Below are 56933 nucleotides of genomic sequence, written 5' to 3'. Positions count from 1 at the left end.
AGCATACATACCAGAGTTACCAGCAGACAGTACTGCCGTTAAAATAACAGCGTTCATAACAGAAGCAGCGAAGGCAACGCCCGCTTTTTCAAAAATAAGTGTAAATGGACTTACTGTTACATCACTTGCAGCAAGGCTTTCAGTTGTATAAGGAATTAATAAACCGATAACGAGAATCGCAAGGATATAGAATAAAAGAATACGCCAGAAAATTGAACGAATTGCTTTCGGAATATTGCGTTCTGGATCAGAAGTTTCACCAGCAGCTACCCCAAGTAATTCAGTACCTTGGAATGAGAAACCAGCTGCCATAAATACACCGATAATTGCCATAATACCACCGTTAAATGGTGCATCTGCAACAGTGAAGTTTTTAAATCCAACAGTTTCGCCGCCCATAATTCCGAAAATCATCATGAAACCGACAATTAAAAAGATAATAATAGTAACGACTTTAATAAGTGCGAACCAATATTCAGATTCACCAAATCCTTTAACAGATAAGTAGTTTAAAAGGAAAATAATAGCTAAACATAATCCGCTCCAAATAAGAGAAGGGGTATCAGGGAACCAAAATTTCATAATTAATGTTACAGCCGCTAGTTCAGCAGCAATCGTAATTGCCCAGTTATACCAATAGTTCCATCCAAGTGCAAAGCCAAGTGATGGATCAACAAATTTTGTTGCGTACGTGCTAAAAGATCCAGTAACAGGCATGTAAGCTGCGAGTTCAGCTAGGCTTGTCATTAAAAAGTAAACCATAATTCCGATTGCGGCGTATGCAATTAATGCGCCACCAGGTCCAGCTGAATGGATGACACCACCGCTGGCAAGAAATAGTCCGGTACCAATTGTACCGCCGAGAGAAATCATCGTAAGGTGCCGAGATTTTAGACCGCGTCTTAATTCACCTTTTCCTTTTGTAGTTTCTGTTTTAGAGGTAGCTTGATTCGTTGCGCTATTCATGTTCAACACTCCTTTTCTTGTAAGATAGGAAGGAGCGGGGGAGAAAAATACAAAAAACCGCCAAAGGAATTTGGCGGAACGTTTCACAAATAACCACCCCATCATACCCTTCCGTTAAGATAGCACCCCACGTTTACACGGTAATTTTGTAAACGTGACAGTTCTGTTCCTTTCGGAGACAGCCCCAGCTCATATTTCCAGAGAAGAAATATAAACTTCGGCAACTTTTCCTTTCAAACGGAGTCTAAGACATTCTCTGTGTCTCGTCCGTTTTACTATTAAAAGTCGCAACCTCTACCTCATCGGATTGATGAGGATTTATATATTGCTAAGATTTTTAATATATGGCAATTGTAATGAGTTTCTGAATATATTGCAAGATATTTTGTTAGGAAAAGTCAAAAAATATCGGTTATTGTATAGGAAACGCTTGCAAAACTCCACCCGAACCTACTATTATGTAACAATAAGCAAAGAAAAAATTGTTATACAAATGTTTCGCAAAAAATATTGAAAAACCCTTCAAAAATTAAAAGAAAATTCAGAAAATATAATTCGACATTCATAATAAAGTCATATTTTTTGCTATAATTAGAGTAACGTTTAAGTGAAAAGGGGAAATCAAAATGAAATTAGAAACAGAAAGACTCTATATAGTGCCTTGTACAGAGGAGAGTATACACGTTGCTAACGAGCAAGGATATAATAGTGGTCCGCATATTGTAGGGCATGTTGAAAATGTAAAACAGGATAAGGATTTATTACCTTGGGGCGCCTGGTATGTCATTCGAAAAGAAGATGACATCGTTCTAGGCGATATAGGGTTTAAAGGGAAACCAAATGAGGAACATACAGTAGAAGTTGGTTACGGTTTTATTGAGAAATATTGGAATAAAGGGTATGCAACAGAAGCTGTAAGAGAACTAATAAATTGGGCTTTTCAAACTGGAGAGGTAGAAATGATTATTGCGGAGACACTTCTGGAAAACGAAAGCTCCATTCGTGTATTAGAGAAATTACATATGCAGAGAACTGGCACTACAGAAACGATGATGAATTGGAAATTAGAAAAATAAAAAATACCGCTCGAAGTATATCGGGCGGTATTTTTATCGTTATGGAAGCATTTGTTTTTGATCATTCGGATATCCAGTTGTCGGTGTGTTAGAACGATTGGAATGATTGCGAACAGCAATGAAAATAGAAATAATAACGACAAGACCAATTGCCACGTAAGAAAGTGAAATAATAGTTGGATCCACTTTAAATGTAGTAAGTAGTGTACGAATGTTTGTAAAGATAATAAGGCCACCAACTAATACGCCAAGTAAATGAGAAGGAACGATGCGCACTAACCATGCAGCGATTGGAGCTGCGACAATACCGCCAAGCATTAACGAAAATACCCAAACCCAACTTACTTGTTCCAAGCCGAGTGAGATGAAGAAACCAATTGTTGCAGCGAGTGAGACAGGAAACTCACTCGTATCTACAGATCCGATAACTTTTCTAGCTTCATTTCCTCTTGCTAAAAGTACAGGTGTCGTAATCGGCCCCCAGCCACCACCACCAGTTGAATCAACGAATCCAGCAAATAAGCCAAGTGGAACAAGTTGTTTAGCCGACATACGTTTATTTGAAGTAATAACTTGTTTTTGAATAATGAATCGTAATAAAATATAAACCCCTAAAGTAAATAAAAATACAGAAATGTACGGTTTAATGACATCCCCAGGTAAATTGCTTAAAAAACATGCCCCCACAAATGCGCCAATTGCTCCTGGTAATGTAAGCCTGGAAACGGTGTATTTATCAACGTTCCCAAATTTGAGGTGAGATGCACCAGAAGCTGCGGTTGTAACGACTTCAGCTAAATGAACAGAAGCGGAAGCGACAGCCGGTGCGATACCAAACATTAGTAATAGTGAGGTAGACGTTACCCCGTACGCCATTCCAAGCGCTCCATCGATCAATTGAGCGAAAAATCCAATAATAGCAAATACAATTAATTTCTGCATAAATAATCCCCCTGTAATAGTAAATGAAAAAGGCACTTTTCCCGTATGAGAAAAGTGCCTTTGGTTTTTCCAATCAGCAATAATTAAATTTGTTTTATTATAATACATATTAATCGTATAAATCAACTAGGCTTTAAAGTTTTTTAAATTGAATGAAATAAAAATAAAATATACAATAAAAGGATGGAGAGAAAGGGGAGAAAGACATGTTACGATTTGATCATCTCGTTCACGCAGTACATTGTACACCGGAGGAAGCGGTAAAACAAATGCAGGAGCGTGGATTTCATACTGTACTAGGCGGAGAGCATACAAATTGGGGTACTTGGAATAGTTTATGTTATTTTGATTTATCATATATAGAATTTTTGGCAGTTCAGCATGAAGAAAAAGCGAAGAAAGCAGACAATCCATTAGTACAAGAAACGGTAGTGAAATTACAAGATGGAGAAGGAATGTTACAAATCGCAATTCGAACAGATGCAATTGAAGAACTAGCAGTTAAGTTTAATAAACATGGATTACATACGATAGGACCGTTTGAAGGGAAACGAATGAGAAAAGATGGTCGCCTTTTAGAGTGGAAAATGTTATTTGTAAAGCAAGAAGAGAACGGACCGAAATTGCCTTTCTTTATACAGTGGAATGAAACGGATGAAGAAAGAAGAAACGATTTACGTAACATTGGCACAATCACGGAACATAAAAACAAAGTGCAACAAATTGAAACGATTCATTACGCAGTGAAAAATGTTCGAGAAACAGTGCGGAAATGGAAAGAAGTCATGGAGCTAACTGCAAGCCAGATCGTTAAAAATGAAGAATGGAATGTGGAATGTCAAAGTGTATCGCTTGGCGACATTCAAGTGCAGTTTTGTGAACCAATTGGAGAAGGGCTAGTACTAGAACGATTGAATCATCATGGCGAAAATCCATTTGCAGTGGAGTTTAAAGGTGAAAGTAAACGAGAGCATGAAGTACTAGGTAGTTTGTACATATATTGATAGAGGTGAACGTTGTGGAAGAAATGCTTAGAGAGATAGAGAGAAAACTAGAATGGCCTCGTATTGTAAAGTGTACAGCTATTTCAAAAGGTTTTTCACATGAAGAGAAATATAAAATAGAATTAGAAAACAGAGTAACATATTTTGTGAAAGTATGTGATGCTGTAAACTTTGAACGTAAACAAGAAGAATATACATATATGAAACAATTAGAGTCATTACATATTCCAACGCCTAAGTTAATTCACTTCATAAAACTTGAGGAATTAAATAAATGTGTTCAAGTATTTGAATGGGCCCAAGGTGTAAATGGTGAAGAGGGCTTAAGTAAGCTATCGGCGGAAGAACAGTATCATGCAGGAAGAAAAGCTGGAGAAGTATTAAAGCGAATTCACTCAATTGAAAGAGAAAGTGCAAGTGATAAATGGGAAACATCTAGATGGAATAAATACGAAAGATACGTAGAGGCATTAGCAGATTACGAAGTGGATTTTCTAGATTTGAAGTCAGTATTAACTTTTGTAGAAAATCATAAAGACTTATTAAAAAACCGTCCAATGACATTTTTACACGATGACTTCCATCCAGCAAATAGTATGATTCATAATAAGGAGTTTATCGTTATCGATTTTGGTGGATATGATTTTGGCGATCCGATACACGATTTTTATAACGTAGCGATTTTTACTACAAGAATAAGCAAACCATTTGCGGTTGGACAAGTTCACGGTTATTTCAGAGGGGAACCATCGCTTCATTTTTGGAAATTGTATTCATTATATGCAGCAATGACATTCCCAGCGGATATCGTTTGGACAAACCGAAGCACGCCGCATTTAGTAGATGATATGAAGGAAAGATTAAACGGAATTTTAGATGATCATAATCAATTTTCATCCTATATTCCAAAATGGTATCAATCAAGTGAATGTAATAAATAAAGGAGGAATACATATGGACAAAATTGCGGTAATTTCAGATATACATGGTAATATTCCAGCTTTAGAATCGGTACTGCAAGATATTAAATTGAGAGGAATAAAACGCATAATTTGTCTTGGAGATTTAGTTGGAAAAGGCCCTCATTCTAGTGAAGCAATTGAAATCATTCGTAAAGAATGTGAAGTAGTTGTAATGGGAAACTGGGATGATTTTATAACAAAACCGACTGAATTTGAGGCATTAAAATGGCATCAAAAACAACTATCGGAAGAACAAAATGACTATTTAAGAAGCTTACCATTTTCAATCGAGTTTTATATGAGTGGCAAACTCATTCGTATGTTCCACGCTTCACCGAGAAGTTTATATGAAAGAATTCAACCACATGCCGCAAGAGAAGAGCGAATTAGTATGTTTGAAAACAGTGAGCTCACGGAGAATATAGAAGGAGAAAGAAAACCAGATGTCGTTTGCTACGGTGACGTTCATCAAGCGTTCGTTCAAAATTTCAGAGGGAAAACGTTATGTAATGCTGGTAGCGTTGGAAACCCACTTGAAATTACACAAGCTTCCTATTTAATATTCGAAGGAACTTACAATGAAAAAGAAGCAGCAAGCTTTTCCATTCAACTCGTACGTGTACCGTATGATATTGAATTAGCTATCAGGCTGGCAGAAGAACTCGATATGCCAGAAATAGAGGAATACAAGCAAGAATTACGGACTGCATTGTATCGAGGGTTTAAGGGAAAGTAAACCAATCATAATATATCTATCGTAACTTAAAATATATCAACGATTTTTTCGATATATCGACGATTCGACATAGGATATCGACTTACCGACAAATAGTGACATAAAAGTTAATTATAATTTTGTTATGTAAACTAAATGAAGGTGGGAAATATCATGAACCGAAAACAACGTATAAATGAAATTGCTAATCATATTTTAAAATTAAACTTAACTCACCCAACAAGAGTTGGAGTAAGCGGTATTACAGCATCAGGAAAAACAACATTTGCAAACGAATTCGCGGAAGAAATACACAATCAAAAGTATATGTATAGCCTTTTATTAATAGTTATAATTCTCGTATAATTATATTAGCTTTAGAAAGTGAAAAACGGGGGATAAGGCAATAAGAAACGCAAAAAGGGGAGAAAAAATATAATGAATGAAGTATTAGAATTAAAAGAAGAACTACTACAAATTAAAAATAATAATTATGCTGTACCAGAAGACGTAGATGCATATCCATATGCGCAGTGGATGTTAGATTATATCGGATCACCTGATGCTGAATTACGCGATGATTTAATTTATAGTACGCTTCACACATGGATTACAAATGATGTATTTAGACAAAAAGAATTACGAGGGTTAATGTTACAAGCAATTAGTCCTGATTATTTATTTTATAAAATTGGTGAAAAGGGAACAGATTCTGTTTTTAAACGTGCGTTCTCTGTATTAATTCCGCCACTTATTTTATCTGTTCATGAAAGAGAGCCGTTGTTATCAGAAGAACAACTGTACAGCGTAGCAGAACAAGTGCTGGAATATGTATATTTAGAAGAAGATGTAAGAGGTTATGTAGAAGGAAAAGGGTGGGCACACTCTACTGCGCATGCAGCGGATGCGCTCGATGCGTTAGCACGTACAATACAAAATCGTGAGTTTTCATATGCGATTCTTGCAGCTGTTCGTCAAAAGGTTCGATTAAGTGATTACGTATATGTACACTTTGAAGATGAGAGATTAGTAAAGCCAATTATGTCTTTACGTAACCAAAATCTTTTAACTGAAGAAGAGTGGAGCAATTGGCTACATAGCATAGCAACTGTTGAGGACATCCGACATCCGCAGCATGCTATTTTAGTACAAAATATTAGAACTTTCCTAAGAAGTTTTTATTTCAGAGTTTTAGAGACAGAAGGTAGTACAGCCTTTACAGATGATATATTGGAGACTTTGAAGGGTTTGCGTAGGTATTAAAAAATCACTAGATGCCATTATATATGAGTATGTAAGAAAAGAATAAGATTAAAAAACCGATTATACTTGTAGGATCTCTACAAAAATAATCGGTTTTTTAATTGAATTGAAATTTTAGACTTAACTATACACGAGTGGATTAAATATGTAATTGTGGATGCTCTTCATATAAACTATTGACATACTGTTTTAAATTCTTGATGAATAATAGAATATCTTGACTAGGCATTCTAGCATGTAGAAGATGAAATATATTTCCTTTTCCAATTTCAAATTCATTTGAAGTTAAAGTAATAGGGATATTTCTAAAGATATGCCATGGGAAATATAAGTGTACAAAAGTTTCTCTAAAATATATACCTGATTGACAAATTAGTACTCCATCAGATCCTTTCCCCATATTCCCAAGAACAGATGTATCTAAAAAAGCGATGATCTGTTCTTCTTTTGGAACGATAAATCGTGCCTCAATTGCTTTTAACTTTTTGTCTGAAATATGTGTGTCTACAAATAATCCGTTATCAGGCTCTAATAATTCATTGTACGTTTCAAATAAAGAGCAAATTGATTTTATTTCATTAATTTTTATAATTGGATGTATATCATGTTGTTTTGAAGTTTGGAATGAATTCGTTAGAGCTATAAGTAATTCTTTAAATAATAGTGGGGGATAATCACTCCCGTTAATATTGAAACTTTTTTGTGTATCAAAAGATAAGAAAGCATCTTTATCAATTTCAATTTGTTGCACTTCATTTAATTGTTCCCATTTCATATTTCCTTTACCTAATAACCAATTTTTCCAGTATAAACCCGAACTCGTAAAGTAAACACCATACTTTCCTGATCCGAATAAATTACAACTTAAAAAAGCAATAATTTGATCTTCCGTTGGGATAGAAAAACGTTTTTGGGCAATTGATAAGAAATCTTTAGGAATTCTAGTAACATAAAATCTAGATTGCTGAAACTCTAAACAAATATCAGTTAAACGATTAATATTTATATTCACCTGAATCATTCTCCCTATTATATTTCGTCTCGATATAATAAATTATAAAGTTTTCAGGAAAATATTAACACTTAAAATTACCTTAAATTAAGAAGTAAAGGATTTATAAAGTAAATGTATATTAGGCTAAAATTATGATCTGTATTATGTATTTGGAGTAGTAAAGTCTTGTTATGGTAATAAAAAAGTACATAAAACAAAAACCTCCCAACCATACTAATAAAATGTGTTGGAGGTGAATGTTATGGACGAAAAAGACTTTGAAAAAGTTTACAATGATTACTTACATCAAGGAGAAGAGCAAGCTCAATTTAAAGTAGACCATGAGGTCAATTCAGGAGCAGAACAAATTGTTGCTGTTCGTAAAAATGATGATGGTGATTTAATAGCGTTTAAAACAAGTAGCGGAAGAGAATTAGATTATATTATGGCTCTTAGTGAAGCGAAATCAGGGAAGTTAGCTCATGTGGACGTATTTCATAAGTATGGTAGAGATATTATACGAAGTGAACCGGATGGAATAAAAGAAAATAACTTAGATAATTTACCATCTTTTTAAACGGGTAAACCTCAAGAAGAGAATGTTCATTCCAATATTCTCTTCTTTTTTTATAAAGCTTTCCCTACAAATAGAAGGTTCATTTTTATTGTGCAATCATACTTTTAAAGAGTACTCTAAACTTCTCTTTATCTTCTGCTGTAAATGGTTTCGGTCCTTTTGTACGCTTACCGCTTTTTCGAACCATTGCACTTAAATACCGTGTTTGTAACAATTGTTCAATGTTGTCATTCGTATACTTATAGCCTTTATGGTGTAGTACGATACAGCCTTTTGCTAAAGCGAGAGAAGCAAGACCGTAATCTTGGGTTACGATTAAATCTTCTTTTTTTGCTAACTGCATAATGCGGTAATCTGCAGCATCTGCTCCGGAATCAACATAAATTGTTTCCACACCTTTAGGCTGCTGAGCATTAGAATAATGAGAAAAGCTTGTAACGAGGGTTACAGGGATTTCTGCATTTGTAGCTTCAAAAATAATTACATCTTTTACAGGACAAGCATCTGCATCAACGTAGATTTTCATTTGTATCACTCCTATGACTAGGTTCGAGTTGATAATAATGGTAGATTTAGGTTTTGTCAAACTAGGATTTCGTATGTTAACTTACAAAAATTGTATATATTTTAAAAATATGCTAATATGTAATTAATTGAATAACGATAATTTTCAGAAAAGTGGTATGGAATGATTTATAAAGCAGATAACAATGTAAGGGAAAAGTTAGTTGAGATGTTTGGAAATTTCGATAGTACGATTGTACTTTCCTATCTCCAAGGGCATATGGGAAGTGCGTGGGTAGACAATCCTGAAAATCCAACTGTTGCTCAAATAACTGTAGGAATTTTTGTGTTTTATGCCGGGAATCCAAACGCAAAAGAGGCGGAAGAATTACTATATAATCTACCTGATTTTACTCTTGCCATTGTTGATTCGGATGAATGGAAAAAACGGATAGAGACTGTTCACAAAGGATCAATTGAGAAGTTTCAAAGATTTAGATTTAATAAGAACCCCGGCGATTTAGATAAAGAATACATACGGGATATATCGTCTACATTACCCCAAAATTACGAAATGAAAAAAATTGATAAAGATATAGCAAAGGCATCTTCATTTCATGCACTCTCAGAAGATTTTACTAGTCAGTTTGATTCAATAGATGATTTTATTGATAGGGGCGTAGGGTACGCCATTTTAAATGAAGGACAAGTTGTTTCTGCTGCAACATCATTTAGTATATTTGATGATGGAATCGAGATTGAAATTGCGAGCCATCTTGAACATAGAAGAAAAGGCTTAGCTAAGATTGTAGCATCTGCACTTATATTAGATTGTTTAGATAGAGAGAAATATCCTAGTTGGGATGGAGCAAATGCTGAATCTGTTGAACTAGCAAAAAAGCTAGGCTACACTTTTAAAGAACCTTATGATACATATTTTATTCAAATAAAAAAATGAACCAATACAAGTACATAAACTAAAGTGGTTTTTAGTTTATGTACTTATTTAAAAATTAATGAAATTCTATTGACGATATGTAAGGATGCTACTTATTTTCCACAAACCAAAATAGCCTCACGCAAACGAGAAACCCCTTCCTCAATTTGATCAATATTCACTTTTCCATAAGATAAACGAATATAACCATCTTTCGCGCCGAAAATACTCCCCGGCATAAATGCTATTTCTTGTTTTAAGCTTTGCATAATAAGTTGTTTTTCGTTTATCGGTTCTTTTAATTTTCCCCATATGTAAATACCACCAGTAGGATTGGAAAAAGAGATTTTATCATGAAGTTGCTCGTTTAGGGCACGGACGATAACGTCTCTTTTTTCTGCTAATTGTTTTCGTAACGGTACGATATGAGACTGAAATGGTACGGTTTCAAAAAATTGTTGCATAAGCCACTGCGGGAAAATGCTCATACCTAATTCCATTTGATGTCGTGCGTCAGATAACCTTTCTACTACCGATTGCGGGGCGACAAGCCAGCCGACTCGTAATCCTGGTGCAATCATTTTTGATAAAGAATGTACATAGATGACTGTTCCATTTTCATCTATTGATTTTAAAGTAGGGCAAGGTTGTTTCTTTTCTAACGTAAGTAAACTAGACGGATCATCTTCAACAATCGCAATTCGTAAGTCTGCACAAAGTGATAATAGTTTTTTTCTACGGTTTGGATGCAGCATTGTGCCCGTAGGGTTTTGGAAGTTTGGATTTAAAAAGATCATTTTAATACGATGCTTCCGATATAGCTCTTGCACATCATCCGGATTAATACCGTGTTCATCAACAGGTAATGGGAAAATACGAATACCTGCTGATTGGAATAACGGTAAGGAATAACAGTGTGAAGGACTTTCAAAAGCAACAGCATCACCTGGATTTAATAAACATTGCACGATAAGGTGGAGTGCTTGCTGTGCGCCAGATGTAATCATAATCGATTGTTCAGTCGCTTCAACTTTTAAATATTCCTTCATATATTTTACGACCGCTTGTCTTAGCGGGAGATAGCCTTGCGGATGATCATAACTTAATGAATGCGTTAACGGTTGTTCTCGTAAAATCATTTGTAGTTGATCGTGAGGATAGAGATTACAACCGAGCTCTCCGTTTGCAAAATCTATAATATTTTCATTTTGTTGTATTTCTGCCCGAATATGGCGAAGTAACGGTAAGTTTGGTAAAAATGTACCGCCTTCTACGAAATTTCTCCAGTTCGGCGTTAATGTTGGAGAAACGCCCCACATATGTGTACTCACTCGTGTTCCTTTACCAGTCGTACTTTCTACAATTCCCATAGCACGAAGTTCATTATAGGCAGTCGTTACTGTACTTCGGTTTACATTTAATTGTGTAGCTAATTTCCGTTCGGAAGGGAGGAAGCTACCTGGAGGAAGTTCTCCATATGTAATACGTTTCTCAATAAAGTCAACAACTTGCTGATAAATAGGGATTTTACTGTCGCTATCTAGCTTCCATTCCATAAAAAACGCCTCCGTAACTCTTATATACATTCAGTATAACAAATTGGCTGGGTAAAAAAACAGCCAATTGGACGGTGTTATATCCAGCCAATTTTACTATGCTAAATATGGAAGGGGAGATTCGGATGAAAAGATGGCAAATGGAATGGCTCCTAGTATCAGTAGCATTAGTATGGGGAGCAAATTATACAATTGGAAAGTATGGTGTGGCATTTATGTCATCCATTCAATTTAATAGCTTACGATTTTTAGTAGCATCACCGGTATTATTACTTATTACTTTTTTAATGGAACGCTCATTACGTATTGAAAGAAAAGATTGGTTACGATTAGTAGCAGTCGGTATCGTTGGTACGACAATGTATCAAACGATGTTTATGCTATCTGTGAAATATACTTCAGCAACGAACGCCTCATTATTAATTGCGATGTCACCTATATTTACAGGGATATTAGCGGTATTGCATAAACAAGAACGCTTTTCGATGAAAGTACAAATTGGTTCAATAGTAGCGTTTATTGGTGCAGCATTCGTTTTATTAACAGGACATACAGGAGGAGCTACTTACGAGTATGCATGGCTCGGAAATATAATTGGATTAGTCGCAGCAATTGCGTGGGGATGGTATCCAATATTAGCGCAACCTCTTATTACAAAATATTCCGCAATGAGAGTCACATCATGGTCTACTTTAATTGGAATTGTACCTCTCGTTATATACTGTTTATTCAACGTAAACACATTAACGTGGCCAGTAGATACGCCAAGCTGGGGATCACTAGCATATTCAATCGTCTTTGCGACCATCTTTGGGCTAGCAATGTGGTATGTCGGCATTAGTCAAATCGGTTCAACGAAAGTAATGGTTTATATGTATCTCGTGCCATTGTTCGCAGTTATCTTTGCGGCAGTAACAATCGGAGAGCAGATCAATATGATGCAACTCGTTGGTGGACTTATCATCTTTATCGGCTTATACGTTGTAAAAAAAGGCGGAATGAAAAAGCCAGCTCTCAATTTGAAGAAAGTGAGTTAACAGTAAAAAGGATCTCTTTCATATAGAAGGAGATCCTTTTTTATTTCGTAATAAAAGTGCTTGTTCAACCGCCCATTTTTGATGATCGTGAAGTAGAAGTTCTACAGCATGTAATGGAGACATCCATCTTAGAACGTGATCCTCTGCCCAGTTTTCAGCTTGTTTCTGCACCATGTTCGCAATGTAAAAGAACCCATCGTTCAAATAATATGTATCTTCCTTTTCAGCATAAAAATACCGCATTGCATTACCGATATACCGATCAATTTCAATGGACCATCCTAATTCCTCTAGTAGTTCACGATGTAAACATTCATCTTTTGTTTCGGTACCTTCCATACCGCCGCCAGGTAAAAAATAGCGTTCTCCTTTTTGGATAATAGCAATCTTTGAAGAGGTTGAGTCAAAAATAATTGCATAACAACTAGGTCGTAATACATATTGCTCAGTAGGCTTTTTATAACCAAAAGTAAGTTTAGATATCATAAAACACGACCTTTCTCTATAAAATACATAAAAGGGATATTAAGGTAAAAATAGAATTTTATAAGTATAATCATAAAAGATAGGAGTGGTAACAACATGATAAATCGAAAATGTTCAAGATGTAAAGAAATAACCGGTACATTGCATGGTGGTAAAAAAAATAAGGAAGAATTTTTGTGTGAAGATTGTTTGCAAAAAGGAATTGAGAGTGGGGAAATCGAATTATCACAAGTGGAGCAAGAACAAACTTCGTATCTTTCTATAAAAATATTAAAAATAATGAGTGTGATTTATTTAATAGCATCTATTTTTATGGCTTTTTCAACCGGTCCATTTATACATAATATAGGATTTGATGAAATGTCCATTTCAGGCCCAGAATTAGGTTTAATAAGTATTGTTATGCTAGGTTCTTTATTCCAGTCTGTACTTGTATTTTGCGGAATATGGGTATTCATCCTATTAGTAGAAACAGTCATTAAAATTTATGAAAAAATGAAGTGAGTGAGAGGGAGAAACATATGCGAGTAAGAAACATTCAAGGGGAAGATTATGTAAAGATTCATTCTGTTTTAAATGATTGGTGGGGCGGGAGAGATATGGCAGCTATGTTGCCAAAACTGTTCTTCGTTCACTTTCAAGAAACGAGTTTTATCATTGAAGAAGAAGGCGAAACGTTAGGTTTCTTATGCGGCTTCTTTTCGCAAACGCATAAAGAGGAAGCGTACGTTCATTTTATCGGAGTAAATCCGAAGTATAGAAGAAGGGGAATCGCATCGACATTGTATTCTTACTTCTTTGATGTTGCGCGTGCAAACAATCGTAAAGTTATAAAAGCAATCACATCACCGGTTAATAAAAAATCGATACAGTTTCATAGGGAGATTGGCTTTCAAATTGAGGCTGGGGATGATGAGATAGAGGGTGTATCGGTACATACAAATTATGATGGGAATGGGGGGAGTAGAGTTTTATTTTTGAAAAATGTGTAAAAGTAGGCTAGCACAAAGTTAGCCTTTTTGTTGTGAGGAGCTAGAAGTATGGAGAGTAAACAAAGTAGAAATGAGTATTTACAGTGCATATACAAAGTACAAAATTATATAGAATTACACATAAATGATTCACTTTCAATTGAAGAGTTAGCGGATATAGCAGGATTTTCAAAGTATCATTTTCATAGAATTTTTAAAGGGATAGTAGATGAACCATTATCTCGGTATGTAAACCGATTGAAACTGGAAAGGGCAACAAACCTTCTTACATACCGTTCGGATATGACGATTACAGATATCGCTTACCATTTTGGTTTCACAGATTCAGCAGTTTTCTCCCGTACATTTAAAAATTATTACGGAGTAAGTCCGTCTCAATATCGAAACGACAATAGCAAGAATTGCAAAGACGTAAGAAGAACTTCTCAATACAATGAATGTAAGAAGGTTCGAGGGAATGTTGAAATTGTAACAGCGGACGATATAAACGTCGCATACATAAGACATATCGGTACATATGAAGAGTTAACTGTAGCTTTTCCGAAAATGATAGAGAAATTATTTCATTACGCAGCGTTGCAAAACTATCATGTATTTGAGGATACGAAAGTATTAACCATTTACCACGATCATCATGAATTTACAGAGGACTATCATTTAAGAACAAGTTTATGTATAACAATTCCAAATGAGTCCGCAGTAGAAACGAGCGACATAGGAATAATGGTAATACCTTCTGGAAAGTATGCGGTAGGTCATTTTGAAATATTCCAAGATGAATATAAAGGAGCATGGGATTTTTTATACGGTGAGTGGCTTCCAAATAGCGGATATAAACCGAGAGATTCGTATCCTTTTGAAGTATATAGAAATGATCCAAAGCAGCATCCCGAACATAAACATATAGTTGATATATATGTACCTATCGAACCTTTTTAATGATAGGTTAAAGGGGAAGGAATAATGAAAACTGCTGAAAAGTTAGATCAGATTATACAAGAAGAATATGGAAATGTGAATGGTATGTTAGTAGTGCAGAAAGGTAATGTTATTTTTGAAAAATATTATAAGGGACACGGTCCAGATGATGCGTTTCATGTAGCGTCAGTTACAAAAACGATAATCTCTGCGTTAATTGGGATATGTATAGATAAAGGTTATATAAAAAGCGTTGATCAAAGAGTAATAGAATTTTTTCCGGAATATAACGTTCATTCATCTGAAATAACAGTAGGGCATCTTCTTACGATGACAGCTCCACATCCTTTCGTAGACTGGCAGGAATCGCTAGAAGAATTATGTACACAAAAGGATTGGATAGAATATACGTTAAATAGAATTGGACAAGGCGGAGAAATTGGATTTTTTAAATATTCATCTGCAGGAGCTCACATACTATCAGCAATTATAACGAACGCAACAGGAAAAAGTGCACGTGAATTTGCGAATGAATACGTATTTCAGCCACTCGGCATGAGAGAAATTCCAAACTACAATATGAAAGCATTTGGATTCGATGACTTATTCGGAAAAGATGTAAAAGGATGGGTTCATGATCCAAATGGTATTTCGACAGGCGGATGGGGACTAACGTTAACGGTTAAAGATATGGCTAAGTTTGGACAGCTGTATTTGAATGAAGGTACTCATAATGGAAAACAAATTCTATCAACACCATGGATAAAAGAATCGACAACAATGAACCAAAATCAATATGGTTACTTATGGTGGTTACGAGAAGAGGCTGGAATCTTTTCATACTGTGCAACGGGCGATGGTGGGAATGTGATTTGTTGTATTCCAGAGAAGGAACTGGTGGTGGTGATTGCTTCTGAAGTCATACCGAATGCAAGGGATAGATGGGAATTGATTGTGAAATATATTCTTCCTTATACAGAATCAAATAAATAACGGAAGCAAAAAGATGGTGTGAATGGGAGTTTCATACTATCTTTTTGTTTTATGAAGGAAAGTTCATGAGAAGGTAAGTTCTGTGTAAAATAATGTAAATATTAGGATTTTTAAATATCTTCTTGTTTTCTTTATGTATAATGAGGACAAGGCCTAAAAATACTTAAATATTTAAGTGAATATTTTAAAAAGGAGATTAAGGATATATGAAAAGCTTACTTCAAAAAACTTTAGCTACTACAGGGATTACTGCTTGTTTATTAGGTATGGTTTCTTCCGCTTCATTTGCTTCAATTAGTTGGGATTCTTATGGGGAATGGGACGGAAGTGGAGGAAAGGCTACAGGATACGCCTACACTGCGCAAACAAATGAACCTCATTTTTACAAGATGACTGTAAGGGCTAGCTTTGATGATGGGTCTTCTAAAGAGGTAGAAAAGAATAATGCTAAAATTACAGATCGTGTGAACGTTAAAGTTTCATCCAGAGGGCCAATTACCACTGGCTATTCGGGTCATGAATGGGTAATGAAAGGGGATAGTGCCTATACCTCTAAGGAAATGGTAATTAGATAACAATCAACAAAAACCGTGACAAAGGATAAATGCCTTTTTCACGGTTTTTAAAATGAGGAGGATATATGAATCTAGTATTAAAAGAAATAGTGGTAAACAAAACAATATTCATTATGTTATTTATTGCGTTTGTATTGACAATATGGCCGATACTTATAGCAATGTCGACGAAAGATTATTATGATGAGAAATTTTATGATAGAAAAAATGGTTATTTTAATTATTACTATTCCGTTCAACTTACTAATATGGGGGAAATCAATTTCAAACAGTTTCAGACGTTAGTAGAATCTGATTTTAAAAATGCTAGTGTTATTACAAATGATATTCGTACTACTATTCCAGATATCGGCCGAGTAACAATGAATGGTCTCCTTAATAAAAATTGGTCTCCACCTTTGCTAAAAGGTTCTCAGATGGGACAAGATGAAAAAAATAGTGTAATAGTGGGGAAGAAAATTTATAAGGATATGGAAACAATAAAATTATTTAATAAGGAATATATAGTTAAAGGCGTAGCTGGAGAAAATACTGGATATGAGTATAATATTAAAATTTACGTCTCTCTAAATGACATGCCAGATGAAGTGAAACAGATGATACAAAAAGATAATACATTCCAAATGATTGTTCGTTCTAACGAAAACCCTAAAGAAGAGATAGAAACTTTCATACAGCATATGAAACAGAACAATAAAGATATAAATGCCAAAGTGATTAGTGAAAAAGAGAACTATGAGAAAGAAAAAAACACAAGTAAAGCCGTGAAAGAGTTACTTAGTTTTCCATTTAGGCTTTTTTGTATAGCTTTCATTACCAGTATAATAGTAAGTTATTATTGGATTTATACGAAGAAAAAAAGTCTGTCGTTAAGGAAAGCTTTGGGAGCAAGTAATGTAAATCTGTTTATTTTTATATTTAGTCAATTATTTTTATGTGCAATCGCTGCATCAACCTGTGCAATATGCATACAATGGATTTTTAGCACTTTGAGTGAAAATATTGTAGAGTTTACAAGTTATAGCATTAGTTTACAGTCTACTCATATTGTAATGTGTGTATTTTTTTCACTTACTATAGCTTTTATCCTCTCTGTAATACCATTTGTATATGTGCTTAAAAGTGAACCTGCTAAAGCGTTAAAGGAGTAAAAATGATGAGAATAAAAAGTGCGTTCCTAGCATTAAAAAAGAGATTTCTATTTTCCGTACTTCTTCTAATACAGATTACATTTGGATTAGCAACTATAACGAGTTCAATTAATGTATTTTATAATTTACACCATCTAAATGATAAAGCCAGCTCAGCATTAAATGTGGATAAAACATATTTAGTTACTTTTGAAAGGACGACAGATAGGTTACAAAGCGATCAATTTAATAAAGAGCAAATTCAAGCGGTTTATAATACAATTCATCAAAATAAAGATGTGATTTCGTATGGTACATACGAGGAGAGTTTAATTGAAATAGAATTAAGTAATAGGCCACTTCAAAATAGTATGATTGCTGATTTGAAACATAAAACGTTTCACGATGACAGACCTACTGTTCAAACAATTGTTGTTGATGAAAATTACTATAAATTGTTAGGTTTACCTTTAAAACCTGAAGAGGGTTTCTTGCATGAAGATTTTCCAAAAAATAGTGAAGAAAAAACAAAAGTATTAATGGGTTCTTACTTTAAGAAATATTTTCAAGTTGGGGATACAATTAATAATCAATATACAATTATAGGCTTTTTACCAGAGAATAAATTTATCGTAAATAATAATACAACGAACGTTTATTTGAAGTTGGATTATGCAATGATAATGCCTATGTCATCTGATAGATATGAAAATTATGAAGCGATCTTTTTAAGACTGCATCAAAGTACAGTTTTACATTTACGAAAAGATGCAGATGTAAAGAAACTAGAAAAATCAATTCAACTTAAAGGAAACGGCGGTACGTTTTATTTGAAAAATTTAGGTGATGAAATAAATATAGATGTTACTCTTAATAGTTATTCTGAAATACCTCAACTTATAGTAGGAATCTTATTCATTCTATTCTCGATCGTCGGAATGGTAGTAACAACCATCGTTTCTATCTTGATGAGAAAGAGGGAATTTGGTATAAAAATAGTTTTTGGCGAAAGTAAATTTGGAATGTTTATTCAAATTGTTATAGAAAACATTATTGTAGCAATAGCTGGCTTAGGAATGTCAATAGCTTACTTTTCATGGAGATATGGTAATCTGCTGCAAATGTCAAAGGATTTTAAAGCAGTATCCGCATTAGACTTTAAATTGGACATGCCTATATTACTTTTAGTATTTCTTTTCTTATTACTGATCATCATTGTATCAAATGTAATTGTCTTCTTATTTATTAGAAAGCTTGAACCGAAAACATTAATAGGTGGGATGGAATAATGGGGTTAATTGAACTAAAAGATATTAAGAAGGTGTATAGTAATAAGAATCACAATACGTTCGCGTTAAACGGTATAAATTTAACGATACATAAGGGCGAAATGATAGCGGTAATGGGGCGATCAGGCTCAGGGAAGAGTACATTACTAAATGTTATAGGGTTAATTGATATGCCAAATGAGGGTGAATATACGTTAAATGGAAAATCATTAACTGAAATTAGAGCAAATAAAGTTCATAAAACAAGAAATGAAATGATCGGATTTATTTTTCAATATTTTGCATTGTTAAAAGAACATACTGTACTGGATAATGTAGTGCTACCACTCACATATAGAAAGCTAGAGCAACGGGAAAGAGAAAATAAGGCGAAGTTCTATTTAGAAAAAGTAGGATTAAAAGAACATATGTATAAAACACCGGACGAGCTATCAGGTGGACAACAGCAGCGCGTCGCAATTGCAAGAGCGTTAGTGGGCGAACCAGAATTAATATTGGCAGATGAACCGACCGGAAATTTAGATAGAAAAACAGGAGAAGAAATTATGAACCTACTATTACAACTGAATGAGGAAGGACGAACAATTATTATTGTAACGCATGATATGGAAGTAGCGAATAAGTGTAATAGAATTATTGAGTTAGTTGATGGGGAAATTGTGCAGAGTTAACAATTAAACTAAGATACATCAAAAAAATTGTTTTTTATTTAAGAATCCATGTTGATTTATTTTTCAAAATGGATTCTATTTTTGTTTCTAGAATTAAAGTAAAATAACAAATCCCCCGTAACTTTTTATGATAGCAATTCGTTTAACAAAAGAAAAGATTTTTGTGGAGCAGCTTATCGGTGGCGGAAATGGTGATTTGTTTGGTTATTCTGTTTTGAATGGAATGGTACAAAGAGATGATATATATGTATGGAATCATGAAAATGATAGTAGAACGTGGGTTGCGCTTTCTTTAAAAACTTTCATGGAGTGGTGGGAGAGTGGGAAGATAACAATTTAAATATAGTATCAAGAAAAAGCGCCTTGTTATTAAAGAAACAAGGCGCTTTTTCGTGTGTACTGTTATTGTAATAGATGCATATGTATAATTGATGGAAAAAGATTCGGAAAATTAAAAAACTATTGAATAAACTAGAAAAAATTAGTAATCTTATTTATACGATACATACATAATAGTTTTATAGCGATTTTTAAATGAAGTATAGGAGGCAATCGTTGTGGATCTTACGTTCAAAGTTGAGGAAACATGTTTTAATTACCGAGTCGGAGCCATTTGTAAACACGGTAATAAAATCCTTATATTGCAAGGTAATGGTGAAGATTTTTGGTACGTACCAGGCGGTAGAGTGAAAATGCTAGAAAATAGTGAAGACGCGTTAAAACGAGAACTTGCGGAAGAATTAGCTGTTCCTATTAAAGTAAAGAGATTACTATGGTCAGTAGAAAATTTCTTCACACTTTCTGAGCGAAAGTTTCATGAGATTAGTTTTTATTACGAAGTAGAATTGCATGAATTACCCGCGAATGGAGCGAATCAATATATTTTGGAAGAAGAGGGTAGAACATATTTGTTTAAGTGGGTGTCGGTAGAAGAGTTACATGCATATAACTTACAACCAGCATTTATAAAAGAAAAAGTAAAGGATATAGTAGCTCACACAGAACATATTGTATTACAAAAGTAAATGTATTCGGAGGGGAAAACGGTGAAGAGGACTAAAAAAAAGATACATATAAATGACAAAGTAATTTATTACACACATATCGAAAAAGGTTCTAGTACGGTTTGCTTTATGTTTTCGGGTTCAGGATACAATTATGATAAGCCGTTATTTTATTACGCGACGATGCTTATGCTTGAACATAAAATAGATGTTGTACATATTCATTATTCTTACGACGAACAAGTAATGAATAAACCAATAGAAGAAGTAACGAAAGTAATGATGGGTGATATTCATCCTATAATGAATGAAGTATTAAAAGGTGAGCAATACAACGAGACGATGTTTTTAGGAAAATCACTCGGAACAATTCCAATTGCAAATGATTTAATGAAGAGAGAAGATTTTTTACAGTCAAAAATGATAGTACTTACACCTTTACTAAATTTTGAATCTATTTTCGAATCTATTTTACAAAGTAATCACGAAGGACTTTTAGTTATTGGGGATAAAGATCATCATTATAATGCAAATAAAATTGATCAGTTATATAAAACGAATTTAACGATCGATGTTGTCAAAAATGCAAATCATTCTGTGAATGTTGGAGAATTTGAAACAGAGAATTCAATTTTAGCTTTATCAAGAGTGATAGAAAAGCTTGAAGAATTGTTAGAGAACGGGGGAATCTAAAGGATTTCTCAACGTAATAGAAGAAGGTTACGATTATATATCGTAACCTTCTTCTATTACAAATTGTTTTTTACCAAGTATCAGCATGACTATACTGAATAACCGGTGTATTTGACTTTGAATCTTTCACATTTTCTGATTGTGCAGAGAATGTGAATCCAAAAGATAAGATAGCTGAAAGAGATAACCCCATTAAAATTCCAGTAAATTTTTTCATTATTTTAACGCTCCCTTTTCAAAAGTTTTTTCTTTCGTTTGATGACTCAAATAAAAATATTCGCTTGCTTTAGAGTGATTGTCTTCCGCATGGAATGCAAGTGCTAATTTTTCAGTATATTCTTGAGTGTAATTAAACAATTGCTCGTTATTGAAGAACATAATAGCATTAATAATACATTCTTCGAGAACTTTTGCAGGACTTCCTTTTACTATGAGGTCTAAAATTGTGAAATGATACAAGTATTCTTGATTATCTATGTTTTTACAAATAGTTAATCCACGAGTAATTAGTTCTTCAGCAACATACAATTCTCCTAGTTTAAAGTGTTCTCTTGCTTTAAGAAAAATTGCTTTGAAATGATTGGGAAGTTTGTTCGTAACATCAGTTAATTGACGTATAGCTAATTCAGATAAATTTTGACTTGCATATAGGAATCCTAAATTATTACGCACTCTTAAAAGAAGGGTTTCTTCATGTTGTTTATTGTAAATATTTATTGCAGAATTAAAGCTTTCTTCAGCTTGTGGAAATTGTTTTATATCAATACACGCTGCACCAAATATATTGTCGCATCCGGCTACATTATTTTCGTGCCCGACATGTTTAGAAAAAATCTCTTTTGCTTTACTTACATATTGAATAGCTAATAGTGGCTGATATGTATGTAAATAGAAGTTAGCAAAATGGTAGTTAAATTCTGCTTTCTCTAGTTCATCTGATGATGAATTTATATAATTTTCCGCTTTTTCGTAATGCTCTTTTGCTACATTGTTATTTGAGAGAATTGTAGAATGAATGGCTTTGAAAAAGTGATAATAGTAAGATAGTGTTTTTTCTGTTTCAGTATATATTGTTTCAATCTTGTCAAAACTATTTGGAGCGATGCTTAAGTTATTATGTAAAACCTTAAAGCGAAAATCAAGAAGATAATAATAGAGTAGTAAATTTTGATCTTTTTCAATTGTGTCAATTATTTCTTCAATTTCATGTTTAATCTTGGTAGCTGTCGATATGTGTTGAGCGCGTATTTCATGGTATCAAGTATGTAAAAGATGAGTGACTTGTTCGTATCCCTGTAGCTGGATGCTCATTTCAAACCCCTTCTTTCATTTATATTTTATATACCAATTATTGTAATAAATATGTTAACGAAAATAAATTGTAAATATGGAAATTCAAAATTTCTCAAATTAAATCAGAAAATTCAGTTATTTATTAAGCTATTTCTAATAGTAAAACACGCTGAGGAGAACCCAGCGTGTTTTACTTAATAAGCCCTCAACACATGAAGCAAATAATCTTTCCGATTCAGCGGATTATAATCAACACGTTTTCGAGTAGGGAAGGGAGGTCTCAGCTTTGTGAAACCAGCTGGCTTCGTTGTAAATATGCCTTCTCCTTCTGTAAATGAATGGAGCATGCGTTTAAAATTCTCTGTTTTTGCAACAGGCAATGATCCTGTTAACTGATAAGAATCATTATTGAATATAGGCTCTGCAAAAGTTGCTGAAATAGCAGCGAGCTTATACATTGCGGTACTAATTGCCTGCTCCGGTACAGTTAATTCAAACGCATTAACTGGTTCATATACATATGTTTCAGCTTTCTTTAAAGCATCCATTAAAACGAGTGGCGTTAAGTTTCTAAAGTCACTAGCTGTTGTAACAGGACTAGCATAGCCAGTATGGGTTAACGTAACGATAATATCCGTAACTTCCCATCCGTACAAACCTTGTTTTAACGTTTGAAATACAGTATCTTCAATCGCTTTATGAAAGGCTAAAGGTAGTGAGCCAAGTTCAACGCCTAATTTATATGTTATGCCAGAATTCAGTTCACCACGTTCGACTTTGAATCCAACTGTTGCGTAAAATGGATTCGTTTTTTCGCCCATTACTTCAACGGAAATCCCAATGTCAATTGGCTTCTCAATACATACAACTCGCGTATTTGAAAAAGTAACTTGCAAATTATATTTCTCAAAAAGAGTTGTTTCAATTACTTCTTTTTGTACTTGACCGAAAAGGCGAATATATAGTTCATTATGAACATCATCTTTCCACACTTTAATGAGTGGATCTTCTTCACATAGTTCCATAAGTGCAGCGTATAAATCATGAATTCGTTCTTTAGGTACTGCATCGATGGCAGCTTCCATTTGTGGTTCGGCAAAGTGAATATTTTTTATATAATCAGTCCGTGCACCGATAATATCACCAATTTTAATATCACTTAGTCCCCACACTTTGCAAAATTCTCCGCTAGGAACGGTAGAAGTTTGAACGGCATCTCCATTATGAAACATGCACATTTTTTTAATCTTTTCCTTATGTGGTAGAGACTCATTTCGCTGTATATCCACATATTTTCTAATGTGTAAACTACCTGAAAAAAGTCTTACATAAGCAACCTTTTCTCCAGAAGGTTCACGTTCAATTTTAAAAACAACACCGGATAATTCTTCATCTGGAGACGAATTATTAGCTGGAAGTAAGGCTGGAATATTTTCAAGTAGTTCAGTTACTCCTATACCCGTCAGTGCTGAACCGAAGAAGATCGGATACAGATTTGCTTGTTGTATTTGTTTTTCAAGTTCTTCTCTTAATAATGTGTCCGTTACGATTTCGTTATTTACATATGACTCAAGTAATGATTCATTATAAGGTGCTAATCGTTCTATACAATCGTCATATGATTTATATTCAATAATACGAGCTTCCTTTGTTCCTTCGTTTTGGACAGAATAGAAGGGGAATGCTTCATTTGAAAGAATCGTTTTTATTTGCTTTACAACTTTTTTACTATTTGCACCACTACAATCAATTTTATTAACAAATAAAATAGTCGGTATGTTTAGTTTCTGTAATGTTCGCATTAAAATTTTTGTTTGTGCTTGCACACCTTCAACGGCAGAGATAACTAAAATCGCACCGTCTAAAACGCAGAATGATCGCTCCACTTCAGCGATAAAATCAGCGTGTCCAGGTGTATCAATTACATTTACTTTTAAGTCATTTATATAGAAAGAAACGACAGATGCTTTAATCGTAATTCCGCGCTGTCTTTCTAATTCCATTGAGTCAGTTTGTGTATTACCACTATCAACTCGGCCAATTTCTTTAATTACATTCGTTTCATAAAGAATACGCTCAGTCAAACTCGTCTTGCCAGCGTCTACGTGCGCGACAATCCCTATATTTATTGTTGTCATATATAAATATCCTCATTTCATTTTCCATTTTCATTTCCTCATTTCTATTTGTGTATTGCCGCATTACAATCACTCTCCAGTCATTTAAATTATTACTATTATAATGTAATTTACATTTTTTGTAACGCTACAAAGCGCCTTAATTTGGAAAAATAAAAATGAAAACAAAAAGCTTGCAATCTAAATCGATATAGATTATATTAATTGACATATCAACTATTGATACATCAAACATTTTGTTTTGTATGTAAAGGAGGGATAGTTTGACAAGTTCATGCTCAAAAGAAGCGATTATTTTATATAAATTACACTTTCTAAATAAAGAAGTAAGTTCGAAATTTGAAGGGTGTACGGGTATGAGCCAGTCTCGATTAGAGCTTATACTTCAGTTATATGAAGTAGGTGAAATTAGTCAAAAAGCACTTCAGCAAGAAGTGAATATTGATAATGCGGCGATAACGAGGCATTTAAAGCAGCTTGAGGCCAATGAAATGATTGTAAGACGTAAAAATCCAGATGATAACAGAATTACGTTAGTTTCTCTAACTGAAGAGGGACGAAATAAAATCCAGGCGTTTCAAGAGGAAAAAGAACGTTTTGCAGCATCTGCATTTAAAGGATTAAGTGAGGAAGAACGCGATAATCTTTTAAATATGTTAATTCACATTCAAGAAAATATAAAAGAACTTTAAAAAAAGGAGAATACAACTATGACTAACTCAGTAAAAACAAATGACTTTAACGAAATTTTAACAGGACGTCGTTCCATTCGTAAATACGACTCATCAGTGAAAATTAGCAAAGAAGAAATGACAGAAATTCTTACAGAAGCAACACTTGCACCATCATCAGTAAACATGCAACCATGGAGATTCCTTGTGATTGAAAGTGACGAAGCAAAAGCAACACTTGCACCACTTGCGAAGTTCAATCAATCACAAGTAGAAACATCTTCAGCAATGATCGCTGTATTTGGTGATTTAAACAACTTTGATAATGCAGAAGAAATTTACGGAACAGCAGTAGAGCGCGGTTTCATGCCAGCTGAAGTAAAAGAAGATCAAATGAAAAAACTTTCAGCTTACTTCTCAATGGTTACACCAGAAGTAATGAAAGATACTGTACTTATTGACGGCGGTCTTGTAGCAATGCAATTTATGCTAGCAGCTCGTGCTCACGGTTATGATACTTGCCCAATTGGTGGATTTGAAAAAGACCAAATCGCAGAAGCATTCGGATTAGATAAAGAACGTTACGTGCCAGTTATGTTAATTTCAATCGGAAAAGCTGCTGATAGTGGTTACCAATCAGTACGTCTTCCAGTTGAAAAAGTTGCTGAGTGGAAGTAATTTCAAAAGAAATAAGTGAAATATGAGAGGGGAAACACCATGATTATTATTCACGCAATATTTCAAGTAGATCCAGCGAAACAACAATCATTTTTAGAAGAGATTCGTCTGCTGATTCATAGTTCAAGAGAAGAAAGTGGAAATATTTCTTATGACTTGTATAAGGACATAGAAAAAGAAAATGTGTATACAATGGTTGAAGTGTGGAAAGATGAAGCAGCAGTTGCGAGTCATAATACGAGTGAACACTTCACATCTTTCGTTAGCAAAGTAAAACAGTTTTTAACTGCTCCTCTTGATATAAAAGCTTATAATGGAGAGTTAGTAAAATAATGAGAAAGATGACTTTAGCTTATAGTGCTAAGGTCATCTTTTTTATTTTGACAGGAATATATTTACTTTTATCGTAATGTGTTATAATTTGGAAAATAATAATTCTTAATTTTCAGAACAAAAGAAAGTGGGGGGATAAATAGATGAACACATTAAAGAAAATCACTAATAATATTTCGAAAGTTATTATAGGAAAAGATGAATCCATAGAACTTGCAGCCATTGCTCTAATAGCAAAAGGACATATTTTATTAGAAGATGTACCGGGGACAGGAAAAACAACACTAGCGAAAAGTTTGGCTAAAAGCGTGGACGCAAAATTTCAAAGAATACAATTTACAGCGGATACTTTGCCCGGAGATGTTATTGGTCTCGAATATTTTGATGTGAAGGAATCGGAATTTAAAACGAGGTTAGGTCCTATTTTTGCAAATATAGTAGTAGTGGATGAAATTAATCGTGCTGTACCGAGAACACAATCTTCGTTATTAGAAGTGATGGAAGAACGTACTGTTACAATTGCGAAACAGACACATTCCTTACCAGAACCTTTTTTAGTAATTGCAACGCAAAATCCTCTTGAATCGGCCGGTACATTTCCTTTACCGGATGCTCAGTTAGACCGGTTTTTACTCACAATACGCCAAGGTTATCCTACGAGAGAAGCTGAAAAGGAAATGATGAATCGGTTTCAAATGAATGATCCGTTAGAAACGTTACATTCTATTATTTCAAGTGAAGAAATTATTACGATGCAAAAGCGTGCAAGAGAAGTGTTAGTAGGGAATGATGTACAAGATTATCTTCTTGAAATTATTGAGGCAACGCGTAAGCATGAGCTAATTGAAATTGGTGTAAGTCCGCGCGGCACATTGGCATTTATGAGAGCGATTCAAGCACGGGCAATATTAAATGAAAGAGATTACTGTACGCCAGAAGATATAAAACAACTTGCTGCTTCCATATGCGCTCATCGTTTAACGTTAACGATTGAGGGGGAGATGAAAACGACGAAAGAACAAATCATGAAAGAAATTCTTCATACGATTGATGTGCCAGTGGAGAATGTACGATGAATCAACAGCTTGTGTATACACCTTTAGCGGAGCCTTTCGTAATGGGAGTTATGTCAGTTGTAGCAGTTATTTTATGTATATTTTCAAGTAATCTACTGTTTTTATCTCTCGTATTTTTGTATGTAATTTTAATAGGTGCTATGCATGTTTATATACGTAAAGTATCTCGTGTTGAATGGGAATACAGTCAAGGAAATTCAAATGTTTTTATAGGTGAAACGAACAGATGCAAAATAAAAATTTCAAACAAATCAATTTTTCCTATTTTTAATGTTGTATTTCGATTTAAATGTGAAAATAAGCTAACTTGGAATCATGATGAAATAAACAAAAATCATAGTACAGGTTCAAATTATTATATGAATTTTAATTTAAAAGGAAGAGAGTCAGTTTTATTTGATTTACAAGCTGTAGCTGTAAAAAGGGGAATTGCGAGATGGGAAGAAGTTGAAATTGTCATTACAGATCCCTTTGGATTTATGACGAACCATATAACATATAAACGAGTTGAAACGCCGACCTATTTAGTTTTACCAGCTGTTCCGAAAATGCAAGTTCCTGAATTACAAGAATGGTCACGAGGATTTCGAAAAGCGATGTCATCACCCTTATATGATGAAACGAAGGTAATGGGAGTGAAGTCGTATGAAAATGAAGATTTTCGTTCTATCCACTGGAGTGCGACAGCGAAAACAGGGGCGATAACTGCAAAAAAATACGAGCGAACACAATCAGATAAATATGCGATTTATCTAAACTTGCAAAACAAAAGTGGTATTTCTTTGAGAAATGATACAGAGGAACTAATTGAATTAACGGCAGGCGTATGTAAACAACTGCTTATGCAAAACTGTTCATTTGAAGTATGGATTAATAGCGTAAAAGATAATGGATTACTACATATAAAAAACGGGGATAATCGGAAACACTTGCAAAATGTATTAAAGGTGCTTGCCTCCATATCAGATCAGGATACACCTGTATCTTCTTCTTATTTTTACACAGCTGGATTCCGGCGAAAGGAACTGGATGCGGTTCCTTTAATTCTTGGTACTTCCCCAAGGAAATACACCAGAACGAATAAATGGGTCGTAATTAAAGAATAAGAAGGGGTTTATGTCATGGCTAATAAAGAGCGACATATAAAGGTAAAGATTTGGAGTATTAGAGTTTTCATGATACTTTTCTTTACGGTTAGTGCGATAACGTTATCACAAGGTGTTGTGCATGTACAAGACATAGTGAAAGAACGTTTTTTTAGTGAAAAGAAATCTGAAAAAAATTATAAGGAAACTATAAACTACGGTGATATTGAAGATTATGGAACACCTTTAGAAAAGAAAAAAGTAGGAGATAATGGGGAGAGAACGACAACAGGTAAAAAATTTAAAGGTTTTGAAAAGGAAAGTTCATGGGGACACATATTTTCTATACTTTCAAATTCATGGATTAGTATAGTTTTTTATGTAGTTATTGCAGGGATAATTATATATTCTCTTTATAAATCCGTTAGGAAAAAGGTAACGAAATCAGAAATACAACAGGATAAACAATCGATAACAAAAGAAAATACGGATAGAATCGAAAAGAACGAGAAAGTGAAGCATCAGTTAGAACGGCCGTTACCGACAAATACGATAAGAAAAACGTTAGTTGAATGGGAAAGAACATTACCATTTCATGAACAGAGAAGGTCCTATGAAACGATGCAACAATGGTTAACGAGAATTTGTAGAACGCGAGATATTATTCCGATATATGAGTCTGTCCGTTATGGAGAAAAGACGTATACAGAGTTAGATGTGGAAAAGACTGTGCAATGGATAGAGCGAGACGGGAAGGTTTGAAGTTAATATAAGTAAATAAAATTAACTGTAAATTAATTTTATTTACTTATATTTAATTACGTGGTAATGTATACTTACTTTTTTATATCGCTACCAATGGAAAAAGGTTACCTTAGTAGAGTATTGCTCGTTACATTTTTTGTGAGGCTATCTTTACTTCATCAATATAGAATGAAAAATAGATGAAATAATTACGAGTAGCATGTAAATAAAAAATTATTATTTATGTTTAAATTTTTGTAAGGGTGTGAAAATGTAATGAAATCGGTATTAAAAAGCATGCTTATTTCCTTTGTTTTTTCTGCTGTAAGTATGTGTTGGTTGCTGTTCTTATTATTTAAAGGGGACGGAGACTGGTTATTGTCTTGGGTAGGCGTATTCATGGCATATTTATCTTTGTATACTTTAATAGATTTATATTGTAAAAATACATACGATAAAAAAATAAATAAATGGCTTATAAAAACAGCGGTGACTAGCTTTAGTTTTGCGGTATTAGGAATCTCGTTTTGTATCATACACGAGCTATTAACACCATGGAGTCTCAGTTTAATGGTGTGGTATTGGTTGGTAATGTTAGTGTTATTTTTAACGACCATAATCTCATTAGTCAGTCTCGTATTTGTGAATCGTAAAAATCACAATTTCACCAGTGGATATAGAATGCTCATACTTCTAAATATATTTCTTACATTAGGTCCAGTATTATGGCCACTATTACTTTCTATTATTGGAAATGGAATGAATGCTAGTGCAGGCTGGTAAAAATGAACTTAGATTAGTTGTGTAAAGAATAGGATGAAAAGTTGATATAGAATTTTAAATGTTTATGAGAACATGTTTACATAAAAAATGAAAACATGTTCTCTTTTTATTTGCATGCATAACTCTTCCTCAGTTTACTTTATTTAAATTTAAACGTAAGTATTTCGTAAGGAATGGATAAGAAAAAAGAGAGTTTTATCATATAGGATGAAAGTATAGCTTGAATCAATACGATATGAATAGGGGAGAGAAATCCTTATGAAAAAACGTAATTCAATGAAGTTAGCAAGTTTGACAGTTTTATTAGCGGGTACTACTCTATTTACACTTGGTTTTACTGTGAAAGCAGAGTCTACTCAAAGTATTTCTAATTTGTCAAAAGTACATGATCAAAAGAATCAGAATGGCTGGAAACAAGTATTGCAGGAAACAATCAAAATTGGAGCACCAGGGGTATTAGCTAAGACGTCTAATAAAGGAAAAATTAATAGTTATACTGCTGGCGTGGCGGATTTAAATACAAAGAAACCGGTGAAATCGGATTATCGCTTTCGGATTGGTAGTGTGACGAAAACTTTTACTGCCACGACTGTTCTTCAATTAGTAGGAGAAAATCGCGTACAACTTGACGATCCAATTGAAAAGTGGCTGCCGGGTCTCGTGCAAGGAAATGGGTATGATGGAAATCAAATTACGATACGACAACTTTTGAATCATACGAGTGGTATCGCTGAATACTTAAAGTCAAAAGACGCTGACGTAATGAATTCGAAAAAAACGTATACAGCAGAAGAAATAGTGAAAATAGGCCTTTCTCTGCCTCCAGATTTCTCGCCGGGCAAAGACTGGTTGTATTCAAACACAGGATATGTAATATTGGGAATGCTAATTGAAAAAATAACTGGTAATAGTTATGCGGAAGAAATTGAAAAGCGAATTATTGAACCTTTGGACTTGTCAAATACGTTTTTACCAGGAAATTCACCCGTCATCCCAGGAAAGAATCATGCTCGTGGATATGTGAAAATAGAAGAAACAGGCGAGTTGAAAGACATTACGTATTATAATCCGAGTTTAGCTAATGCAGCTGGAGATATGATTTCTAATGCGGATGATTTAAACAAGTTCTTTTCATCTTTACTCGGTGGTAAGTTACTGAAGGAACGCGAGCTAAAAGAAATGCTTACTACAGTTCCTATAGAAGGAAAAGGGGTTGGGGATGGATATGGTCTTGGAATCTATGAGACTAAACTTTCAAATGGTGTCTCAGTATGGGGTCACGGAGGATCAATTCCTGGGTTTATGACTTTTGCTGGTGGAGTAATTGGAGGCAAGCATACATTTGCTGTCAATGTTAACTCTTTAGGTCCGGTTGATATTCTTACACAGTTTAATAAAATGATGCAAGTTGAATTTAATAAATAATAGATGAAAAGAGTTCTACTATAGAGGTTTATAAGGATTTGTATGTGATTTAATTGTTATTAAAATATAGTCTTAAAAAATCCCGAGTCATGAGCAATTTACTTTCCATGATTCGGGGTTTTTATGTGCTGTTACAAGAAAAGTTATGATACATTTAAATTTTTTCATTTTACTATAAATCTATTATATTTATTTGATATTTCTTATTTATAGTGACTTTTACATTTTTAAAATATTGCAACATACAAAGGTAAGTAGTTCTAGATTCGGGAGTTAATAATAAGTAAATTCTGATTTTTATTGAAAAATATTTAAATGCATTTCCGCAATTTACATAATAAGGTACTTTTATCGTAAAAATTAATAACAAATAGAATTAAGTATACAAAAATAGATAATTATGATTTACGTCAAAATGATTGACTATTATGAAAATAATGATTAATATAGGTTTTATATTTTAACTCCATTTATGTTACAAATATGTATTTTATTTCAAATTTAATTGTGTCGTAAACTATAATTGAATATATTGTGAAAAAGAATAGGGAGCGGGAACAGGAACAGCAATAGAAAAGGCTATCTTTTCAAATTGTGTAATGAAATCAAAGGGGAGGATAAATATGTATAAACAAGTAGTAGAACTGTTAAAAGAAGCAGCTATATCGTATAAACAATATACATATGAGCCAATATTAGATTATGAAACAGATAGAAAAATTAGAGAAAGGTTTAATTGTCCTATTACGGGGGTAAAGATAAATGATTAGCATGATATTCAGTTACATATTATTAGGGATTTCATTGTCTGCACCAGTCGGTCCGATTAATATTGCTCAAATAAATAAAGGAATAAAAAATGGTTTTTTGAGTGCATGGTTAGTAGGAGTCGGGGCAATGTCAGCAGATGTTGTAATGATGTTTTTAATTTACTTTGGTATTTCGACTTATTTAACAACTCCAGTTGCTCAACTTTGTATTTGGATTTTTGGTTTTGTAACGATGATTTATTTAGGCTATGAAAGTATGAAAGAAGCTACTAAACAAGTTCAATATATTTCATCAGGTGAAAAAGAACATCCTTTAAAATCTTTTCTATCGGGGTTTGCTATCGCAATTTCTAATCCATTAAATATTATTTTTTGGATAGGGATATATGGATCAGTTTTAACTAGTGCTATGAATACTATTGGAAAAGAACAAGCTTTATGGTATAGTGCAGCCATTTTTGCTGGGATTATGCTTTGGGATATATTTATGGCTACATCTATTCATTTTGGTAGAAGATTTATTAATCATACAGTAATGAAATGGATTTCTATAGTAGCAGGCATTGTTTTAATTCTGTTTGGAATATATTTTGGCTACGAGGCAGTAAGAGGAACTGCTCAACTATTGTGAACTTTTTGATGATTAGAGAGAATAGTGATTTATTAGAAATTTATTCATCGCGAATCTTTTGGTTTTTGGATTTGTTAATCGATGGGTAGGTTAATTCCTTATAGTAAAAGACTTATAGAATCATTCTATAAGTCTTTTTATTGCTATATAGAAAAATATATAGGCACATTCTCTTCTCACAAGGAGAAATAAAATTTTTAACAAGAGTGATAAAATAAATATATAAGCAGTAAACTTTGTTTTAAACCATTACAACCTAAATTAGAAGCAAACTTAAATATTATATGGAAAAAGAATCAAGTGTTTTCAAATGCAGCCTATGCCTTTATCAATCAACTCCGAAATAGTATAAACTAATTATAATTTAAAATGAAAAGTAAAAAACGTGCTGTCTTACTTATTAAGATGACACGTTTTTTACTTTTTGAAATAGTCGTTATTTTTCCGAAGATTTAAGTAAAACAACTGCGGAAATGTTTATGTTCAAAAGGAGAAGTAGTGAACAATAAAAAAGATTTTAGTTCTGAAAATTGTTATTTTGTGATTGATAAAGCAGTTTTAGAAAGAACTCCCTCGCTCTAGTAGTTATGTAAAGTGGGGGAGTTTTATATTTTAAGTGTATTGTTATGAATGGAGTTACATATAAATAATGTTCAACAGCAATAAATAGATAAATTAGAACGAAATACTTTTAAAACCTACTTGACAGATAGGTATTAGTGGATTAATATGTGGATATTACTTATTTTACCACTCATTATTTTAATGCTAAAACAATTTGAATAGCTGATTGGATAACCAAAGGCACGTATACATTTCGAAATTTTGAAATGTGTTCGTGCCTTTTTGTATTATTCATAGAGCAAGGAGCGGAGGAGATATGAACAAAACGATGCCAACATTAATTGAAGAAACAGATTGGTTGTTTCGTAAAATGGTCCGTAAATTTGTGAAGGAACGCGACAAAATTAAGATTGAAGGTATTATGTTGCCGGGCTTCTTAATATTAAACAAAATTATTCAAGATGGTGAGCAACGTCTAACTGATTTGGCAGAAGAACTGGATTTGACATCAGGAGCGATTACGGCATTATGCGATAAGTTAGAAGAAAGAGGCCTGGCTATTCGGAAACGTCATCAGGAAGATAGACGAATCACTTTACTTGATATTACTGAAGATGGCCTGAAATTTATAAAGCGAAATCATAATATAAGAACAAGTTTTATGTCTGTTTTATTCGATGGATTTTCAACAGAAGAATTACACGTGCAGGCCGAAGTTTTTAAACGCTTAGCCCATAATTTAGAACAACTTTCTCATACGATTATGAAACTAAGTAATGAGAATAGGGAGGAGTAACGAAGAATGCTATTAGTCTAGTTATTTAGGACTGAAAATTCAAAAAACATTGATAATATGAATAGGAGTGGAAAGAATGGGACATCCAACAATTTATCCAACAGGGGCAACAGTATATAATCCCGGGAAAGCTTGGAGTGGTTATACAATTTATCAAGCTGCAGATCATGGTGCTTTATTAATTGATATGAATGGGAAAGAAGTACACTTATGGAAAGGGTTACGGGGATTTCCAAACAAGGTGTTACCAGGCGGATATGTTTTTGGTCATACAGCACAAAGAGATCCTGAGTTTGGTTTTCAGGATGAAGTCGATTTAGTTCAAGTTGACTGGGAAGGAAACATCGTCTGGAAATTTAACCGTCTGGAACATATTGAAGACCCAGGACATGCCTCGCAGTGGATGGCTAGAGCTCATCATGATTACCAACGTGAAGGAAATCCTGTCGGGTACTATGCGCCAGGATTAGAGCCGAAAACAGAAAGTGGAAATACGCTAATTTTAGCGCATAAAAATGTACATAATCCGAATATCTCCGATAAGCCGTTATTAGATGATGTAATTATTGAAGTAGATTGGAAAGGGAATATTATTTGGGAATGGGCTGTCAGTGATCATTTTGAAGAACTTGGATTTGATGAAAGTGCTAAAAATGTATTATTCCGTAATCCTAATATTAGATCCTTTGGTGGTAATTCGGATGGAGATTGGATGCATATCAATTCTATGTCTACAATTGGTCCGAATAAGTTTTATGATCAAGGAGATGAACGTTTTCATCCTGAAAATATTATTTGGGATGCTAGGGAGTCAAATATAATTGCCATTATTGATAAAAAGACAGGAAATATAGTTTGGAAACTCGGTCCTGATTATTCTAGCCCAGATGTTAAGCATTTAGGATGGATCATTGGACAACATCATGCACATATCATTCCGAAAGGATTGCCTGGAGAAGGGAATTTACTCGTATTTGATAATGGTGGTTGGGCAGGATACGGTCTTCCAAATCCTGCATCTCCATACGGTTCCAAAAATGCTGTTCGTGATCACTCGAGGATTTTAGAAATTAATCCAGTAACTTTAGAAATTGAATGGCAATATACGCCAACTGAAGCTGGGTATCAAGCTCCTTTAGATTCATATCGATTTTACAGTCCATATATTAGTTCTGCTCAAAGGCTGCCAAACGGAAACACATTGATTACTGAAGGAGCAGATGGTCGGATTTTTGAAGTTACTCGTGAGCATGAGCTTGTATGGGAATATATTTCACCATATAAAAATAACAGAAACTCAAATATGGTTTACCGTGCGTATCGTGTACCGTATGAGTGGGTACCTCAACTAGAAAAACCAGAGGAGAAAGAAATTATTCCCCTTGATATAGCAGCATTTAGAGTACCAAATGCTGCAGAAGCTGGTACGGAATCCGTTGTGACAGTCGAAGGGACAATATCTTACGGCACCGGAGATTTTTGTGTAGCGACATTGGAAGAAATAAATAAAAAACGAGATTAACGCTAGTAAATTAAAGTGTGGGGAGAGTAATTTCCCCCCACTTATTAAAATGAACTTGATAGGTTCGTTATATGACAAAATGTTGCCATTTCTTTATTTGTAATAATTTAACGTAATATTGTGGTGAAATAAAATCCCGCTTCAAGTTTGAACAATTTGTTATGGAGGAGTGATAAATGGTGAAATTAAAGCCTTTATTTTTAAGCTTATCAATGATTACCAGTTTAGCTGTCGCAGGGTGCTCAAGCTTTTCAAAAGAAAGTGCGGGAACGACGAAAAGTAATGGGAAAGAAACGGCCACGGTGAAAATGGCTATAGATACAGCGGCGGGTGGTTCTTTTCAGTTTAGAGCTGCCGAGAAACAAGGTTATTTTGAGAAAAATAGTATTAAAGCTCAACTATCAAATTTTGCTTATGGAATTGATACAGTAAATGCGGTATTAACCGAACAAGCTGATACAGGTCTTGCTGCTGATTATGCGCTTTTAAATTCGTTAGGAAAAGGGGATATGGTCGTAATTTCAACACTTACGCGAGGAAATGAAAAATCATCAAAAGACAATGAGCTTCTAGTTAGAGAGGGGATTAAAACAGAAAATGATTTAAAAGGTAAAAAGTTAGGCGTACCTAAAGGGACTGTAACGGAGTATGTTTGGGCGAAATATTTGGTAGCGAAACATATTAATGAAAAGGATATTACCTTCGTTCCATATAGTACACCAGACGAAGCTATTGTAGGGATGAAAAATGGTGATATAGATGCTGTTTGGAGTTCTGGTGCGTTAAAGGATAAATTTAAAAATATAAAAGGTGTAACAAAATTAGGTGATTTAGAAAGTGCGGGCGTTACAATTGACAGCTATTTACTAGCAAAAAGATCATTTGTCGAGAAGAATCCAAAAGCAGTTGAAAATGCACTTAAGGCTCTTTCTGAAGGCATAAAATACGTAGAAAACAATAAAAAAGAAACAGCAAAACTTGCTTTTGAACAATTGAAACTACCAGAGAAAGACGCATTAAAAGATATTGAAAGACAGAACTATGTTCTTGGATTTACTAAAGAAGATGCTAAGCATCTAGAAGATATGAAAAAATGGTTAGAAGAAAAGGGGAAGCTGAAAGATAAATATGAATTGAAAGATAAGATTGATCTTGAATCACTAAAGAAAGCTTTCCCTGAATCTGTTACTTATAAATAGAATAGGAGTGAAGTATGGTGAGTACAGTAAGTGAAAAAGAAGTATTGAAATCTCCTGTAGCCATTTCTATTTCTGGGTTATCTAAATCATTTAATAATGAACAATTTGTTTTAGAAAATGTAAATTTAACAATTGGGAATGGTGAATTTTTTATATTACTTGGCCCGAGCGGATGCGGGAAATCTACATTACTCAGTATGATTGCTGGATTTGTTGAAAAAACATCAGGAGAACTTATGGTAAATGATGAAGAAATCAAAAAGCCGGACAGAAATCGCGGTGTCGTTTTTCAACAAGCAGACGCAGCACTTTTTCCGTGGCTAACAATTAAAGAAAATGTTGAATTTGGTTTGAAAATGAAAAAAATGATAAAGCAGACTCGAAACGAAATATCCTCTTATTATATAAAACTAGTTGGGCTAGATGGGCATGAAGGAAAATATCCAAGAGAACTTTCTGGAGGTATGAAACAAAGAGTCCAATTAGCACGTGTTTTAGCCAACGACTCGGAATTTTTATTAATGGATGAACCATTTGGAGCGCTCGATGCAATGACTCGAAGAACGATGCAAATAGAGTTAATTCGAATTTGGAAAGAAACAAACAAAACGATTATTTTTGTCACTCATGATATTCAGGAAGCTTTATTACTTGGGCAAAGAATAGGGGTAATGTCTAAAGGACCTTCTTCAAAAATTGAAAAGATTTACGATATTCCACTACCGTATCAGAGAACATTTACAGATAAAGAATTTAATTACTATTATCAAATGATCCAATCACACTTTGATTGAAAGGAGGTCCCAATATGAGCGCATTGAAAGATGAGAGTGCAAGAAAAGATACTATTTATGAAACAAATAATTTCAAGACTGGTTTAAAAAAGAAGCTATTACAAAGTGGAATTATCGCTTGGATACTTATCCTTGCAATATGGAGTGCTGTGGCGAGTTTTTCTGATCCGCAATTTTTGCCAAGTCCGATAGCAGTTTTGTATGGAGCGATTGAACTGAGTCAAAATGGTTCCTTATTTATATATATAGGAGTTAGTTTTTTAAGAGTAATAGCTGGATGGATTTTAGGGAATTTTGTAGCTATTCCGGTAGGGTTATTAATTGGCCGAATCCCATGGTTAAGAGCGCTATTTGATCCAGTTATCAATTTTATTCGTTTTATTCCACCTCTTGCCTTTATAACATTATTTATGCTTTGGTTTGGTATTGGAGAGCAATCTAAAATTTTCCTCATTACGTATGCAACTTTCTTTATCGTGACGATTAATACAATTACCGGTGTGCAAGCTGTTGAAGAAGATAAAATTCGTTCAGCGAGAAGTATGGGAGCATCAGAATGGCAAATTATGTTCCATGTCATCATACCTGCTGCACTTCCTTATATGTATACTGGAGCAAAGCTTGCGATGGGATCCTCATTTATGGCTATTGTTGGAGCTGAAATGGTTGCAGCTAATGAAGGAATTGGCTATATGATTTGGAATGCAAGGTTATATTTCAAAACAGATTGGATTTTTGTCGGTCTTGTTATTCTTGGATTGATGGGCTTCTTGATGGATCGGATATTTAATAAATTCGGAAGTGTAGTTCTGAAAAGATATAATGTGGTAAAAAAATAAAAAAGAGCCATTTAGCTGACTAAAAACGGTTAGATAAATGGCTCTTTTTTATGAATAAAAGTCGATGCGTGCTTACGTCTTATTATTTTTTTATTTCGGTTTCAATCCTCTTCACCAAATCAACAGACACGTTATGAAAATACTCTAAAACGACCTTCCTAATATCATCGGATATAACTTTCAAATCACCAGCTAAGTTTTCAGCAAGATGTTCTTTTTCTATCGGTTTTAACGTCGCATAAAATTCGCCAGCCTGCGTAAAGTCATCTTGTTTTGATATAGAAGTTCTCTCAAGTTTACCATCAACGTACCTTCCGTCACCGCTCGTTATTTGATTAGCAGGTGTCCAATTTTGCTGTTGGTTAATCGTTAATTTGCGGAATTCAGGTCCAATCCGTCTTCTTTGAGAATCACTATAAATGTTAGCTCGTCCTTGCAACATTTTATCATCTGATAATTCTGCACCGTCTAGTAAATTAGAAGGGGAGAAAGCGACTTTTTCTACTTGTTCCATATAATTTTCAGGGTTTTTATTTAATACCATTTTGCCGATTGGTATAAGAGGATACGCTTTTTCATCCCATATTTTTGTATCATCTAAAGGATCGTAAGAAAGATGCGCTTCATCTTTCGGGTCCATGAGCTGGACATATAAACCATATTCCACTGGTTTACCGTTTGCAATTGCATCATATAAATCTTTCCCGCTATAATCAGGGTTTTCGGCAGCCAGTTTATTTGCTTCCTCGCTAGTAATGAATTGTACACCTTCAAATGGGTACCAATGATACTTTACATACTTTCGATTACCTTCTGCATTTCTCCAAACATATGTATTTACACTATGTCCTGGAATGTGGCGAAGGCTTTTGGCCGTACCATTATCAGAGTACAAACGGACAACGAAATGTATGGATTCAGGTGCTCTAGCGACAAAGCTCCAAAATCTATTAGGGTCTATTAAGTTATTTTTAGGTGAAGGTGACAACGCTTGAATTGTTTCAGGGAAACGCATCGGATCGCGTACAGAAAAGACAGGAATGTGATTACATAATAGATCGAAAATACCTTCTTTTGTATAAAATTTTGTAGAAAAACCGCGTACATTTCTAGCAGTATCAGGTGTTCCTTTCGTACTAACAGCTAGTGAAAATCGTACCATAACAGGAACTTTCTCATTAGAATGTTGTAGAAAACTTAGTTTCGTATGTTCAGACATTGGATAGATTGTTTGAAAATAACCAAATGCACCAAATCCTTTTACATGAACAGGTCTTTCTAAAATTTTTTCGTGAATAAATTGTTGTAACGCCTCGTGAAGCACACTATCTTGCTTTAGAATAGGTCCACGTGAACCAACTGTTTGAGAGTGAAGTATAGCTTGTTCATTACGTACTCCATTATCATTAAAGTCTTTCCCTAGTAAAGATTGCCTCTGTTTATCATAGTTTTCATACATCAATATAGCCTCCAAATCTTTTTTGTCCATTGTTACTAAATATGATTTTATAGCGTTGATTATGTATAACACGCTAAGTTCAAACTAGTAACAGACCGCTAGATGAGAAAAACGCGTATGTAGTGGACCTGTTGAAATAGAAGAAATTATGGAAAAATGAATATCGGGAAGAACATTACTATTAAAATTTTAAACTTAAAAATGAATTTATATATGAATTTAAAGAAAATGAATAGAAATAAAACAGGGAGAATAACTAGGAGGAATGTAACATGTCGGATTGGTTTCAATTAGATAAAGAGTATATGATGTCAACGTACTGTCGTACAAAGCTTGCGATAGAAAGAGGAGAAGGGTGTAAGCTGTATGATGTGGATGGTAAAGAGTATTTAGATTTATTTTCTGGTGTAGGCGTAAATGTATTAGGATACAATCATCCGAAAATTGTGCAAACGACAATGGATCAAGTTACGAAGTCGTTGCATCTACCGTTTCATTTTTTAAACCCAGTTGCAATTGAGTATGCAAAGAAATTAGTTGATTGCTCTTTAAAAAACGGAAAGGTCTTTTTTACAAACTCTGGTACGGAAGCGACAGAAACAACGTTGAAATTAATTGATAAATATAGAGCTATTACGCATGAAGAACGTGAAGGAATTGTAGTGCTGAAAAATAGTTTCCACGGGCGTACGTTAGGAGCACTTCATTTTACGAGACAAGAAAGTGTATATCAAAATTTCCCTAAAACATCGATCCCGGTATATGAAGTTGAGCGCGAGAATATAGAGCAATTAGAAAAAACAATTATTCATGAAAATCCAATTGCAATTATGTTAGAACCTGTATTAGGAAGCGGGGGAATTTATCCATTATCGGGTGAATATTTACATGGTGTTCAAAATTTATGTGAGAAATATAATGTACTACTTATCGTTGATGAAGTTCAAAGTGGTATGGGGAGAACAGGAAAACTATTTGCTTATCAAAATTTCAATATTACACCACATATTATTCAAATTGGTAAAGGAGCAGGAGGCGGGATACCGCTAGGTGGAATTATTGTAGGTGAAAAGTTATGTGATGTATTTGCACCAGGAGATCACGGCACAACATTTGCTCATTCATCAATGGGAACGGCTTTAGGTTTAACGGTATTAAATACATTACTTGACGATGGTTTAATGCAAGAAGCATATGAAACGTCACTATATTTGAATGACAAACTGCAAGACATTCAGAAAGAAAATTCTTATTATATTCAGGAAGTGCGTCATGCGGGGATGATGTTTGGAATAAGTGTGAATGACACGAATGAAAATGTGAAGAAATTACAGCTTGAGTTAATGAATAAAGGAATGTTAGTCGATGTAACACAAGGGAATATTATTCGATTACTTCCGCCGTATATTATTACGAAAGAGGAAATTGACGCATTCACTTATGAGTTTATTTCTTGTGTTCATAACATAGCTGCTACAGCAAGTATTTAAAAAAATATAAAAAAATATAAAAAGCTGAAGAAGGCGCTATTTTAGCGGCTTCTTCAGCTTTTTAAAATAGTAAATTACTTAACATAGAGAGCATCTCATTGGACAAATAATTAATTATGTGAAACAATAATAACAGATAAGGAGACGTTAATTTTCCTTAAGTGCTTCGAATTAATTTTATTCAATAAGAGAAGGTGTGCTTAAAGAAGTTAAATTAAATAAGGAGCTGTTTTATTATATGCAACAAAATAATGATTTAAATTTTGAACCTCAAGACGTTAATATTGTCAATCCTAAACAAGCCAGGAAAGCAGTAGTTGCTACTGGTATAGGGAATGCAATGGAGTGGTTTGACTTCGGATTATACGCGTATTTAGCGGTAATTTTAAGTCAATTATTCTTCTCAGGTGTTGATAATAGTGGATTGCAACTTGTACTTACATTCGGTACATTTGCTGCAGCCTTTCTCGTTCGACCAATCGGGGGTGTATTCTTTGGTAGAATAGGAGATAAGTACGGCCGAAAAATCGTGTTAAGTACTACTATTATTTTAATGGCACTTTCTACATTATTCATCGCATTACTACCAACCTATGAACAAATTGGTGTATGGGCACCAATACTACTTTTAGTTGCTCGAATGATTCAAGGCTTCTCTACAGGCGGCGAATATTCAGGAGCAATGGTTTATATCGCAGAATCTTCTCCAGATAAAAAGCGTGGTATACTCGGTAGTGGTCTTGAAATTGGAACACTCTCAGGTTACATTGCTGCTTCGGTAATTGTTACCATTTTGACGTTATTGTTAACAGATGAACAAATGCTCAGCTGGGGCTGGCGTATTCCTTTCTTAATAGCTGCACCAATTGGCTTGGTCGGTTTATATTTACGCCGTCATTTAGATGAATCTCCTATCTTTGAAGAGATGGAAAAAGCACAAGAGGAATCTGAAGACAATGAACAATTTTCATTTATGGATATTATGAAATATCACAAAAAAGACTTCTTATTAAGCACAGTAATTGTCGCCTTCTTTAATATTACAAATTATATGATTCTTTCGTATATTCCTTCTTATCTAACTCAAGTACTTAAAGTCAAAGAAACAACTGGCTTATTAATTATTTCAATTACGATGGCACTTATGATTCCGCTAGCACTTTATTTCGGTAAATTAAGTGATAAAATTGGTAATAAACGCGTCGTGCAAATTGGCTTACTTGGTTTAACTGTATTTGCCATTCCAGCATTTTTACTAATAGGTAACGGACATATTGCCGCTATATTTGCAGGTATTTTCGTATTAGGTTTCTTCCTAAGTGTGTATGAAGGAACATTACCTTCATTATTACCATCACTCTTTTTCACCGATGTACGTTATCGAGCACTTTCGATCTCATTTAATATTTCTGTATCAATATTCGGTGGAACAACACCACTTGTATGTTCATACTTAGTTCATGCGACTGGTAACCCGCTCGCACCGGCATTTTATTTAACAGGTGTAAGTATCATTGGATTAGTCGTATTTAGTGTTCTATTCGTTACAACATCAGGACGCGCGCTAAAAGGTTCATATCCTACAGTAGAAACGAAAAAAGAAGCACACCAAATCGCTAAAGAAGACCCTGAAGAAACACTTTGGTGGCATGAAGAGTCATTAGAGATTGAAGCAGGGAAAAACGCCTCAATTTAAAAAATAACGTAGAAGTATAAAAAGACTCCTATGAAAATAGGAGTCTTTTTGTTGTCTTATTTTTTCCTTTTCTTTAAATCCTTCTGATACATGTAAAGCTTATGAATTTCATCCTTAAATTCCTGCAAAAGTACGGTGTTTTCCTCATTTGAATAACGCACTGTATTATAAGCATTAATAATAATATGACTTTGAATATTTACATCTTCTTCACTATTTATTCTATCTAACCATGCCTCAATAGTTTCGCCTCGATTTCTATTTAAAGGGGGAGTTAACTTACTTTCAAGCTTAAAAATCTCTTTTCGAATTTCGTTATGTGGCGGTTTGTTTCGTTTCAAACGTTTTTGGCTCATCCCTTCTTTATCAGTGATGATAGTAGATTCAAAGACAGGTATATTTGGTAAACTGAATTGTTTTCGTTTTTTTATTATTTTCCAAACGACATAAATAGCAATGGCTGCACAGGCTATTATGGTTATGCTATTTATAAGAGTTGGATCAAAAGGACGTGGCTCCAATCCATCCTTAATTGTAGGATCTTTTAGATTTCCTTTATTCGACCAAAAATCATCTGTTTCTTTTAACGCGGCTGCTGAAAATAATGGATTAATAGCGTATCCGAACCCTAATGCAACTGCTTCTATGATAAATGAAAAAACAAGACGAATGAAAGGAAACACTTGAATAAGTACTATACTCATTACACCAATCGTAATAATAGAAGCGAAACGTAATAACTGTTGATTACGATTTGCCCCGGTTAACCAAAATGTAATCATAATGTGTAAAACTAATAGTAACAGTTTCCATAAAGGTGGAAAGGGCGTATAAAATATGGCTGAAACACCAAACCAAACAATACCACCTAACGATTTTTGAACTGGATATCCTGGTCCAACTACATGTACGATAAAGAAGAAAAGCGGTAACATAATGGTGCCAAATAGAGAGAAAGGGAGAAAAATAGAACAACCGATTATTTGAGTTATTAACAGTATGACAAATCCTGTTGTTTTTTTCTTCATTAATTTATGAACAAGAAATACACCAATATAGCCTGTTGCTAAAAATATAACAACAGCAACAAGTTCGTCCCTTTCTGTTAATAACGAAAGGAGGAGCAGCAGAATAAAGTCATTAACGTGATAGAGCCAAGTTTTCAAGCTTTTCCACCATCCCTTCGTTATTTATGAGAAACGTAGGTTGCGATAGAAGAGAGAGGTCATTCTTCTGCAAGCCAATGTAAATCATTGTAGACGATCGTTCTCCTTTTCTATTTGTATAATGGAGAAATCCTTGTTTTGGAATTAGTGTGCTATCGTCTGAAATACGTGCCAATTCCTCTAAAGCTTTTGCGTAATGTGTTTGTCCTTCATTTAATGGTAAGTGCAGAGGGCCACCTTCAGCTAATACACTAATAAATAATTCAAACGGTATTTGATGCTTCGTAGCATATTGACAAATGTATGTTGCAAATGAAATAAGATCTTCTATATTATCTTTCCAACCAAACCCGCGATCAGCAGCTAAAGAAAGACAGATCGTCCAACTATAATTTTTTACAGGTTCATATTGCTTCGCCTGTAATTCCTGCATTTTAGCAGATGCTTTCCAATGAATAGAACGGAAAGACTCACGTTCATATCGTTTCACACCGATAATAGATGTTTCATCATTGTAAAATGAAAAATTGGTTCGATAAGATCCATTTAAAAGTTGCTGAAGTTCTTGCAAACCTGCTACTTCTTTAGGAGAAGGGTACACAATAATTTCAGTTCTTAATTTATCAAATACAGGTAAATGTACAGATAATAAATGAAAAGGATCTTTCAAAACACATTCGAATTGTTCAATTTGAAACACGCCACGCTTCGTTGCGGTTAATGATAAATCCCATTTTTGCATTGAATGAGCAGGTTGTGAAAATGGGAAAGAGAATAGTGTTTTTGATATTTGTTCAATTCCTTGATCTTTATTCGGTAGTAGGGACGGATCTAAATGAAAATAACAAACACCATTAACGAGTGGTATATTTGCTCCATTTTTTAAATGAATAAAAAACTGTCCAGATTCATCAGGGAAAAGCCGAGTTGTTTGTTTCTCATTTATCACTTGAAACTTTTTCTCTATGTAAGCGACATATTTATAAATGAAAATCGCAAATAAATAGTAGAAGAAAAAGAAAAACATAATGATTCGTTGCGGCATAAAAAATGTAAATAGTATCGCGCCTGGCACAGATAGTTGAATAATATGAAGTTGAAAAAATAAAGGTACAGTTACAACGCGCTGTCCATTCATGCTTGCTCAATCTCCACTGGCACGTCAACCTCTTTTAAAATCTTTTGCATCATTTCATTTTTTGTCGTACGTAATGCGCCTTCCATTGATAAGACGATACGGTGATTCCAAACAGAAGGAACTAACAATTGTATATCTTCTGGTGTGCAATATTCTCTCTCTCGTAAAAAGGCTAGCGCTTGAACAGCACGTACTAAAGCTAATGTGGCACGTGGACTTACACCGTTAGCGATATAATCATGATTTCTTGTAGCGTGAGCAAGTTTAATAATGTAATGTTCTAACGGTTCTGATACGAAAATTTCTTTCACTCGTTTCTGTGCCTCTAAAATATCATCTAAAGTAATAACAGATGTGACACTTTCTAGTGGTGCATCGTTACGAAAACGTCGCATCATTTGTAGTTCATCTTCAGGATTTGGATAACCTATAGAAATTGTCATTAAAAAACGATCAAGCTGTGCATCTGGAAGAGGGAACGTTCCTTGTGATTCAATTGGATTTTGCGTCGCAATAACAAAGAACGGTTTTGGAAGAGGAGTTGACTGCTTTTCAAGCGTCACTTGTCGTTCTTCCATCGCTTCTAATAAACTAGACTGTGTTCTTGGCATTGCACGGTTAATTTCATCTGCCAATAAAATATTTGCCACGACTGGTCCTAGTCTTAACTCGAATTCGCTCGTTTTCGGATTGAAGTATTCAATACCTGTCACATCACTCGGAAGTACATCGGGTGTAAATTGAACGCGAGAAAAATTACCACCAATACTTTTTGAAAGTGTTTTCGCAAGTAACGTTTTCCCAGTACCAGGTACATCCTCAAGAAGCACATGACCGTCAGCAAGCAAGGAAACAATTAATAGATCTATAACATTTTCTTTACCTACAAAAACTGATCCTATATTTTCTTTCAATTTATTTATCATATGTATCATTCCTTTCAAAATATAAACGGATATTTCTATATTTTAACAAATTATTCAGAAAATTTATACGGTTTTTCAATTCAAAGAAATAAATATTCAATTATTAAATTATATTCTTGCACATTTTGGAATGCAAATATATAATATCGGTATACGATGTATCGTAAGTCGATATATCATGAAGCGATGTATCGGAGGTGGTTATAATGAATACGAAAGCGAGAAAATATATTCCGTTAACTGAGGCGACATATTACATATTGTTATCACTAGTGAAACCAATGCACGGATATGGAATTATGCAATTGGTAGAAGAGATGACAAATGGAGAAGTAAAGCTCGGTCCTGGAACTTTATACGGGAATACGACGAAGTTACTAAAAGAGAAGTTAATAGTTGAAGTGGCTTCTACAGATAGAAAGAAGTGCTATGAATTAACGCCGTTTGGGAGAGAAGTGTTGGAGCTAGAGTACAATAGATTACAGCGTTCGGTTAAAAATGGGAATAGTATATTAGGGGAGTGATTGGAAGATGGAGACAAAAAGGGTATTTAAATTTTACGCGGGATGGAGTTTAGAAAAAGAGGAAGCCTTTTTAAGAAAAATGCATCAACAAGGCTGGGCGCTACAAAGGTATAATATGATGTATACGTTTAAGAAAACTGAGCCGAAAGATGTAATTTATAAAGCAGATTTTAGGTTGGATTATAAAGATTCAAAAGAAAAGAAAAAAGAATATATTGATATATATGAAATGTGTGGATGGAAACATGTAACGAGTTTTGCGAAATGGAATTATTTTTGCAAAGAGGTAGAAGAGGAAAATGAGTTGCCTGATATATATTCAGATAAGGAAACGAAGATACAAAAACTTACTGAGTTGTTACAAGTCATTGCAATTATGTTTGCAACATTAATTCCAGCACTTTACTTATGTCTTTTTGGAGTATCAGAATCTGGATTATATAAAGGTATGGTAGGTTTTTTGGGTTGTTTATATTTATATATACTTATTAATTTATATTGGAAGATTAATAAAATGAAAAAGGAAATATTGTAACAAAGGTTGCGACTATTAAAAGGGGAGGATTGGGATTGTATAGAATCAGCTCCTTTAATTTTTATATATGTTTATTTTGTTCGATCTTTTTTACATAATAAAAGACCTCCTTTTTAATTCATAGAACTAACAGTTACAAAGATAATCCCAGTAATGATACCTAAAAAAATCATAAATGAAGAAGTAATTAATAATAACGAACTAGTAATTAATATCACTTTATTAGATTTTTGTTTTTTATAAATGAAATAAAGTAAAAGACCACAAACAGTAGAAAGTATCCATGTAGCTAAACCGTAAGAAGTCGAGATTTTCTTCCAGTTGAAAATCCAAAAGTAAAAGATGACTATGTGACAAGTTAATAGTAGAAATGTTGATGGAAACATTATCTTTTTATTTAAAATCATTTGTTTTACCTCCCTTATGTAAATATTACTAAAAAAGTGTAGGGTTTAATATATATAATAAGGAAGAAATACATTTTTAATTAACGTATTAAACGAAAAAATCCCTTATAGAAAAATCTATTTCTACAAGGGATAATCATGTTTTTATTAGAAAGACTGATTTTGTGCAGGTTTAATAAATTGTTCAGGATTTTCAACAAGTCCGCATACAGCGCATTGGACTCTGTATGTAGGTCCTTGGTAAGCCATATGAAAAGCATTCATCGTTTCATTTGTGTATTCTTCTTCTACTTGACCAGTTTGTGGATTTAATTTAACTGGTTTTACTTGTTGCTCAAGAATATTAAAGCGCGTGCGGTTCGTTTTACAACTTGGACATAGCATTGGTTCCATATGTATACACCTCCATTTGTAGCATTTCTTAAACTCATTAATTTTATGCAAACAAAAAAACTTTCTCAATATAAATAGGTGTTTAATGTATTTAAAATTCAGAAAAAATAAAATATAATAAGAGTACGAACTGGTTATGTCCAAACCAAATCTCCTGTTTTATGCCAATAAGCTGGGGGGCCGAGAAATCGGCCTCATTTTTTTGTGCTCGCTACTATAGGAAACAAGGTTTTTATGAGACTTTTGTCGAAATTTTAGGGATGGATATAAAGGGGGATTAATAATGGATTTGAAGATGAAGTACATCATTTTATATGTAGAAAAGTTTGAGGAATGTTTAAAATTCTATAAAGATATTTTACAGTTGCCTATAAAAGCAGAGCACGGTACATATATTGAATTTAATACGGGATCTACAATATTAGCAATGAATACGCGGCAAGACGTGAAAGAATTAATAGGATTACCACTTACAGAAGGCGAGTTACAATCTTCTCATTTTGAATTAGGATTCGTTGTTGAAAATGTAGAAAAAATGATTGAGCAATTTAGAGAACAAGGTATTACGATTTTAGTTGAACCAATTGTAAAGCCGTGGGGACAAACAATTGCATACATTGCTGATCCAGATGGGAATTATATCGAAATTTGCAGTTCATTAGAATAGAAGGAGAAAAAGAGATGGGGTTTCCGAAACTAGAAACAGAACGTTTACAATTAAGAGAATTAACACTGTTAGATGCAGAAACGATGTTCCGTTATTTTTCAAAAGAATCTGTTATACGTTATTTCGGAATGGATTCTTTCGAAAATATTGAGCAAGCGAAAACAACGATTCAAACGTTTAAAAATCGTTATGAAGAGGGAAGTGTATTTCGCTGGGGAATAGAGAAAAAGGGGACGGGCCAATTAATCGGAACGTGTGGTTTTCATTTAATTAACCATCATCATAAGCGAGCTGAAATTGGTTATGAATTAGACGATACATATTGGGGACAAGGATACGCATCGGAAGCGTTACAGGCGATTTTAGCTTACGGGTTTGAAACATTGCAACTTATAAGAATTGCTGCTGTTGTATATGTAGAAAATAAAGCTTCTCAAAAATTATTAAATAAAGCAGGATTTCAAGAAGAAGGATTACTTCGAAAACATATGATTCAAAATGGAGTTGCGCATGATACGATTTTATATTCTTTATTAAAAGAAGAGTGGAAGAAATAATGAGTACAAACGAACTTATAACTATTATGAAGAAGCATAGGGAAAATAGATTCATTTTAGGTATAGATGGTTTAAGTCGTTCAGGAAAAACAACATTTGTTGCAAATTTAAAGGAAAATATGAAACAGGAAAGCATTCCGTTTCATATTTTTCATATTGATGATCATATAGTGGAGCGTAATAAACGCTACGATACCGGATTTGAAGAATGGTATGAGTATTATTATTTGCAATGGGATATTGAGTGGCTTCGGCAGAAATTTTTTCGAAAGTTACAAAATGAAACGAGACTGAAATTACCGTTCTATAATGATGAGGTAGACTTATGTGAAATGAAAAAAGTACAGATCCCCATAGTAGGTGTCATAGTAATTGAAGGTGTTTTTCTACAGCGAAAAGAATGGAGAAATTTCTTTCACTATATGGTGTATTTGGATTGTCCAAGAGAGACACGGTTTCTACGGGAAAGCGAAGAGACCCAAAAGAAACTTTCGAAGTTTCAAAATAGGTATTGGAAAGCAGAGGATTATTACTTAGAGATGGAATCGCCGAAGGATAGGGCGGATTTAATCATCAAATGATTTGAAAATAGAAGGTGGACATAATGAATATTTTATGGGATTTTGATGGTACGTTATTTGATACGTATCCTGCATATACAATGATGCTATCTGAAATATTGGGTGATAGTGTAGATGAACAAGAAATTTACAAAAATCTAAAAATATCATATTCACATGCAATTCACTATTATAATATTTCACGTGAACAGGAAGAAAGGATTAAAATTTTGAAGGGGAAAATCACTCCAAAAGATATGAAACCTTTTGGAGGTGTTGAAGAGATTTTGAAATATGCGGATAAAAATGTGATTATGACTCATAAACATAGGGCGGGGGTTATGGAAATTTTAGAATATTACGGCTGGGACAAATACTTCGTCGACATGGTTACAATTGACGATGGTTTCCCCCGAAAACCGAACCCTTTATCTTATGATTATTTGCATAAAAAGCACAATATTGATTTAGCTATTGGTGATAGAGAGTTAGATTTATTACCTGCAAAAGAATTAGGTATTTCAACATGTATGTTTCAAGGGGATTGTGATGTAGCGGATTATTCTTTATCGCATTACTCGGAATTTTTTAAAGTGGTGAATGATAGAGGGTTTTCTTTATAAAATAAGTGATTATTAAAGACTGTATCTTTCCATTTAAAGATACAGTCTTTATTTTTTAGAGTTATTGCATCTTTATTTTCTATACACTTCAATACGTTCGTTCCCCCAGGTATTCAACAAGGTTTCTATGTGTACCAATTGCCATGGATTAAAGAATGATTGTCCATCTTTATTAAAGAAATAACCGTCGCCTAGATGAAAAGAGGCATGTAGTACTTTGTTCTTTTCATTTTTCCAAACAAGGATATCGCTAGGTTGTAAAGAATCGATAGAAGCTGATTTTAATCGATACTGTTTTATTTGTAAACCTTTTAGAAAGCTATTATCATGTACCCATTTCGTAATAATCCATTTTGTCTCAGATTTTTCACTACAAATACTCGCTAAAGTAGCTGCAAGACAATTTGCTCCGTTTGCAGTTGAAAAAGTATTAAAATAGGGAGCGATATAGGGAAAACTTTTTTTGAATTTTTTGATTTGCTCTTTACTTAATGAAGTTTGATAAACAAATTGTTTTGTTAATAAAAGTAAAAATTTATATTGAAACTCTTTATGTAAGTTATCCCATAGTGATTTTTGCATACTTATATAACGCTTCGAATCATATGTAAATGAATAAGGAGATACATGTTGTAATATGAACGTTTTACTTGAAGGAGATGGTATATCCTCTAGTACACATTCAATCATATCCCATTCATAAATAGAGCCTCTATTAACTTCAAATTGAATTCGGAAAATACTTTCGCGTGTTTCTTTGTCCCATTGCATAATCAAACTAGGGTTTGCTACACAAACAAATTGAATGTCCTTATGAATATTCCATACTTGATAACTATTTCTGCTATTAATATTGTTAAAAATGGTATGGTTAGAAAATTCCTCCTTAGGCATTAGTAAAGTATTAGATGTGAAATGTTCTACTACTGTTCCATACTTTTTAGGGAAAAAGAATAAATCATATTCAGGTAGAAATTGTTCAATCCATTTATTTAGTATATTTGTTTCGATTTGTATACTTGTCATTAAAAATCACCTCTAAATCTATATTCTACACTAGTACTTTAAACACCTTCTTAATATACAGAAAAAGCAATATTACTTATCATTAGATATGAAAATATAGGAAATATTATTCAGTGTTTGTAAGTATTCATGTTATTCTAATAATAGATTTCAATAAAGCGAGTGATCACATGAGTATTTTCATTTTAGAAGACGATGTCATACAAGCACAGCAAATGAAGCGGCTAGTTGAAGAGATTTGCGAGAAATATAGGTTGCCTTTTGATTTTATTGAGGTAACTAGTAAAAGTGAAAACATCATTACTAACATTGCTAAGGCGAAGTATGTCCCAATCTATTTTTTAGATATAGAGATTAAAAGGGAAGAGCGTAAAGGGTTACAAGTAGCACAAGAGATACGAAAGTATGATACGCAAGGAATTATCGTGTTTGTAACGACGCATTCTGAATTTGCACCTATTTCATACCAATACATGGTAGCAGCTTTAACTTTCATTGATAAAGGGTTGCCATACAAGGAGAGATATAAAGTTTTTGAACAATGTTTACTTCAATATGAAGCAAGAAATAAGCATATTATTCCGTCCGATGACTTTATCGTTGAAAATAGTAATGCCACTGTGCGGGTTCCTTTTCATGAAGTTGAATATGTTATGACTGATGAACCGCACCGTTTAGCATTAGTGACGTTAGATCGTATCGTTTATTTTTATGGAGCATTAAAGGAGATAGAAATAATAGATGAACGTTTATTTCGTTGTCATCAATCCTATATCGTGAATACGAAGCAAATGTCTTCTTATGATGCGAAGCAAAAAATGATAGTTTTAAAAAGCGGGAAACGTATTCCGGTATCACGTCGTTTAGTGAGTAAAGTACGTAACATGTTAAAGGGTGAGATGTAATGTATATTTATGATTTATTTGCAATATTGCTTACTAGTATGTGTCATACGTTTTTATACATACAATTAATCCGGTATAACAGATTGTCAGTTAGAATGTTAATAGCTTTAAGTGCGGTATTCATTATTTTACTTGCTATTGTCGTAACAGTAACGAGATATCCAGAATTGAATAGTACGATTGTGTTATTTTTAATAAGTTTAGGATTAATGCAAAATGAACTAAAACTTAAGCATAATGTATATTTTGCACTAGTGAGCATGGTGATTATAACGTTAGTAAAAATGTTGCTTTTGGATTTAGGAATGAAACTCTTTATGTTAACGCCATTCAATTTATATTTATGGACAGGAAGTATAATTCATCTTATCGTAACGACACTTACTTTTATCGGTATTCTATTAGCGCGTAAAAGAATTCAAAAAATTGCTCAATATATAGTAAGTAGTCCGTTATATTATATAACTTACATATTATTAATTGTCGGGTTTATTATTGAACTAATTTTAACTCAACCGTCAACTGAGTTTTTAGCAAAAATAAATCAACAATACAGTGAAGTAAGTTATAATTCAGCGATTATTATTTTTTTATTATTACTAATCATTGTACTAATAAGCTCACATTTATCGAAAGAAAAGTTACGAGAAGAGCATGAAAAACGTTTAGATAAAGAGTTATTAGATTATGTGGAGAAATTAGAGAATATGCATGATGAGCTTGCTAGTTTCCGTCATGATTATATGAATGTATTACTATCGTTAGAAGAGGGAATACGTACAAAAAATGTGAAAGAAATTGAGAAAGTGTACTACGATGTTATTGCTCCCACATTCAAAACAATAAATGATCATGAACTTGATATCGCAAAATTATCTCGCATACATATTCCTGAAGTAAGGAGTGTATTAAGAGCGAAAGTCGGTACTGCCCAGCAGCAACAAATAAAAGTAATGCTTGATATACCAGAGAACATTGAAAGTGTTTCGATGGCGATTATTTCATTTATTCGCATCATTTCAGTTTTAGTAGACAATGCAATTGAAGAAGCCGTACAAAGTGAGGAGAAGATATTGCAAATCGCATTCTTTAAAATGGATTCACGACAATATTTCATCGTGCGTAATAGTTCAAAAAGTGAAGGGATTGATTTGCAAAAAATTTATGAAAAAAACCATTCAAGTAAAGAAGGGACTAGAGGATACGGACTATTCTCATTAAAACGTATCATGAATAAAACAAATAATGCGACGTTAGAAACAACTTATGTAAGTCCCTATTTCACGCAAACATTTATATTAAAAGAGATGAAATAACCATCTATGATGAAAATGAAACCGAATAGGAAATAACTACATACTTTCTTCACTCATTTTTATACACTTCAAGTAAGAGGTGAAGCGAGATGAATGGTCTTATTTTTACAGCAATGATTAGCTTTGGTTTACCGCTTATTGCACTTTTATATGCTTTTTGGAAGAAACGCTATATTCCATATATGTTAGGGGTATTGGCTTTTGTTGTATCACAAATATTGATTCGTATACCAATACTGAATTATGTAAATGGAACTAGCACAGATTTTCAAATGTTTTCTGTTATGCAGCCTGTCCTATTTGCGCTTTTGCTTAGTTTATCAGCTGGAATTTTTGAAGAGGTAGCTCGTTTTATCGCCATGCGCTATTTTATGAAACAACGAGATTGGCAGTCTGGTTTTTTATTTGGGGCAGGACATGGTGGTATTGAGGCAGTGTTAATAGTTGGCATCCCAGTAATATCCCTATTATTTTCACAAACAGTCATTCAAAATGGTGACAGTTACTATTTCGGCGGCATTGAGCGTATTTTTGCGATGGTATTACATGTTGGGCTTTCCTTCATTGTATTACAAGCTGTCGTCCAAAAAAAATTTCGTTATGTTGTATATGCAATTCTCATCCATGGGGCTGCAAATGCAATAGCGGGCATTATATCACTTTATGTACCAGGAAAAAGCGGGATCATTATATCAGAAATTTCAATAGCAATTTGTGCGTTACTCGTTTTTAGTTATAGTTTCATTTTAAAAAGAAAGGGTGTATGAAAATGAGAAGAATGTTACTTATTATTATAAGTGCTATCGCGGCGTTCGCGCTCGCAGCATGTACCGGTAATAAAGTAGATGAAAGTACGTCAAAAAAGTTTATTCCAAAGGCGGAAGAAATTGTATCATTATTAAATGAGGCAAAGTATAAAGACGTGCGTGAAAAATTTGATAGTAAAATGAAAGCTGCATTGTCAGAAGAAAAGATGAAAGATCTTACACCTATAATAGAGAAAGCTGGTACATTCGAAAAAATTGAAAAACAATCGATTGAAGAAAAAGATGGCTTATATACTGTTATTCTTGTAGCAAAATATAGTAAAGAACAACGGACATTCATTATAACTTATAATGATAAAGAAGAAATAGCAGGTTTAGTTATTAAATAAAAAGAGTCCTTCTCGTATGAAGGACTCTTTTTATTCGATATCTTCAGGTCGATATTCTAAAATATCCCCAGGTTGGCATTCTAATGCTTTACAAATGGCTTCTAAAGTTGAAAACCGAACTGCTTTTGCTTTTCCGTTTTTCAAAATAGAAAGGTTAGCCATTGTAATTCCAACCTTCTCCGAAAGCTCTGTTACACTCATTTTTCTTTTCGCTAACATTACATCAATATTAATAATAATTGCCATATTATTCACCTCAGACCGTTAAATCATTTTCTGATTTTATATCTATCGCATCTTTTAATAGTCTTTGGAGAACGGCAGCAAAGACCGCGATTACCATTGAAGCAAAAATCATAATCATTCCAATAATAATAATGCCAGGGGCGTCATCTCTCTCTGCCACAAGATAGAAAAGTGGCATACCTAATACATATAATACACTAATTGCTAGTGCGCTGTACTTAATATTTTTTAAGGCTTTAACAGATAGTTCTGAGAATGCATTGTTCTTATCAATATAGTTTAAAAGCTTAAATGTTTGGTACAAAGCAAAATAATAAGGTATTGCTGTTGCGTATAAGTTGATAAATACAAGATATTTAATATATGCAATATCAGGATATAGTTCAGCAGCGAAGTTTCCTATTTTAGGAACTAAAAAAATGCACATAGCAAGAACAGGGATACCCATTAGAATCACAGCTGTCTTTAGGAAGAGTGTTGATCCTTGTTTCATAAAAAACACCTCATTTATTTAATATCTTATTAATTTACCACGGAATTTATTGTTAAACAATAAATTTTTGTTTAATTCAATTGGGGATTTATTGTTTAACAAGTTAATAATAAAAAATCTTCTTTATAAGATAGATGAACTATACCGACATGTAATGAATAAGAAAGTTACTATTGTTAGCTTTAGAAAAATTGGGAACTAATAAAACATATGTAGGCAGTCAGAATTTTGTATGTAAATGAATGTGAAACTAATGGAGGCGCAATCATGTTTGTATTGGGTTTAAAGATGAAGAAGTTACTGTTAGTAGGAACGATCACACTAAGTATGTTATGTACTGAAAGTATGATGGATGATCATACGGTGGAAGCGAAAGTGAAAAAAGTAGAACGTCAACCGAAAAATGTAATCATAATGGTTATGGACGGAACGAGTTCTTCAGCAACTACATTAGCTCGCTTGTATAAAGGGAAACCACTTGCATTAGATGAAATTGTAACAGGAGGAGTTCGTACATATTCGGCGGAATCAGCTATAACAGACTCAGCTCCAGCAGCTACAGCTTTAGCGACGGGGAATAAATCGAATTCTGGATATGTAGGGGTATTACCTACTATTGTGAGTTCACCTGGCTTAAAATCAATAAAAGAAGAGGACAAGTTACGTCCAGTTGCCAATGTTTTAGAAGGTGCGAAACGTACTGGTCGCGCAACTGGAATTGTTGCTACAGCTGAAATTCAGCATGCTACTCCCGCTGGATTCTCTGCTCACCATGTAAACCGCAAGCATTTTGACGTAATTGCGGAGCAACAAGTGTATCAAAATATAGATGTCGTATTAGGCGGGGGAAAAGCGGCACTGCTACCTATAAAAAGAAAAGATGGTGAAGATTTAGTAAAAGTGATTCAAAATAAAGGCTACGACTTTATTGAAACGAAAGAGGCATTATTGAAATCTAAATCTAATAAAATGTGGGGCTCTTTCTCACATAATGCCTTAGCGTTTGATATGGATCGTGAAGCAAC

General features: G+C 33.8%; 63 protein-coding genes, 4 pseudogenes and 1 riboswitch (2 of these 68 cut by a window edge). Of the genes and pseudogenes, 49 read left to right on the top strand and 18 right to left on the bottom strand.

All coding sequences use genetic code 11. The features are described 5' to 3' along the window. Positions 1–966, bottom strand: partial view of an amino acid permease gene (locus PDK19_RS12680; protein WP_049110828.1) — the 5' portion only. 501 nt of this gene lie to the left of the window's left edge; only the first 966 of its 1467 coding nucleotides appear in the window; the start codon lies at positions 964–966; its stop codon lies off the left edge, out of view. A 112-nt stretch (positions 967–1078) separates the two neighbouring features. After that, positions 1079–1271, bottom strand: a riboswitch (Lysine riboswitch). A 321-nt stretch (positions 1272–1592) separates the two neighbouring features. Between PDK19_RS12680 and PDK19_RS12675 the strand changes: the two genes are divergently transcribed. Then, positions 1593–2042, top strand: a complete 450-nt coding sequence (locus PDK19_RS12675) for a GNAT family N-acetyltransferase (RefSeq protein ID WP_000764619.1) — start codon at positions 1593–1595, stop codon at positions 2040–2042. Positions 2043–2081: 39 nt separating this feature from the next. On the opposite strand, the gene PDK19_RS12670 is transcribed toward PDK19_RS12675, so the two are convergent. Then, positions 2082–2984: a sulfite exporter TauE/SafE family protein gene (locus tag PDK19_RS12670; RefSeq protein WP_080353952.1), complete on the bottom strand. Its 903-nt coding sequence runs from the start codon at positions 2982–2984 to the stop codon at positions 2082–2084. Between the two features lie 206 nt (positions 2985–3190). On the opposite strand from PDK19_RS12670, the gene PDK19_RS12665 reads away from it, so the two are divergent. The 5 genes and pseudogenes from PDK19_RS12665 (at position 3191) to PDK19_RS12645 (ending at position 6928) form a co-directional block, all read left to right on the top strand. Next, positions 3191–3988, top strand: a complete 798-nt coding sequence (locus PDK19_RS12665) for a VOC family protein (RefSeq protein WP_000943331.1) — start codon at positions 3191–3193, stop codon at positions 3986–3988. A gap of 14 nt (positions 3989–4002) precedes the next feature. Further along, positions 4003–4929: an aminoglycoside phosphotransferase family protein gene (locus PDK19_RS12660; RefSeq protein WP_049110823.1), complete on the top strand. Its 927-nt coding sequence runs from the start codon at positions 4003–4005 to the stop codon at positions 4927–4929. A gap of 13 nt (positions 4930–4942) precedes the next feature. Next, the gene (locus PDK19_RS12655) at positions 4943–5686 is read left to right on the top strand and encodes a metallophosphoesterase family protein (protein ID WP_000357649.1); all 744 of its coding nucleotides are present in this window, start codon (positions 4943–4945) and stop codon (positions 5684–5686) included. A 153-nt stretch (positions 5687–5839) separates the two neighbouring features. Further along, positions 5840–5977, top strand: a pseudogene (locus PDK19_RS12650) (uridine kinase); the annotation flags it as partial. 126 nt (positions 5978–6103) lie between these two features. Beyond that, positions 6104–6928: a DUF2785 domain-containing protein gene (locus PDK19_RS12645; protein WP_088081003.1), complete on the top strand. Its 825-nt coding sequence runs from the start codon at positions 6104–6106 to the stop codon at positions 6926–6928. 139 nt (positions 6929–7067) lie between these two features. Here PDK19_RS12645 and PDK19_RS12640 read toward each other — a convergent pair whose 3' ends face one another. Then, positions 7068–7940 carry a hypothetical protein gene (locus PDK19_RS12640; protein WP_270707211.1) on the bottom strand — a complete coding sequence of 291 codons (873 nt, stop codon included), beginning with the start codon at positions 7938–7940 and terminating at the stop codon, positions 7068–7070. Positions 7941–8184: 244 nt separating this feature from the next. Between PDK19_RS12640 and PDK19_RS12635 the strand changes: the two genes are divergently transcribed. Beyond that, the gene (locus PDK19_RS12635) at positions 8185–8499 is read left to right on the top strand and encodes a DUF3892 domain-containing protein (protein WP_270707209.1); all 315 of its coding nucleotides are present in this window, start codon (positions 8185–8187) and stop codon (positions 8497–8499) included. Positions 8500–8584: 85 nt separating this feature from the next. On the opposite strand, the gene PDK19_RS12630 is transcribed toward PDK19_RS12635, so the two are convergent. After that, positions 8585–9025 carry a YaiI/YqxD family protein gene (locus PDK19_RS12630; RefSeq protein WP_270707207.1) on the bottom strand — a complete coding sequence of 147 codons (441 nt, stop codon included), beginning with the start codon at positions 9023–9025 and terminating at the stop codon, positions 8585–8587. Positions 9026–9187: 162 nt separating this feature from the next. Between PDK19_RS12630 and PDK19_RS12625 the strand changes: the two genes are divergently transcribed. Next, positions 9188–9961, top strand: coding sequence for a GNAT family N-acetyltransferase (locus PDK19_RS12625; RefSeq protein ID WP_270707205.1), 774 nt, complete (start codon positions 9188–9190; stop codon positions 9959–9961). Between the two features lie 92 nt (positions 9962–10053). Here the strand turns inward: PDK19_RS12625 and pdxR are convergent, their stop codons facing one another. Continuing rightward, positions 10054–11496, bottom strand: a complete 1443-nt coding sequence (gene pdxR / locus PDK19_RS12620) for a MocR-like pyridoxine biosynthesis transcription factor PdxR (protein ID WP_074615628.1) — start codon at positions 11494–11496, stop codon at positions 10054–10056. Positions 11497–11621: 125 nt separating this feature from the next. On the opposite strand from pdxR, the gene PDK19_RS12615 reads away from it, so the two are divergent. Continuing rightward, a complete protein-coding gene (locus tag PDK19_RS12615) occupies positions 11622–12533 on the top strand; it encodes a DMT family transporter (protein WP_000832948.1) in 912 nt (303 codons plus the stop codon). Between the two features lie 18 nt (positions 12534–12551). Here the strand turns inward: PDK19_RS12615 and PDK19_RS12610 are convergent, their stop codons facing one another. Continuing rightward, on the bottom strand, positions 12552–13019 hold the full coding sequence (locus PDK19_RS12610; protein ID WP_000624016.1) for an NUDIX hydrolase: 468 nt from the start codon (positions 13017–13019) through the stop codon (positions 12552–12554). A 96-nt stretch (positions 13020–13115) separates the two neighbouring features. On the opposite strand from PDK19_RS12610, the gene PDK19_RS12605 reads away from it, so the two are divergent. The 11 genes and pseudogenes from PDK19_RS12605 to PDK19_RS12555 all read left to right on the top strand — a co-directional run bounded on the left by PDK19_RS12605 (position 13116) and on the right by PDK19_RS12555 (position 21284). Beyond that, entirely contained in the window at positions 13116–13523 is a 408-nt protein-coding gene (locus PDK19_RS12605; RefSeq protein ID WP_000610499.1) for a DUF3980 domain-containing protein, read from the top strand. Positions 13524–13540: 17 nt separating this feature from the next. Beyond that, positions 13541–14011 (top strand): GNAT family N-acetyltransferase, encoded by a 471-nt coding sequence (locus PDK19_RS12600; RefSeq protein ID WP_001266056.1) that lies wholly within the window; start codon positions 13541–13543, stop codon positions 14009–14011. Between the two features lie 48 nt (positions 14012–14059). Continuing rightward, positions 14060–14950 (top strand): AraC family transcriptional regulator, encoded by an 891-nt coding sequence (locus tag PDK19_RS12595; RefSeq protein ID WP_000444268.1) that lies wholly within the window; start codon positions 14060–14062, stop codon positions 14948–14950. 24 nt (positions 14951–14974) lie between these two features. Next, positions 14975–15922: a serine hydrolase domain-containing protein gene (locus PDK19_RS12590; RefSeq protein ID WP_074568265.1), complete on the top strand. Its 948-nt coding sequence runs from the start codon at positions 14975–14977 to the stop codon at positions 15920–15922. Between the two features lie 206 nt (positions 15923–16128). Further along, positions 16129–16497 (top strand): hypothetical protein, encoded by a 369-nt coding sequence (locus PDK19_RS12585; RefSeq protein ID WP_000838686.1) that lies wholly within the window; start codon positions 16129–16131, stop codon positions 16495–16497. 65 nt (positions 16498–16562) lie between these two features. Then, on the top strand, positions 16563–17648 hold the full coding sequence (locus PDK19_RS12580) for an ABC transporter permease (RefSeq protein WP_001055046.1): 1086 nt from the start codon (positions 16563–16565) through the stop codon (positions 17646–17648). Between the two features lie 2 nt (positions 17649–17650). After that, complete coding sequence (locus PDK19_RS12575) at positions 17651–18916, top strand: ABC transporter permease (protein WP_270707202.1); 1266 nt, start codon at positions 17651–17653, stop codon at positions 18914–18916. Then, complete coding sequence (locus tag PDK19_RS12570; protein ID WP_088106658.1) at positions 18916–19587, top strand: ABC transporter ATP-binding protein; 672 nt, start codon at positions 18916–18918, stop codon at positions 19585–19587. The genes PDK19_RS12575 and PDK19_RS12570 overlap by 1 nt, the downstream gene beginning before the upstream one ends. A 181-nt stretch (positions 19588–19768) precedes the next feature. Next, positions 19769–19927, top strand: a pseudogene (locus PDK19_RS12565) (SMI1/KNR4 family protein); the annotation flags it as partial. Between the two features lie 217 nt (positions 19928–20144). Beyond that, positions 20145–20612, top strand: a complete 468-nt coding sequence (locus tag PDK19_RS12560) for an NUDIX hydrolase (protein ID WP_016717853.1) — start codon at positions 20145–20147, stop codon at positions 20610–20612. Further along, a complete protein-coding gene (locus tag PDK19_RS12555) occupies positions 20613–21284 on the top strand; it encodes an alpha/beta hydrolase (RefSeq protein ID WP_124878343.1) in 672 nt (223 codons plus the stop codon). Positions 21285–21354: 70 nt separating this feature from the next. Here the strand turns inward: PDK19_RS12555 and PDK19_RS12550 are convergent, their stop codons facing one another. The 3 genes and pseudogenes from PDK19_RS12550 to PDK19_RS12540 form a co-directional block, all read right to left on the bottom strand. Beyond that, entirely contained in the window at positions 21355–21501 is a 147-nt protein-coding gene (locus PDK19_RS12550; RefSeq protein ID WP_000714748.1) for a Phr family secreted Rap phosphatase inhibitor, read from the bottom strand. Next, positions 21501–22595, bottom strand: a pseudogene (locus PDK19_RS12545) (response regulator aspartate phosphatase). The gene PDK19_RS12550 and the pseudogene PDK19_RS12545 overlap by 1 nt, the downstream one beginning before the upstream one ends. Positions 22596–22771: 176 nt before the next feature. Further along, a complete protein-coding gene (locus PDK19_RS12540; protein ID WP_270707200.1) occupies positions 22772–24715 on the bottom strand; it encodes a TetM/TetW/TetO/TetS family tetracycline resistance ribosomal protection protein in 1944 nt (647 codons plus the stop codon). A 263-nt stretch (positions 24716–24978) separates the two neighbouring features. Here PDK19_RS12540 and PDK19_RS12535 point away from each other — a divergent pair, with 263 nt between their 5' ends. The 16 genes and pseudogenes from PDK19_RS12535 to PDK19_RS12460 all read left to right on the top strand — a co-directional run bounded on the left by PDK19_RS12535 (position 24979) and on the right by PDK19_RS12460 (position 38625). Next, the gene (locus PDK19_RS12535) at positions 24979–25407 is read left to right on the top strand and encodes a MarR family winged helix-turn-helix transcriptional regulator (RefSeq protein WP_000204171.1); all 429 of its coding nucleotides are present in this window, start codon (positions 24979–24981) and stop codon (positions 25405–25407) included. 18 nt (positions 25408–25425) lie between these two features. Beyond that, complete coding sequence (locus tag PDK19_RS12530; RefSeq protein ID WP_270707198.1) at positions 25426–26064, top strand: nitroreductase family protein; 639 nt, start codon at positions 25426–25428, stop codon at positions 26062–26064. Between the two features lie 39 nt (positions 26065–26103). After that, a complete protein-coding gene (locus tag PDK19_RS12525) occupies positions 26104–26397 on the top strand; it encodes a putative quinol monooxygenase (RefSeq protein ID WP_000583823.1) in 294 nt (97 codons plus the stop codon). 143 nt (positions 26398–26540) lie between these two features. Continuing rightward, a complete protein-coding gene (locus tag PDK19_RS12520) occupies positions 26541–27473 on the top strand; it encodes an AAA family ATPase (protein ID WP_074615635.1) in 933 nt (310 codons plus the stop codon). Continuing rightward, entirely contained in the window at positions 27470–28579 is a 1110-nt protein-coding gene (locus PDK19_RS12515) for a DUF58 domain-containing protein (RefSeq protein WP_001075924.1), read from the top strand. The genes PDK19_RS12520 and PDK19_RS12515 overlap by 4 nt, the downstream gene beginning before the upstream one ends. A 15-nt stretch (positions 28580–28594) precedes the next feature. Continuing rightward, positions 28595–29320, top strand: a complete 726-nt coding sequence (locus PDK19_RS12510) for a signal peptidase II (RefSeq protein WP_270707197.1) — start codon at positions 28595–28597, stop codon at positions 29318–29320. Positions 29321–29578: 258 nt separating this feature from the next. Further along, a complete protein-coding gene (locus PDK19_RS12505; RefSeq protein ID WP_074568261.1) occupies positions 29579–30085 on the top strand; it encodes a DUF3902 family protein in 507 nt (168 codons plus the stop codon). A gap of 258 nt (positions 30086–30343) precedes the next feature. Continuing rightward, the gene (locus PDK19_RS12500; RefSeq protein ID WP_074615733.1) at positions 30344–31510 is read left to right on the top strand and encodes a serine hydrolase domain-containing protein; all 1167 of its coding nucleotides are present in this window, start codon (positions 30344–30346) and stop codon (positions 31508–31510) included. 623 nt (positions 31511–32133) lie between these two features. Beyond that, positions 32134–32280, top strand: coding sequence for a hypothetical protein (locus PDK19_RS12495; protein ID WP_000278067.1), 147 nt, complete (start codon positions 32134–32136; stop codon positions 32278–32280). Continuing rightward, the gene (locus tag PDK19_RS12490; RefSeq protein WP_061184290.1) at positions 32273–32911 is read left to right on the top strand and encodes a LysE family translocator; all 639 of its coding nucleotides are present in this window, start codon (positions 32273–32275) and stop codon (positions 32909–32911) included. Before PDK19_RS12495 ends, PDK19_RS12490 begins: the two co-directional genes overlap by 8 nt. 228 nt (positions 32912–33139) lie before the next feature. After that, a pseudogene (locus PDK19_RS12485) lies at positions 33140–33268 on the top strand (LysR family transcriptional regulator); the annotation flags it as partial. A gap of 523 nt (positions 33269–33791) precedes the next feature. Beyond that, positions 33792–34271: a MarR family winged helix-turn-helix transcriptional regulator gene (locus PDK19_RS12480; RefSeq protein ID WP_001044425.1), complete on the top strand. Its 480-nt coding sequence runs from the start codon at positions 33792–33794 to the stop codon at positions 34269–34271. Between the two features lie 76 nt (positions 34272–34347). Then, positions 34348–35793 (top strand): aryl-sulfate sulfotransferase, encoded by a 1446-nt coding sequence (locus tag PDK19_RS12475; protein WP_000509958.1) that lies wholly within the window; start codon positions 34348–34350, stop codon positions 35791–35793. 176 nt (positions 35794–35969) lie between these two features. Then, positions 35970–36992, top strand: a complete 1023-nt coding sequence (locus tag PDK19_RS12470; RefSeq protein WP_000239836.1) for an ABC transporter substrate-binding protein — start codon at positions 35970–35972, stop codon at positions 36990–36992. A gap of 14 nt (positions 36993–37006) precedes the next feature. Continuing rightward, the gene (locus tag PDK19_RS12465; RefSeq protein WP_000255351.1) at positions 37007–37786 is read left to right on the top strand and encodes an ABC transporter ATP-binding protein; all 780 of its coding nucleotides are present in this window, start codon (positions 37007–37009) and stop codon (positions 37784–37786) included. A gap of 14 nt (positions 37787–37800) precedes the next feature. After that, complete coding sequence (locus PDK19_RS12460) at positions 37801–38625, top strand: ABC transporter permease (RefSeq protein ID WP_001275005.1); 825 nt, start codon at positions 37801–37803, stop codon at positions 38623–38625. An 82-nt stretch (positions 38626–38707) separates the two neighbouring features. On the opposite strand, the gene PDK19_RS12455 is transcribed toward PDK19_RS12460, so the two are convergent. Continuing rightward, entirely contained in the window at positions 38708–40084 is a 1377-nt protein-coding gene (locus PDK19_RS12455) for a catalase (RefSeq protein WP_000273182.1), read from the bottom strand. Between the two features lie 272 nt (positions 40085–40356). On the opposite strand from PDK19_RS12455, the gene PDK19_RS12450 reads away from it, so the two are divergent. After that, a complete protein-coding gene (locus PDK19_RS12450) occupies positions 40357–41574 on the top strand; it encodes an aspartate aminotransferase family protein (RefSeq protein ID WP_074615697.1) in 1218 nt (405 codons plus the stop codon). A 238-nt stretch (positions 41575–41812) separates the two neighbouring features. Further along, a complete protein-coding gene (locus PDK19_RS12445) occupies positions 41813–43270 on the top strand; it encodes an MFS transporter (protein ID WP_001186945.1) in 1458 nt (485 codons plus the stop codon). Between the two features lie 56 nt (positions 43271–43326). On the opposite strand, the gene PDK19_RS12440 is transcribed toward PDK19_RS12445, so the two are convergent. The 3 genes from PDK19_RS12440 to PDK19_RS12430 are packed head-to-tail and all read right to left on the bottom strand — an operon-like array spanning position 43327 to position 46500. Next, a complete protein-coding gene (locus tag PDK19_RS12440; RefSeq protein WP_014893624.1) occupies positions 43327–44436 on the bottom strand; it encodes a DUF4018 domain-containing protein in 1110 nt (369 codons plus the stop codon). Next, a complete protein-coding gene (locus tag PDK19_RS12435) occupies positions 44411–45574 on the bottom strand; it encodes a DUF58 domain-containing protein (protein ID WP_074615385.1) in 1164 nt (387 codons plus the stop codon). The genes PDK19_RS12440 and PDK19_RS12435 overlap by 26 nt, the downstream gene beginning before the upstream one ends. Continuing rightward, positions 45571–46500, bottom strand: coding sequence for an AAA family ATPase (locus PDK19_RS12430; protein ID WP_000608765.1), 930 nt, complete (start codon positions 46498–46500; stop codon positions 45571–45573). The genes PDK19_RS12435 and PDK19_RS12430 overlap by 4 nt, the downstream gene beginning before the upstream one ends. Before the next feature lie 206 nt (positions 46501–46706). On the opposite strand from PDK19_RS12430, the gene PDK19_RS12425 reads away from it, so the two are divergent. Then, positions 46707–47024 (top strand): PadR family transcriptional regulator, encoded by a 318-nt coding sequence (locus PDK19_RS12425; RefSeq protein ID WP_001092634.1) that lies wholly within the window; start codon positions 46707–46709, stop codon positions 47022–47024. Between the two features lie 7 nt (positions 47025–47031). Continuing rightward, complete coding sequence (locus tag PDK19_RS12420; protein ID WP_074568389.1) at positions 47032–47559, top strand: DUF2812 domain-containing protein; 528 nt, start codon at positions 47032–47034, stop codon at positions 47557–47559. 113 nt (positions 47560–47672) lie between these two features. Here PDK19_RS12420 and PDK19_RS12415 read toward each other — a convergent pair whose 3' ends face one another. Together PDK19_RS12415 and PDK19_RS12410 are read right to left on the bottom strand one after the other, a co-directional pair. Then, positions 47673–47966, bottom strand: a complete 294-nt coding sequence (locus tag PDK19_RS12415) for a hypothetical protein (protein WP_074568388.1) — start codon at positions 47964–47966, stop codon at positions 47673–47675. Positions 47967–48113: 147 nt separating this feature from the next. Further along, positions 48114–48359, bottom strand: coding sequence for a hypothetical protein (locus PDK19_RS12410; RefSeq protein ID WP_000433609.1), 246 nt, complete (start codon positions 48357–48359; stop codon positions 48114–48116). Positions 48360–48642: 283 nt separating this feature from the next. Between PDK19_RS12410 and PDK19_RS12405 the strand changes: the two genes are divergently transcribed. The 4 genes from PDK19_RS12405 to PDK19_RS12390 are packed head-to-tail and all read left to right on the top strand — an operon-like array spanning position 48643 to position 50766. Next, complete coding sequence (locus PDK19_RS12405) at positions 48643–49026, top strand: VOC family protein (RefSeq protein ID WP_049111781.1); 384 nt, start codon at positions 48643–48645, stop codon at positions 49024–49026. A gap of 14 nt (positions 49027–49040) precedes the next feature. After that, positions 49041–49583 (top strand): GNAT family N-acetyltransferase, encoded by a 543-nt coding sequence (locus PDK19_RS12400; RefSeq protein ID WP_000506666.1) that lies wholly within the window; start codon positions 49041–49043, stop codon positions 49581–49583. Beyond that, positions 49583–50164 carry a kinase gene (locus tag PDK19_RS12395; protein WP_049111785.1) on the top strand — a complete coding sequence of 194 codons (582 nt, stop codon included), beginning with the start codon at positions 49583–49585 and terminating at the stop codon, positions 50162–50164. The genes PDK19_RS12400 and PDK19_RS12395 overlap by 1 nt, the downstream gene beginning before the upstream one ends. A gap of 23 nt (positions 50165–50187) precedes the next feature. Further along, positions 50188–50766, top strand: a complete 579-nt coding sequence (locus tag PDK19_RS12390; protein WP_049111787.1) for an HAD-IA family hydrolase — start codon at positions 50188–50190, stop codon at positions 50764–50766. A 72-nt stretch (positions 50767–50838) separates the two neighbouring features. Here PDK19_RS12390 and PDK19_RS12385 read toward each other — a convergent pair whose 3' ends face one another. Further along, on the bottom strand, positions 50839–51792 hold the full coding sequence (locus PDK19_RS12385) for a hypothetical protein (RefSeq protein WP_074568387.1): 954 nt from the start codon (positions 51790–51792) through the stop codon (positions 50839–50841). Between the two features lie 170 nt (positions 51793–51962). Here PDK19_RS12385 and PDK19_RS12380 point away from each other — a divergent pair, with 170 nt between their 5' ends. The 4 genes from PDK19_RS12380 (at position 51963) to PDK19_RS12365 (ending at position 55169) form a co-directional block, all read left to right on the top strand. Beyond that, entirely contained in the window at positions 51963–52697 is a 735-nt protein-coding gene (locus tag PDK19_RS12380) for a LytR/AlgR family response regulator transcription factor (RefSeq protein ID WP_074568391.1), read from the top strand. After that, a complete protein-coding gene (locus tag PDK19_RS12375; protein ID WP_046647447.1) occupies positions 52697–54013 on the top strand; it encodes a GHKL domain-containing protein in 1317 nt (438 codons plus the stop codon). The genes PDK19_RS12380 and PDK19_RS12375 overlap by 1 nt, the downstream gene beginning before the upstream one ends. A gap of 89 nt (positions 54014–54102) precedes the next feature. Next, positions 54103–54780: a YhfC family glutamic-type intramembrane protease gene (locus tag PDK19_RS12370; RefSeq protein ID WP_074568385.1), complete on the top strand. Its 678-nt coding sequence runs from the start codon at positions 54103–54105 to the stop codon at positions 54778–54780. Positions 54781–54782: 2 nt separating this feature from the next. Beyond that, entirely contained in the window at positions 54783–55169 is a 387-nt protein-coding gene (locus PDK19_RS12365) for a DUF3887 domain-containing protein (protein ID WP_001253792.1), read from the top strand. 30 nt (positions 55170–55199) lie between these two features. On the opposite strand, the gene PDK19_RS12360 is transcribed toward PDK19_RS12365, so the two are convergent. Together PDK19_RS12360 and PDK19_RS12355 are read right to left on the bottom strand one after the other, a co-directional pair. Further along, entirely contained in the window at positions 55200–55415 is a 216-nt protein-coding gene (locus PDK19_RS12360; RefSeq protein WP_000974624.1) for a helix-turn-helix domain-containing protein, read from the bottom strand. A 10-nt stretch (positions 55416–55425) separates the two neighbouring features. Continuing rightward, positions 55426–55908: a DUF2975 domain-containing protein gene (locus PDK19_RS12355; RefSeq protein ID WP_000809097.1), complete on the bottom strand. Its 483-nt coding sequence runs from the start codon at positions 55906–55908 to the stop codon at positions 55426–55428. Positions 55909–56175: 267 nt separating this feature from the next. Between PDK19_RS12355 and PDK19_RS12350 the strand changes: the two genes are divergently transcribed. After that, positions 56176–56933, top strand: the start of a protein-coding gene (locus tag PDK19_RS12350; RefSeq protein WP_000497798.1) for an alkaline phosphatase. The gene runs 904 nt beyond the window's last position; only the first 758 of its 1662 coding nucleotides appear in the window; the start codon lies at positions 56176–56178; the stop codon falls past the right edge of the window.

Source organism: Bacillus cereus group sp. BcHK124, assembly GCF_027712065.1.
GTDB classification, from domain to species: domain Bacteria; phylum Bacillota; class Bacilli; order Bacillales; family Bacillaceae_G; genus Bacillus_A; species Bacillus_A pacificus.
This window is presented reverse-complemented; position numbering and strand designations above follow the sequence as displayed.

Excerpts from the sequence above, each read along its gene's own strand:
- PDK19_RS12675 (WP_000764619.1), top strand. The coding sequence starts at position 1,593 with ATGAAATTAGAAACAGAAAGACTCTATATAGTGCCTTGTACAGAGGAG.
- PDK19_RS12670 (WP_080353952.1), bottom strand. The coding sequence starts at position 2,984 with ATGCAGAAATTAATTGTATTTGCTATTATTGGATTTTTCGCTCAATTG.
- PDK19_RS12665 (WP_000943331.1), top strand. The coding sequence starts at position 3,191 with ATGTTACGATTTGATCATCTCGTTCACGCAGTACATTGTACACCGGAG.
- PDK19_RS12655 (WP_000357649.1), top strand. The coding sequence starts at position 4,943 with ATGGACAAAATTGCGGTAATTTCAGATATACATGGTAATATTCCAGCT.
- PDK19_RS12645 (WP_088081003.1), top strand. The coding sequence starts at position 6,104 with ATGAATGAAGTATTAGAATTAAAAGAAGAACTACTACAAATTAAAAAT.
- PDK19_RS12635 (WP_270707209.1), top strand. The coding sequence starts at position 8,185 with ATGGACGAAAAAGACTTTGAAAAAGTTTACAATGATTACTTACATCAA.
- PDK19_RS12630 (WP_270707207.1), bottom strand. The coding sequence starts at position 9,025 with ATGAAAATCTACGTTGATGCAGATGCTTGTCCTGTAAAAGATGTAATT.
- PDK19_RS12625 (WP_270707205.1), top strand. The coding sequence starts at position 9,188 with ATGATTTATAAAGCAGATAACAATGTAAGGGAAAAGTTAGTTGAGATG.
- pdxR (WP_074615628.1), bottom strand. The coding sequence starts at position 11,496 with ATGGAATGGAAGCTAGATAGCGACAGTAAAATCCCTATTTATCAGCAA.
- PDK19_RS12615 (WP_000832948.1), top strand. The coding sequence starts at position 11,622 with ATGAAAAGATGGCAAATGGAATGGCTCCTAGTATCAGTAGCATTAGTA.
- PDK19_RS12610 (WP_000624016.1), bottom strand. The coding sequence starts at position 13,019 with ATGATATCTAAACTTACTTTTGGTTATAAAAAGCCTACTGAGCAATAT.
- PDK19_RS12605 (WP_000610499.1), top strand. The coding sequence starts at position 13,116 with ATGATAAATCGAAAATGTTCAAGATGTAAAGAAATAACCGGTACATTG.
- PDK19_RS12600 (WP_001266056.1), top strand. The coding sequence starts at position 13,541 with ATGCGAGTAAGAAACATTCAAGGGGAAGATTATGTAAAGATTCATTCT.
- PDK19_RS12595 (WP_000444268.1), top strand. The coding sequence starts at position 14,060 with ATGGAGAGTAAACAAAGTAGAAATGAGTATTTACAGTGCATATACAAA.
- PDK19_RS12590 (WP_074568265.1), top strand. The coding sequence starts at position 14,975 with ATGAAAACTGCTGAAAAGTTAGATCAGATTATACAAGAAGAATATGGA.
- PDK19_RS12585 (WP_000838686.1), top strand. The coding sequence starts at position 16,129 with ATGAAAAGCTTACTTCAAAAAACTTTAGCTACTACAGGGATTACTGCT.
- PDK19_RS12580 (WP_001055046.1), top strand. The coding sequence starts at position 16,563 with ATGAATCTAGTATTAAAAGAAATAGTGGTAAACAAAACAATATTCATT.
- PDK19_RS12575 (WP_270707202.1), top strand. The coding sequence starts at position 17,651 with ATGATGAGAATAAAAAGTGCGTTCCTAGCATTAAAAAAGAGATTTCTA.
- PDK19_RS12570 (WP_088106658.1), top strand. The coding sequence starts at position 18,916 with ATGGGGTTAATTGAACTAAAAGATATTAAGAAGGTGTATAGTAATAAG.
- PDK19_RS12555 (WP_124878343.1), top strand. The coding sequence starts at position 20,613 with ATGTATTCGGAGGGGAAAACGGTGAAGAGGACTAAAAAAAAGATACAT.
- PDK19_RS12550 (WP_000714748.1), bottom strand. The coding sequence starts at position 21,501 with ATGAAAAAATTTACTGGAATTTTAATGGGGTTATCTCTTTCAGCTATC.
- PDK19_RS12540 (WP_270707200.1), bottom strand. The coding sequence starts at position 24,715 with ATGACAACAATAAATATAGGGATTGTCGCGCACGTAGACGCTGGCAAG.
- PDK19_RS12530 (WP_270707198.1), top strand. The coding sequence starts at position 25,426 with ATGACTAACTCAGTAAAAACAAATGACTTTAACGAAATTTTAACAGGA.
- PDK19_RS12525 (WP_000583823.1), top strand. The coding sequence starts at position 26,104 with ATGATTATTATTCACGCAATATTTCAAGTAGATCCAGCGAAACAACAA.
- PDK19_RS12520 (WP_074615635.1), top strand. The coding sequence starts at position 26,541 with ATGAACACATTAAAGAAAATCACTAATAATATTTCGAAAGTTATTATA.
- PDK19_RS12515 (WP_001075924.1), top strand. The coding sequence starts at position 27,470 with ATGAATCAACAGCTTGTGTATACACCTTTAGCGGAGCCTTTCGTAATG.
- PDK19_RS12510 (WP_270707197.1), top strand. The coding sequence starts at position 28,595 with ATGGCTAATAAAGAGCGACATATAAAGGTAAAGATTTGGAGTATTAGA.
- PDK19_RS12505 (WP_074568261.1), top strand. The coding sequence starts at position 29,579 with ATGAAATCGGTATTAAAAAGCATGCTTATTTCCTTTGTTTTTTCTGCT.
- PDK19_RS12500 (WP_074615733.1), top strand. The coding sequence starts at position 30,344 with ATGAAAAAACGTAATTCAATGAAGTTAGCAAGTTTGACAGTTTTATTA.
- PDK19_RS12495 (WP_000278067.1), top strand. The coding sequence starts at position 32,134 with ATGTATAAACAAGTAGTAGAACTGTTAAAAGAAGCAGCTATATCGTAT.
- PDK19_RS12490 (WP_061184290.1), top strand. The coding sequence starts at position 32,273 with ATGATTAGCATGATATTCAGTTACATATTATTAGGGATTTCATTGTCT.
- PDK19_RS12480 (WP_001044425.1), top strand. The coding sequence starts at position 33,792 with ATGAACAAAACGATGCCAACATTAATTGAAGAAACAGATTGGTTGTTT.
- PDK19_RS12475 (WP_000509958.1), top strand. The coding sequence starts at position 34,348 with ATGGGACATCCAACAATTTATCCAACAGGGGCAACAGTATATAATCCC.
- PDK19_RS12470 (WP_000239836.1), top strand. The coding sequence starts at position 35,970 with ATGGTGAAATTAAAGCCTTTATTTTTAAGCTTATCAATGATTACCAGT.
- PDK19_RS12465 (WP_000255351.1), top strand. The coding sequence starts at position 37,007 with ATGGTGAGTACAGTAAGTGAAAAAGAAGTATTGAAATCTCCTGTAGCC.
- PDK19_RS12460 (WP_001275005.1), top strand. The coding sequence starts at position 37,801 with ATGAGCGCATTGAAAGATGAGAGTGCAAGAAAAGATACTATTTATGAA.
- PDK19_RS12455 (WP_000273182.1), bottom strand. The coding sequence starts at position 40,084 with ATGTATGAAAACTATGATAAACAGAGGCAATCTTTACTAGGGAAAGAC.
- PDK19_RS12450 (WP_074615697.1), top strand. The coding sequence starts at position 40,357 with ATGTCGGATTGGTTTCAATTAGATAAAGAGTATATGATGTCAACGTAC.
- PDK19_RS12445 (WP_001186945.1), top strand. The coding sequence starts at position 41,813 with ATGCAACAAAATAATGATTTAAATTTTGAACCTCAAGACGTTAATATT.
- PDK19_RS12435 (WP_074615385.1), bottom strand. The coding sequence starts at position 45,574 with ATGAATGGACAGCGCGTTGTAACTGTACCTTTATTTTTTCAACTTCAT.
- PDK19_RS12430 (WP_000608765.1), bottom strand. The coding sequence starts at position 46,500 with ATGATAAATAAATTGAAAGAAAATATAGGATCAGTTTTTGTAGGTAAA.
- PDK19_RS12425 (WP_001092634.1), top strand. The coding sequence starts at position 46,707 with ATGAATACGAAAGCGAGAAAATATATTCCGTTAACTGAGGCGACATAT.
- PDK19_RS12420 (WP_074568389.1), top strand. The coding sequence starts at position 47,032 with ATGGAGACAAAAAGGGTATTTAAATTTTACGCGGGATGGAGTTTAGAA.
- PDK19_RS12415 (WP_074568388.1), bottom strand. The coding sequence starts at position 47,966 with ATGATTTTAAATAAAAAGATAATGTTTCCATCAACATTTCTACTATTA.
- PDK19_RS12410 (WP_000433609.1), bottom strand. The coding sequence starts at position 48,359 with ATGGAACCAATGCTATGTCCAAGTTGTAAAACGAACCGCACGCGCTTT.
- PDK19_RS12405 (WP_049111781.1), top strand. The coding sequence starts at position 48,643 with ATGGATTTGAAGATGAAGTACATCATTTTATATGTAGAAAAGTTTGAG.
- PDK19_RS12400 (WP_000506666.1), top strand. The coding sequence starts at position 49,041 with ATGGGGTTTCCGAAACTAGAAACAGAACGTTTACAATTAAGAGAATTA.
- PDK19_RS12395 (WP_049111785.1), top strand. The coding sequence starts at position 49,583 with ATGAGTACAAACGAACTTATAACTATTATGAAGAAGCATAGGGAAAAT.
- PDK19_RS12390 (WP_049111787.1), top strand. The coding sequence starts at position 50,188 with ATGAATATTTTATGGGATTTTGATGGTACGTTATTTGATACGTATCCT.
- PDK19_RS12385 (WP_074568387.1), bottom strand. The coding sequence starts at position 51,792 with ATGACAAGTATACAAATCGAAACAAATATACTAAATAAATGGATTGAA.
- PDK19_RS12380 (WP_074568391.1), top strand. The coding sequence starts at position 51,963 with ATGAGTATTTTCATTTTAGAAGACGATGTCATACAAGCACAGCAAATG.
- PDK19_RS12375 (WP_046647447.1), top strand. The coding sequence starts at position 52,697 with ATGTATATTTATGATTTATTTGCAATATTGCTTACTAGTATGTGTCAT.
- PDK19_RS12370 (WP_074568385.1), top strand. The coding sequence starts at position 54,103 with ATGAATGGTCTTATTTTTACAGCAATGATTAGCTTTGGTTTACCGCTT.
- PDK19_RS12365 (WP_001253792.1), top strand. The coding sequence starts at position 54,783 with ATGAGAAGAATGTTACTTATTATTATAAGTGCTATCGCGGCGTTCGCG.
- PDK19_RS12360 (WP_000974624.1), bottom strand. The coding sequence starts at position 55,415 with ATGGCAATTATTATTAATATTGATGTAATGTTAGCGAAAAGAAAAATG.
- PDK19_RS12355 (WP_000809097.1), bottom strand. The coding sequence starts at position 55,908 with ATGAAACAAGGATCAACACTCTTCCTAAAGACAGCTGTGATTCTAATG.